51 protein-coding genes and 1 pseudogene (2 of these 52 running past the window's edge) are annotated in these 56673 nt (G+C 68.9%); 28 read left to right on the top strand and 24 right to left on the bottom strand.

The features are described 5' to 3' along the window. Both ACZ5K7_RS17280 and ACZ5K7_RS17275 read right to left on the bottom strand, forming a co-directional pair. Positions 1 to 489, bottom strand: the 5' portion of a protein-coding gene (locus ACZ5K7_RS17280) for an ABC transporter permease (RefSeq protein ID WP_351695751.1). Its footprint begins 420 nt before the window's first position; only the first 489 of its 909 coding nucleotides appear in the window; it begins with the start codon at positions 487 to 489; its stop codon lies beyond the left edge, outside the window. Then, positions 479 to 1444 carry an ABC transporter ATP-binding protein gene (locus ACZ5K7_RS17275; RefSeq protein ID WP_468914510.1) on the bottom strand — a complete coding sequence of 322 codons (966 nt, stop codon included), beginning with the start codon at positions 1442 to 1444 and terminating at the stop codon, positions 479 to 481. The genes ACZ5K7_RS17280 and ACZ5K7_RS17275 overlap by 11 nt, the downstream gene beginning before the upstream one ends. Before the next feature lie 225 nt (positions 1445 to 1669). Between ACZ5K7_RS17275 and ACZ5K7_RS17270 the strand changes: the two genes are divergently transcribed. The 7 genes from ACZ5K7_RS17270 (at position 1670) to ACZ5K7_RS17240 (ending at position 8401) form a co-directional block, all read left to right on the top strand. Beyond that, on the top strand, positions 1670 to 2521 hold the full coding sequence (locus ACZ5K7_RS17270) for a M24 family metallopeptidase (RefSeq protein WP_468914328.1): 852 nt from the start codon (positions 1670 to 1672) through the stop codon (positions 2519 to 2521). Continuing rightward, on the top strand, positions 2518 to 4278 hold the full coding sequence (locus ACZ5K7_RS17265; RefSeq protein WP_468914325.1) for an SDR family oxidoreductase: 1761 nt from the start codon (positions 2518 to 2520) through the stop codon (positions 4276 to 4278). The genes ACZ5K7_RS17270 and ACZ5K7_RS17265 overlap by 4 nt, the downstream gene beginning before the upstream one ends. Continuing rightward, positions 4275 to 5225, top strand: a complete 951-nt coding sequence (locus ACZ5K7_RS17260) for a MerR family transcriptional regulator (RefSeq protein WP_468914320.1) — start codon at positions 4275 to 4277, stop codon at positions 5223 to 5225. Before ACZ5K7_RS17265 ends, ACZ5K7_RS17260 begins: the two co-directional genes overlap by 4 nt. Before the next feature lie 175 nt (positions 5226 to 5400). Continuing rightward, positions 5401 to 5970: an RNA 2'-phosphotransferase gene (locus ACZ5K7_RS17255; RefSeq protein WP_468914508.1), complete on the top strand. Its 570-nt coding sequence runs from the start codon at positions 5401 to 5403 to the stop codon at positions 5968 to 5970. An 18-nt stretch (positions 5971 to 5988) separates the two neighbouring features. Then, on the top strand, positions 5989 to 6453 hold the full coding sequence (locus tag ACZ5K7_RS17250; protein ID WP_351695759.1) for a hypothetical protein: 465 nt from the start codon (positions 5989 to 5991) through the stop codon (positions 6451 to 6453). Between the two features lie 42 nt (positions 6454 to 6495). Continuing rightward, positions 6496 to 7398, top strand: coding sequence for an LLM class flavin-dependent oxidoreductase (locus tag ACZ5K7_RS17245; RefSeq protein WP_468914318.1), 903 nt, complete (start codon positions 6496 to 6498; stop codon positions 7396 to 7398). A 115-nt stretch (positions 7399 to 7513) separates the two neighbouring features. Then, positions 7514 to 8401, top strand: coding sequence for a Cof-type HAD-IIB family hydrolase (locus ACZ5K7_RS17240; protein ID WP_468914316.1), 888 nt, complete (start codon positions 7514 to 7516; stop codon positions 8399 to 8401). 214 nt (positions 8402 to 8615) lie between these two features. Here ACZ5K7_RS17240 and cydD read toward each other — a convergent pair whose 3' ends face one another. The 4 genes from cydD to hisC all read right to left on the bottom strand — a co-directional run bounded on the left by cydD (position 8616) and on the right by hisC (position 16309). Further along, positions 8616 to 12314, bottom strand: coding sequence for a thiol reductant ABC exporter subunit CydD (gene cydD, locus ACZ5K7_RS17235; protein WP_468914314.1), 3699 nt, complete (start codon positions 12312 to 12314; stop codon positions 8616 to 8618). Between the two features lie 113 nt (positions 12315 to 12427). Further along, on the bottom strand, positions 12428 to 13435 hold the full coding sequence (gene cydB / locus ACZ5K7_RS17230) for a cytochrome d ubiquinol oxidase subunit II (protein WP_351695767.1): 1008 nt from the start codon (positions 13433 to 13435) through the stop codon (positions 12428 to 12430). Positions 13436 to 13453: 18 nt separating this feature from the next. Then, positions 13454 to 14962, bottom strand: a complete 1509-nt coding sequence (locus ACZ5K7_RS17225) for a cytochrome ubiquinol oxidase subunit I (protein WP_468914312.1) — start codon at positions 14960 to 14962, stop codon at positions 13454 to 13456. 267 nt (positions 14963 to 15229) lie between these two features. Then, positions 15230 to 16309 carry a histidinol-phosphate transaminase gene (gene hisC, locus ACZ5K7_RS17220; RefSeq protein ID WP_468914311.1) on the bottom strand — a complete coding sequence of 360 codons (1080 nt, stop codon included), beginning with the start codon at positions 16307 to 16309 and terminating at the stop codon, positions 15230 to 15232. A 437-nt stretch (positions 16310 to 16746) separates the two neighbouring features. Between hisC and ACZ5K7_RS17215 the strand changes: the two genes are divergently transcribed. The 3 genes from ACZ5K7_RS17215 to ACZ5K7_RS17205 all read left to right on the top strand — a co-directional run bounded on the left by ACZ5K7_RS17215 (position 16747) and on the right by ACZ5K7_RS17205 (position 20283). Beyond that, positions 16747 to 17859 (top strand): LacI family DNA-binding transcriptional regulator, encoded by a 1113-nt coding sequence (locus ACZ5K7_RS17215; protein ID WP_351695773.1) that lies wholly within the window; start codon positions 16747 to 16749, stop codon positions 17857 to 17859. 285 nt (positions 17860 to 18144) lie between these two features. Further along, on the top strand, positions 18145 to 19233 hold the full coding sequence (locus ACZ5K7_RS17210) for a metallophosphoesterase (RefSeq protein ID WP_351695775.1): 1089 nt from the start codon (positions 18145 to 18147) through the stop codon (positions 19231 to 19233). Between the two features lie 180 nt (positions 19234 to 19413). Next, positions 19414 to 20283: a hypothetical protein gene (locus ACZ5K7_RS17205; RefSeq protein WP_351695777.1), complete on the top strand. Its 870-nt coding sequence runs from the start codon at positions 19414 to 19416 to the stop codon at positions 20281 to 20283. A 107-nt stretch (positions 20284 to 20390) separates the two neighbouring features. Here the strand turns inward: ACZ5K7_RS17205 and ACZ5K7_RS17200 are convergent, their stop codons facing one another. Beyond that, complete coding sequence (locus ACZ5K7_RS17200; RefSeq protein ID WP_468914308.1) at positions 20391 to 21371, bottom strand: LysR family transcriptional regulator; 981 nt, start codon at positions 21369 to 21371, stop codon at positions 20391 to 20393. A gap of 201 nt (positions 21372 to 21572) precedes the next feature. Between ACZ5K7_RS17200 and ACZ5K7_RS17195 the strand changes: the two genes are divergently transcribed. Beyond that, positions 21573 to 21959, top strand: coding sequence for a VOC family protein (locus tag ACZ5K7_RS17195; RefSeq protein WP_468914506.1), 387 nt, complete (start codon positions 21573 to 21575; stop codon positions 21957 to 21959). A gap of 60 nt (positions 21960 to 22019) precedes the next feature. On the opposite strand, the gene thiC is transcribed toward ACZ5K7_RS17195, so the two are convergent. Next, on the bottom strand, positions 22020 to 23840 hold the full coding sequence (gene thiC / locus ACZ5K7_RS17190; RefSeq protein ID WP_468914306.1) for a phosphomethylpyrimidine synthase ThiC: 1821 nt from the start codon (positions 23838 to 23840) through the stop codon (positions 22020 to 22022). Positions 23841 to 24081: 241 nt separating this feature from the next. Here thiC and ACZ5K7_RS17185 point away from each other — a divergent pair, with 241 nt between their 5' ends. Further along, positions 24082 to 25608 carry a YibE/F family protein gene (locus ACZ5K7_RS17185; protein ID WP_468914304.1) on the top strand — a complete coding sequence of 509 codons (1527 nt, stop codon included), beginning with the start codon at positions 24082 to 24084 and terminating at the stop codon, positions 25606 to 25608. Positions 25609 to 25797: 189 nt separating this feature from the next. Here ACZ5K7_RS17185 and ACZ5K7_RS17180 read toward each other — a convergent pair whose 3' ends face one another. The 4 genes from ACZ5K7_RS17180 to ACZ5K7_RS17165 all read right to left on the bottom strand — a co-directional run bounded on the left by ACZ5K7_RS17180 (position 25798) and on the right by ACZ5K7_RS17165 (position 28031). Continuing rightward, on the bottom strand, positions 25798 to 26235 hold the full coding sequence (locus ACZ5K7_RS17180) for an SsgA family sporulation/cell division regulator (protein ID WP_468914302.1): 438 nt from the start codon (positions 26233 to 26235) through the stop codon (positions 25798 to 25800). Positions 26236 to 26334: 99 nt separating this feature from the next. Further along, a complete protein-coding gene (locus tag ACZ5K7_RS17175) occupies positions 26335 to 27120 on the bottom strand; it encodes an IclR family transcriptional regulator (RefSeq protein WP_351696267.1) in 786 nt (261 codons plus the stop codon). 211 nt (positions 27121 to 27331) lie between these two features. Beyond that, positions 27332 to 27544, bottom strand: a complete 213-nt coding sequence (locus ACZ5K7_RS17170) for a DUF5326 family protein (protein WP_351695787.1) — start codon at positions 27542 to 27544, stop codon at positions 27332 to 27334. 169 nt (positions 27545 to 27713) lie between these two features. Beyond that, complete coding sequence (locus tag ACZ5K7_RS17165) at positions 27714 to 28031, bottom strand: cupin domain-containing protein (RefSeq protein WP_351695789.1); 318 nt, start codon at positions 28029 to 28031, stop codon at positions 27714 to 27716. Positions 28032 to 28091: 60 nt separating this feature from the next. Between ACZ5K7_RS17165 and ACZ5K7_RS17160 the strand changes: the two genes are divergently transcribed. The 5 genes from ACZ5K7_RS17160 (at position 28092) to ACZ5K7_RS17140 (ending at position 31818) form a co-directional block, all read left to right on the top strand. Continuing rightward, a complete protein-coding gene (locus ACZ5K7_RS17160; RefSeq protein ID WP_351695791.1) occupies positions 28092 to 28469 on the top strand; it encodes a phage holin family protein in 378 nt (125 codons plus the stop codon). Positions 28470 to 28476: 7 nt separating this feature from the next. Continuing rightward, complete coding sequence (locus ACZ5K7_RS17155; RefSeq protein WP_468914300.1) at positions 28477 to 28968, top strand: low molecular weight protein-tyrosine-phosphatase; 492 nt, start codon at positions 28477 to 28479, stop codon at positions 28966 to 28968. Further along, positions 28965 to 30113 (top strand): cystathionine gamma-lyase, encoded by a 1149-nt coding sequence (locus ACZ5K7_RS17150; protein WP_468914298.1) that lies wholly within the window; start codon positions 28965 to 28967, stop codon positions 30111 to 30113. Before ACZ5K7_RS17155 ends, ACZ5K7_RS17150 begins: the two co-directional genes overlap by 4 nt. 230 nt (positions 30114 to 30343) lie before the next feature. Next, positions 30344 to 31249 (top strand): LysR family transcriptional regulator, encoded by a 906-nt coding sequence (locus ACZ5K7_RS17145; RefSeq protein WP_468914297.1) that lies wholly within the window; start codon positions 30344 to 30346, stop codon positions 31247 to 31249. Between the two features lie 86 nt (positions 31250 to 31335). Further along, entirely contained in the window at positions 31336 to 31818 is a 483-nt protein-coding gene (locus ACZ5K7_RS17140) for an NUDIX hydrolase (RefSeq protein WP_351695799.1), read from the top strand. A gap of 4 nt (positions 31819 to 31822) precedes the next feature. Here the strand turns inward: ACZ5K7_RS17140 and ACZ5K7_RS17135 are convergent, their stop codons facing one another. Beyond that, a complete protein-coding gene (locus ACZ5K7_RS17135) occupies positions 31823 to 33301 on the bottom strand; it encodes a globin domain-containing protein (protein WP_450971825.1) in 1479 nt (492 codons plus the stop codon). Positions 33302 to 33584: 283 nt separating this feature from the next. Continuing rightward, positions 33585 to 34217, bottom strand: a complete 633-nt coding sequence (locus tag ACZ5K7_RS17130) for an HAD family hydrolase (protein ID WP_351695803.1) — start codon at positions 34215 to 34217, stop codon at positions 33585 to 33587. Positions 34218 to 34412: 195 nt separating this feature from the next. On the opposite strand from ACZ5K7_RS17130, the gene ACZ5K7_RS17125 reads away from it, so the two are divergent. Beyond that, on the top strand, positions 34413 to 35279 hold the full coding sequence (locus ACZ5K7_RS17125; protein ID WP_351695805.1) for a GNAT family N-acetyltransferase: 867 nt from the start codon (positions 34413 to 34415) through the stop codon (positions 35277 to 35279). Positions 35280 to 35346: 67 nt separating this feature from the next. Here the strand turns inward: ACZ5K7_RS17125 and ACZ5K7_RS17120 are convergent. After that, positions 35347 to 35568 (bottom strand): annotated as a pseudogene (locus ACZ5K7_RS17120) (heme-binding protein); the annotation flags it as partial. A 155-nt stretch (positions 35569 to 35723) separates the two neighbouring features. Between ACZ5K7_RS17120 and ACZ5K7_RS17115 the strand changes: the two are divergent. Both ACZ5K7_RS17115 and ACZ5K7_RS17110 read left to right on the top strand, forming a co-directional pair. Further along, positions 35724 to 36182: a MarR family winged helix-turn-helix transcriptional regulator gene (locus ACZ5K7_RS17115; protein WP_468914290.1), complete on the top strand. Its 459-nt coding sequence runs from the start codon at positions 35724 to 35726 to the stop codon at positions 36180 to 36182. Between the two features lie 9 nt (positions 36183 to 36191). Next, positions 36192 to 36644: a GNAT family N-acetyltransferase gene (locus tag ACZ5K7_RS17110; RefSeq protein WP_468914287.1), complete on the top strand. Its 453-nt coding sequence runs from the start codon at positions 36192 to 36194 to the stop codon at positions 36642 to 36644. 66 nt (positions 36645 to 36710) lie between these two features. Here the strand turns inward: ACZ5K7_RS17110 and ACZ5K7_RS17105 are convergent, their stop codons facing one another. Next, positions 36711 to 38096, bottom strand: a complete 1386-nt coding sequence (locus tag ACZ5K7_RS17105; RefSeq protein ID WP_468914284.1) for a serine hydrolase domain-containing protein — start codon at positions 38094 to 38096, stop codon at positions 36711 to 36713. A gap of 55 nt (positions 38097 to 38151) precedes the next feature. Next, positions 38152 to 39627: a replicative DNA helicase gene (gene dnaB / locus ACZ5K7_RS17100; protein WP_351695813.1), complete on the bottom strand. Its 1476-nt coding sequence runs from the start codon at positions 39625 to 39627 to the stop codon at positions 38152 to 38154. Positions 39628 to 40087: 460 nt separating this feature from the next. Here dnaB and ACZ5K7_RS17095 point away from each other — a divergent pair, with 460 nt between their 5' ends. Next, positions 40088 to 41425 (top strand): MATE family efflux transporter, encoded by a 1338-nt coding sequence (locus tag ACZ5K7_RS17095; RefSeq protein ID WP_468914280.1) that lies wholly within the window; start codon positions 40088 to 40090, stop codon positions 41423 to 41425. A 168-nt stretch (positions 41426 to 41593) separates the two neighbouring features. Here ACZ5K7_RS17095 and rplI read toward each other — a convergent pair whose 3' ends face one another. From rplI to rpsF, 4 genes are all read right to left on the bottom strand, one after another. Next, entirely contained in the window at positions 41594 to 42040 is a 447-nt protein-coding gene (gene rplI / locus ACZ5K7_RS17090) for a 50S ribosomal protein L9 (RefSeq protein ID WP_351695817.1), read from the bottom strand. An 18-nt stretch (positions 42041 to 42058) separates the two neighbouring features. Then, positions 42059 to 42295 (bottom strand): 30S ribosomal protein S18, encoded by a 237-nt coding sequence (gene rpsR / locus ACZ5K7_RS17085; RefSeq protein ID WP_006381652.1) that lies wholly within the window; start codon positions 42293 to 42295, stop codon positions 42059 to 42061. A gap of 48 nt (positions 42296 to 42343) precedes the next feature. Beyond that, positions 42344 to 42940 (bottom strand): single-stranded DNA-binding protein, encoded by a 597-nt coding sequence (locus tag ACZ5K7_RS17080; RefSeq protein ID WP_468914276.1) that lies wholly within the window; start codon positions 42938 to 42940, stop codon positions 42344 to 42346. A gap of 74 nt (positions 42941 to 43014) precedes the next feature. After that, positions 43015 to 43305 (bottom strand): 30S ribosomal protein S6, encoded by a 291-nt coding sequence (rpsF, locus tag ACZ5K7_RS17075; RefSeq protein WP_005482942.1) that lies wholly within the window; start codon positions 43303 to 43305, stop codon positions 43015 to 43017. Between the two features lie 266 nt (positions 43306 to 43571). Between rpsF and ACZ5K7_RS17070 the strand changes: the two genes are divergently transcribed. The 3 genes from ACZ5K7_RS17070 (at position 43572) to ACZ5K7_RS17060 (ending at position 46276) form a co-directional block, all read left to right on the top strand. Continuing rightward, on the top strand, positions 43572 to 43874 hold the full coding sequence (locus ACZ5K7_RS17070) for a hypothetical protein (RefSeq protein WP_351695821.1): 303 nt from the start codon (positions 43572 to 43574) through the stop codon (positions 43872 to 43874). 164 nt (positions 43875 to 44038) lie between these two features. Further along, on the top strand, positions 44039 to 45160 hold the full coding sequence (gene femX, locus ACZ5K7_RS17065; RefSeq protein WP_351695823.1) for a peptidoglycan bridge formation glycyltransferase FemX: 1122 nt from the start codon (positions 44039 to 44041) through the stop codon (positions 45158 to 45160). Between the two features lie 84 nt (positions 45161 to 45244). After that, positions 45245 to 46276 (top strand): alanine racemase, encoded by a 1032-nt coding sequence (locus ACZ5K7_RS17060; protein ID WP_468914271.1) that lies wholly within the window; start codon positions 45245 to 45247, stop codon positions 46274 to 46276. Between the two features lie 109 nt (positions 46277 to 46385). Here the strand turns inward: ACZ5K7_RS17060 and ACZ5K7_RS17055 are convergent, their stop codons facing one another. Together ACZ5K7_RS17055 and ACZ5K7_RS17050 are read right to left on the bottom strand one after the other, a co-directional pair. Then, positions 46386 to 47870 carry a glycosyltransferase family 87 protein gene (locus ACZ5K7_RS17055; RefSeq protein ID WP_468914268.1) on the bottom strand — a complete coding sequence of 495 codons (1485 nt, stop codon included), beginning with the start codon at positions 47868 to 47870 and terminating at the stop codon, positions 46386 to 46388. A 376-nt stretch (positions 47871 to 48246) separates the two neighbouring features. Continuing rightward, positions 48247 to 50892, bottom strand: coding sequence for a transglycosylase domain-containing protein (locus tag ACZ5K7_RS17050; protein WP_468914266.1), 2646 nt, complete (start codon positions 50890 to 50892; stop codon positions 48247 to 48249). Between the two features lie 363 nt (positions 50893 to 51255). On the opposite strand from ACZ5K7_RS17050, the gene ACZ5K7_RS17045 reads away from it, so the two are divergent. From ACZ5K7_RS17045 to ACZ5K7_RS17035, 3 genes are all read left to right on the top strand, one after another. Then, positions 51256 to 51939 (top strand): PadR family transcriptional regulator, encoded by a 684-nt coding sequence (locus ACZ5K7_RS17045; RefSeq protein ID WP_351695833.1) that lies wholly within the window; start codon positions 51256 to 51258, stop codon positions 51937 to 51939. Positions 51940 to 51982: 43 nt separating this feature from the next. Continuing rightward, entirely contained in the window at positions 51983 to 53065 is a 1083-nt protein-coding gene (locus tag ACZ5K7_RS17040; protein WP_351695835.1) for an inositol-3-phosphate synthase, read from the top strand. A 95-nt stretch (positions 53066 to 53160) separates the two neighbouring features. Beyond that, positions 53161 to 54423 (top strand): MFS transporter, encoded by a 1263-nt coding sequence (locus ACZ5K7_RS17035; RefSeq protein ID WP_468914262.1) that lies wholly within the window; start codon positions 53161 to 53163, stop codon positions 54421 to 54423. Positions 54424 to 54572: 149 nt separating this feature from the next. Here ACZ5K7_RS17035 and ACZ5K7_RS17030 read toward each other — a convergent pair whose 3' ends face one another. Continuing rightward, on the bottom strand, positions 54573 to 56018 hold the full coding sequence (locus tag ACZ5K7_RS17030; RefSeq protein ID WP_468914259.1) for a CCA tRNA nucleotidyltransferase: 1446 nt from the start codon (positions 56016 to 56018) through the stop codon (positions 54573 to 54575). 288 nt (positions 56019 to 56306) lie between these two features. Between ACZ5K7_RS17030 and ACZ5K7_RS17025 the strand changes: the two genes are divergently transcribed. Beyond that, positions 56307 to 56673, top strand: partial view of a DUF6049 family protein gene (locus ACZ5K7_RS17025; RefSeq protein WP_450971828.1) — the 5' portion only. It continues 2060 nt past the right edge of the window; 367 of the gene's 2427 nt are visible here — the first part of the coding sequence; it begins with the start codon at positions 56307 to 56309; its stop codon lies off the right edge, out of view.

The following is a 56673-nucleotide window of genomic DNA, read 5'->3' as shown; positions in this document are numbered from 1 at the left end:
CAGGGCGCCCACGTACAGCACGACCAGCGGGGCGCCGGTGAGGATGAACAGCGCCGAGGCCAGGGCCGCGAACTTGGCCTGGACGTAGTCGGCGGTCTCGATGGGCCGCGAGAAGTACAGCGGGATGGTCTTGAAGCGCAGGTCGCGGGAGACGGCCTGGGGTGCCTGCGAGGCGACGTACAGGCTGATCACGGCCTGCATGATGATCGCGTACCGCGTGTAGGACACCGGGAGGTCGTGCGCCTTGGTGGCGACGGCGACGGCCACCATGATGGCCGCCGGCACGCACATCACCGCGAACAGCAGCATCGGCAGCACCTTGGACTTCACCGAGCGGCCGAGGCCGTAGGAGCCGCGCAGGGTCTGCGAGTAGAGGGACAGGCGGGCGTACGCGCGGCCCAGGCGGGGGCCGTCGTAGCCGCGGTAGCCGATGTCGTGGATTCGGGACTGGTCACCCGCGGGGGTGGCCAGGGGCTGCTCAACCGCCATGGACGGCCGCCTCCTTCCGCTGCTCGTCGCTGCTGGTGAAGACCTCGGAGATGTGGTGCCTGCGCTGCTCCATGCGCACCAGGCCGAGGCCGAGGTCGGCGACGACGTCCCGCACCAGGTCGTACGTCTCCTCGCCCTGGGCGGTGAGCAGCAGGATGTGGCCGGCGCCGGGGAGGCCGCCGCCCTCAGCGTTCGTCTCCACCCCGCGCGCGTGCAGCGCGTCGCGCACCGCGCGGGTGCCGTCGGGGTGCGCGTCGCTGTCGGTGACCTCGATCGCGAGGGTGGTCGTGGACTGGGTGAAGTCCGTGGTGGAGCTGGAGCGCAGCAGCTTGCCGCCGTCGACGACGACCACGTGGTCGCAGGTCCGCTCCAGTTCGCCGAGCAGGTGCGAGGTGACCAGGACCGAGATGCCGAAGTCGGTGTGGATCCGGCGGATCAGGCCGAGCATCTCGTCGCGGCCGACCGGGTCGAGGCCGTTGGTCGGCTCGTCCAGGAAGACCAGCTGCGGGTCGTGCACCAGCGCCTGGGCGAGTTTCACGCGCTGCTTCATGCCGGTCGAGTAGCCGCCGATGGGGCGGTACCGCTCCTCGTAGAGCCCGACATGGCGCAGGGTGTCGGCGGTGCGCTCACGCGCGGCGGCGGGCGGCAGGCCGGACATGCGGGCCATGTGCACGACGAACTCGGTGGCCGAGACGTCGGGCGGCAGGCAGTCGTGCTCCGGCATATAACCCACCCGCTCGCGGATGGCGGCACCCTTGGTCGCCACGTCGAGGCCGAGCACCTCGGCTCGGCCCTCGCTCGCGGGAGACAGACCCAGCAGGATCTTGATCAGGGTGGACTTGCCGGCGCCGTTGGCTCCGACGAGTCCGGTCACACCGGGTCCGATGTCCACGGACAGCCGGTCGAGCGCGGTCACCCGGGGGAACCGCTTGCTCAGGCTTTCGGTCGCGATCACAGTCACGCCATCGAAGGTAGTGATGTGGACCACGGAGGTCGTCAGACCCTGGAGCCGTCTTCGCATCACTCTCGAGTATTACGGGACCCTAGGGGATCCCCTGCTTAAGGGCTACGCAGCGTTATCCACAGGCCTTGCACCACCTATTGACGTCGCCTCTAACAACTGTCACATTCACCAGTGTCAAGTTACGGACGCGTACCGCAGTCGATGGGGACGGGGCGGATGACGACGACAACGCACGGCGTACTCTCCGAACGCGCCACGGAGCTCCAGGGTTTCCGGCGGGTGCAGCGACTCGCGTACGAATGCGCGGAGGCTGTCGCGGCCCGGCTGGAGCCCGGCGTCACCGAACGCGAGGCGGCCCGGATGCAGCGCGAGTGGCTCCGCGCCCGTGGCGTACGGGACTGGTTCCACCTCCCCTTCGCCTGGTTCGGCGACCGCACCGCGTTCACGGACTTCCGCATACCGCTGCAGTTCTTCCCGACCGACCGCCGGCTGGCCCCCGGGATGCCGTTCATCCTGGACCTGGCCCCGGTGTACGACGGCTACACGGCCGATGTCGGCTACTCGGGCTCCCTCGGGATCAACCCCGTACAGGACCGGCTCATGGCCGACCTGGAGGCACACCGGGAGCTGATCCTGCGCGAGGTGCGCGAGCGGCGCCCGCTGCGTGAGATCTACGAGGACGTGGACCGCCTCATGGTCCGCCAGGGCTACGCCAACCGGCACCGCGCGTACCCGTTCGGCGTGATCGCGCACAAGGTGGACCGGGTGCGACAGCGCCGCTGGGCACCTCACCTCTTCGGGTTCGGCACCCAGTCCTTGAAGGGTCTCGCCGCCGACGCCCTGCACGGCCACCGCGAGGGCTGGTCGCCCCTGTGGTCGCCGTACCGGTTCTCCGACCATCCGCCCCGGCCGGGCCTGTGGGCGGTCGAACCACACCTCGGCTTCCGGGGCACCGGAGCCAAGTTCGAGGAGATCCTCGTGGTCACCGACTCCCGGGACCCCGAGCAGAGCGCCTTCTGGCTGGACGACGATCTGCCGCACGTGCGGCGCTGGGCGGAGGACAAGTGACGGCACTGAAGGGCGCACGCGAGCGCCGGGTACACACCGGCGGCATCGAACTGTGCGTGGCGGAACTGGGCGACCCGGCACAGCCGACGGTCGTCCTCGTCCACGGCTACCCGGACAGCAAGGAGGTCTGGTCCGAGGTCGCGCCCCGCCTCGCCGAGCGGTTCCACGTGGTGCTGTACGACGTCCGGGGCCACGGCCGCTCGACCGCACCGCAACCACTGCGCGGCGGCTTCACGCTGGCCAAGCTGACCGACGACTTCCTGGCGGTGATCGACGCGGTCAGCCCGGACCGCCCGGTGCACCTCGTCGGCCACGACTGGGGCTCGGTGCAGTCCTGGGAGTTCGTCACCGTCGGGCGCACGGAGGGCCGTATCGCCTCCTTCACCTCGATGTCCGGGCCGTCCCTCGACCACTTCGGACACTGGATCAACGCGCGCGTGAAGCGCCCCACGCCCCGCCGGGTGGGCCAGCTCCTCGGCCAGGGCGCCAAGTCCTGGTACGTGTACCTGCTGCACACCCCCGTCGTCCCCGAACTGGCCTGGCGCGGCCCGCTCGGCAAGGCCTGGCCGGGCATCCTCCGACGAGCCGAGAAGCTCCCCGCCGGGGACTACCCGACCGGCTCCCTCCGCTCCGACGCGGCGCACGGTGCCTGGCTGTACCGCGACAACGTACGGCCCCGGCTGCGCCGCCCGCGCGAGGACGCGTACGCACACGCGCCCGTGCAGCTCATCACGCCCCTGGGCGACGCCTTCCTGTCCGCGCGGCTGTACGACGACCTGGAGCGCTGGGCACCCCAACTGACCCGCCGCACCCTGCCCGACAAGCACTGGGTGCCGCGCACCCGGCCGGACCAGGTGGCGTCCTGGATCGAGGAATTCGTGATCTCCGTCGAGGACGGCCGGGGCACCGAGCCGAAACGGGCGGACCGCCATGCCCAGCGGTTCGGCGGCCAGTTGGTGCTGGTCACCGGCGCGGGCAGCGGCATCGGCCGGGCCACGGCGTTCGCGTTCGCGGAGGCGGGCGCGCGCGTGGTGGTCGTGGACCGGGACGCGGAGGCCGCCGCCCGCACCGCCGAGCTGTCCCGGCTGATCGGAGCGGCGGACGCCTGGGCCGAGACGGCCGACGTCTCCGACGAGCAGGCCATGGAGAAGCTCGCCGAACGGGTCCACCGCGAGCACGGGGTCCTGGACGTCCTGGTCAACAACGCCGGCATCGGCCTCTCCGGCTCGTTCCTCACGACGACCACGGAGGACTGGCGCAGGGTCCTGGACGTCAACCTCTGGGGCGTGATCCACGGCTGCCGTCTGTTCGGCGCGCGGATGGCGGACCGCGGCCAGGGCGGCCACATCGTGAACGTCGCCTCGGCGGCGGCCTTCCAGCCGTCACGGGTGCTGCCGGCCTACAGCACCTCCAAGGCGGCGGTCCTGATGCTGTCCGAGTGCCTGCGCGCCGAACTCGCCGCTCAGCGCATCGGCGTGACCGCGATCTGCCCCGGCATCGTCAACACCAACATCACGTCGACCGCCCGCTTCACAGGGGTCGACGAGGAGGAGCAACGACGGCGGCAGAAGCGCTCGGCCCGCTTGTACGGCATGCGCAACTACCCGCCGGAGAAGGTGGCTTCAGCGATTCTGGAGGCGGTGGAGCACAACAGGGCGGTGGTACCGGTGACACCGGAGGCGCGGGGGGCGCGGATGCTGTCGCGGGTGGCGCCGGGGGTGCTGCGGAGGATCGCGAGGATGGAACCGAGACTGTGACGTCCGACTCCCCACCGCACCAGGCGTACCGCATCGAAGACCTGGCCCACCACTCCCGGACCAGCGTCCGCACCATCCGCGCCTACCAGGACAAAGGCCTGCTGCCCCGCCCGGAGCGCCAGGGCCGCGCCAACCTATACTCCGACGCCCATCTCACCCGCCTCCACCAGATAGCCGACCTCCTCGCCCGCGGCTACACCCTCGCCTCCATCAAGGACCTCCTCGACGCCTGGGACACCGGCCGCGGCCTGGCCGGCGTCCTCGGCCTCGTCACCGAGGCCGAGGGCCCCTGGACAGACGAGGAACCGGCCCGTCTCTCCCGCGCCGACCTGGAAGCCCGCTTCGGCGGCACCCCCGACGACACGGCCGTGGCCAAGGCCGTGGCACTCGGCGTCCTGGAGCCGGTGCCGGGCGACCCCGACTCCTTCCTGGTCCCGAGTCCCCAAGAGCTGGCCGTGGCAGCCGAGTTGCATGCGGCCGGAGTTCCGCTCACCGCGATCTCGGACCATCTGCGGGAGTTGAGGACCCAGGTCGAGCACATCGCCGCCCGCTTCCTCGAGTTCACCACCGAGCACGTCTTCGCCCGCTACCTCGACGACCCGCACCACCGCACCGACGCGAAAGCTGCCGAAGCGGCCTCCCTGGTCCGGCGCCTGCGCCCGCTCGCCCAGCAGACGGTGGACGCCGAACTGGCCCGGGCCATGCGCCTGTTCGCCACCCGCGAGGTGCGCCGGCGACTCGGTACCGGGGAGCAGCCGAAGTCCCGGGGGAAGACACGTACCGTGTCTCTCCCCGCCGACACGATTCAGGCCGTACGACGTCTCGTTGGCCCGGACCACATCGCCGAGTTCATCACCCTGGCCGCCGAACGGGAGGCGCGCGCACGCCACTTGGACGCGCTGACCGCACATCACAGCCCTGTTAACGATCTTGACGAAACACCCTGAACCGCCCAGCGGTTGTCCACAGCGCAGCCAATTAGCCTGTGGATAACCGGACTTGGTTGTGGATCAAACCTGCGGCAAAAAATAACTGCGTGATCCGCGTCTCTCCCGGCACGCTGATGGCGTGAACGACAAGAAGAGTCATAGACCGCCCCGCAATAAGAACGACAAGCCGAACATCGGACAGAACGACAGGACGTGGGACGATCGGCGCACCGTGAAGGTGTCGAAGTACCTCTCGAAGCACCTGCGCCACCAGCCGGAACGTATCGGCCTCACGCTCGACGAGGCCGGCTGGGTGGAGATCGACACGCTGCTCGCGGCGGCCGCGGCGCACGGCTTCCCGGTCACCCGCGAGGAACTCGACCACGTCGTCGCCGCCAACGACAAGCAGCGCTTCGCGATCGAAGGCACCCGGATCCGCGCCAGCCAGGGCCACAGCGTCGACGTCGAACTCGGACTGCCCCCGGCGACCCCGCCGCCGTACCTCTACCACGGGACCGTGGCCCGGTACCTGGACGCGATCCGGTCCGCGGGTCTGCGCCCGATGAGCAGGCACGACGTGCATCTGTCTGCCGACCGCGAGACCGCGACCCGGGTAGGTGCCCGGCGCGGGCGCCCGGTCGTGCTGTCGGTGGACGCGGGCGCGATGCACCGGGCCGGCCATGTCTTCCACGTCAGCGCGAACGGGGTGTGGCTGACGAAGGCCGTACCGCCGGAATACCTGCGCTTCCCCGACCCGCACTGACCCCGCATGATGGCTGGTATGGACCAGAGTGACCGCAGGGACCACCTCCCCACGACCGAGGCGGCCGTGACCGCTCTTCGCGCGATCGCCGCCGAGTGCGGCCGCGAGATCGAGGTGACGCACGACATCGGCGCGGACCAGACCTCCCGGCGCAGCGCGGCGGGCTTCGGGGTCACCGCGGACCCGGACGGCTCGCTGCCGCACGAGGCATACGCCGAGTTCGGCGGGGTGCCCCGGGTGAGCGTACGGCTCTACCCGGACGACGACGCGCTGATCACGGTGGAGGGCGTCGAGTTCCACGACCTCCCGCGCGACGACGTGCCGGCCTTTCTCCGCGCCGTCTTCGGCGGGCTGGCCCATGTCCGCGCCCGCCGTTTCCCGCCGACGGCCTCGCTGGTCGTACCGCTGCCCGGGGACCGTACGTACAAGGAGCACCTGGCCGTGGGCTTCCTCACGCCGTGGCTGAGCGGCCGCATACGGTGACCGTTTCGTCCGCTGTCGGTGGGGCCCCTTAGTCTCGGACGCATGAGTCTGCGCCTGAGCACCGTGATCCTGCCGTACCGCCGCTGGAGCGAGGGCGGCCGCGCCGCCTGGACGCGGGCCGAGGAGCTGGGCTTCCACACCGCGTACACCTACGACCACCTGTCCTGGCGCAGTTTCCGGGACGGCCCGTGGTTCGGTGCGATTCCGACGCTGACCGCCGCCGCGTCCGTCACCGACCGGCTGCGTCTGGGCACGCTGGTCACCTCGCCGAACTTCCGGCATCCGGTGACGCTCGCCAAGGAGCTGATCTCCCTCGACGACATCTCGGGCGGCCGGGTGACGCTGGGTATCGGCGCCGGCGGCACCGGCTTCGACGCCACCGCGCTGGGCCAGGAGCCGTGGACCGCACGCGAGCGCGCCGACCGGTTCGCCGAGTTCGTGCCGCTGCTCGACCGGCTGCTCACCGAGGACTCCGTGACGTCCGAGGGCGAGTTCTACTCGGCCCACGAAGCGCGCGACATCCCGGGCTGTGTGCAGCGCCCCCGGCTGCCCTTCGCGGTCGCGGCCACCGGCCCACGCGGGCTGAAGCTGGCCGCGCGGTACGGACAGGCGTGGGTGACCACCGGCGACCCGAAGCTGTACGAGAACGGCACGCCCGAGCAGTCCGTCGAGGCGCTGCGCGGTCAGACGGTGAAGCTCGGCGAGGCCTGCGCGGCGGTCGGCCGGGACGCGTCGGAGCTGGAGAAGGTTCTGCTCACCGGGTTCACCCCGGACCGTGCCCGGCCGCTGGAGTCCCTGGACGCCTTCGTGGACTTCGCGGGCCGTCACCAGGAGCTGGGCTTCACCGAGTTGGTGGTCCACTGGCCCATCCCCGACTCGGACTTCGCGGCCGAGGAGAAGGTCTTCGAGCAGATCGCCATGGAGGCCGCGGCTCAACTGGCCTGAGGCCGACGGACGGGGGCCGAGGAGGGTGGGCCGAGCGGGCGGACAGGGCCCCAGGGATGCTTCGGGAGTCGTCTGTGTCTCATCTGTGCGGAGCACCGCACTGGCGTGCGAGCATATGCGCGAGAATGGCCCGGTGACCTCAGCGACCCGACAGCCCGAGACCTCCGCCTTCGCGACTCCCCCCCGGCTGATCGCCACCGATCTCGACGGCACCCTGCTGCGCGACGACAAGTCGGTCTCCCCGAGGACGGTCGCCGCGCTGGCCGCAGCCGAGGAGGCGGGCATCGAGGTCTTCTTCGTCACCGGCCGCCCGGCCCGCTGGATGGACGTCGTCAGCGACCACGTCCACGGCCACGGCCTGGCGATCTGCGGCAACGGCGCCGCCGTGGTCGACCTGCACGGCGGCCCCGGCGCCCACCGCTTCGTGAAGGTGCGTGAACTGGCCAGGGAGAACGCGCTGGACGCGGTACGGCTGCTGCGCGACGCCGCGCCCGGCACGGTGTACGCGGTCGAGCAGACGTACGGCTTCCACCAGGAGTCGGCCTATCCCAAGCTGCACCTGGAGACACCGGACCATCTGCTGCCCGCCGAGGAGATCCTCGCGGCCGACGGCCCGAGCGCCGGCGAGCCCGTGATCAAGATCCTCGCCTACCATCCCGACCTCGACCCCGACGCGTTTCTCACCCTCGCCCGCCTCGCCGTGGGCGAGCGCGCCAACGTCACCCGGTCCAGTCCCAGCGCCCTGCTGGAGATCAGCGGTCCGGGGGTCTCCAAGGCGAGCACGCTGGCCCTGGAGTGCGCCGAGCGCGGCATCTCGCACGAGGAGGTCGTGGCCTTCGGCGACATGCCCAACGACGTCGAGATGCTGACCTGGGCCGGGCAGTCGTACGCGATGGGCAACGCCCACCCCGACGTGATCGCCGCCGCCTCCGGCCGCACGGTCGCCAACAACGAGGACGGTGTGGCGGTCGTGATCGAGCGGCTGCTGGCCGCGCGCAGCTGAAACCGCCGGATTCGGTACGGCACAGGCTGCCGGCTCCGGTTTCCGGGCGGCGCCTGCGAGATCACCGTCGTCCCGCCCCCGTCGGGGATGCCTGCCCCGTCGTCGGCGACCGTCAGCCGGACGCCCTGCCGGCCGTCGGGCAGCGTCACCGCGGCCACGACGACGACCTCGATCCGGGAGGCACCGGCGTGCCCCCCGGACGCTCCACTCAGCTCTAAGGCGCGCCCACCAGGCCCTCAGGTGCGTTCGCCGTCGGCGACTCCGTCGCCGCCTCCCGCTCCGCCATCCCCCGCAACGGCCCGGCCACGGCGACCAGCTCCGCGTAGGGTCCGCGCTGCACCACCCGGCCCGCGTCGAGCACGATCACCTCGTCCACGGCCTCCAGGCCCGCCAGCCGGTGGGTGATGAGCACGGTCGTACGGCCCTCGGTGGCGGCCAGCAGATCCGCCGTGAGCGCGTCCGCCGTGAGCAGGTCGAGATGCTCGGCTGGCTCGTCCAGGACGAGCACCGGGAAGTCCGCGAGCAGCGCCCGGGCGAGCGCCAGCCGCTGCCGCTGGCCGCCGGACAGCCGGGCCCCGTGCTCGCCGACCAGGGTGTCGACCCCGTGGGGCAGCCCGTCCACCCAGTCCAGCAGCCGGGCCCGGCCCAGCGCGTCCCGCAGGTCCTCCTCAGTGGCGTCCTTGCGGGCGAGCAGCAGGTTCTCGCGTACGGAACTGTCGAAGAGGTGCGCGTCCTGGGCGCACAGCCCGACGAGCCGGCGTACGTCGTCGCTGTCCATGCCGTAGGCGTCCACGCCGGCCAGCGTGTAGGAGCCCGCTTCCGGGTCGAGGAACCGCAGCAGGACCTGCGCGAGGGTCGTCTTGCCGGAACCGGAGGGACCGACCACGGCGATCCGGTGCCCCTCGTGGAGGGTGAGGTCGAGCCCGGCGAGCGCGTCCCGACGCTGGCCCTCGTGGCGTGCGGACAGGCCCTTGAGTACGACGGGGAAGGGTGCGGCGGGTACCTGTCGCGGCCGCTCGGGCTCCCGTACGGGCTCGGGCGCGTCCAGCACCTCGTAGATGCGCTCGGCGCTCTTGCGCACCCGTTGCCGGTGCCGCACGGCGAGCGGGAGCCCCAGTACGGCCTCGAAGGCGGCCAGCGGCGTGAGCACGACGACCGCCATCGCCACCCCGCTCAGTCGGCCGTCGGCGACCCCCTGGGCGCCCAGCAGCGCCGTGGCGGCGACGGTCAGGCCGGTCAGCAGAGCGGTCAGTCCGTCACCGAGCGCGGTGGCGGCGGCGGCCCGCGAGGCGATCCGGGTGAGCGTGCCGTCGGCCTGACGGGCATCGCCGGTACGGGCGGGCAGCGCGCCGGCGACGGTCAGTTCGGCGGTTCCGGTGAGCAGGTCGGTCACCCGGGTCGCGAGCAAACCCCGGGCGGGTGCCAGGCGCTGCTCGGCGCGTCGGGCCACGGCGGAGGTCAGCAGCGGAACACCGACGCCGGCCGCCAGCAGGCCCACGGCCAGAGCGGCGCCCGCCTCGGGCAGCAGCCAGGCCGTGAATCCCACGGCCCCGGCGGACACGGCCACCGCGACCCCGGCGGGCAGCAGCCACCGAAGCCAGTAGTCCTGCAGGGTGTCCACGTCGGCGACGAGCCGGCTGAGCAGGTCCCCGCGCCGGGTCGCCCGAAGCCCGGCAGGTGCGAGCCGTTCAAGGCGCCGGTACACGGCAACCCGGGTGTCGGCCAGCATCCGCAGCACGGCGTCGTGCGACACCAGCCGCTCGCTGTACCGGAACACGGCCCGCCCGATCCCGAAGGCCCGCGTAGCCGTCACGGCGACCATCAGATACAGCACCGGCGGCTGCTGCGAGGCCCGCGAGATCAACCACCCGGAGGTCGCCATCAACCCCACGGCGCTGCCGAGCGCGAGAGCCCCCAGCAGAAGAGCGAGCACCAACCGCCCCCGCCGAGCCCCAGAAGCCGCACGAACCCGCCCCAGAACACCCCGTCGAGCCCCAGCCACCGACTTCCCCGAGCCCCCCGCAGACAGACCGGCCCGCCCCACCCAGCCACTACTCCCAGACAGACCAAGCCCCTCCACCGAGCCACTTCCCGACCCACCAGGCACTTCGCTCTGCCCGAGCAAGTCCGCCGACCCGCCTTCCAGCCGACCGAGCACCTCCGCCGACCCGCCTTCCAGCCGACCGAGCTGCTCGATCGCCTCGCCCTCCCATCGACCGAGTCGGGTGGTGGGTGGGCGAAGGGGTTGGGGGTCCAGGGGGCGGAGCCCCCTGGGGGCCTCGCTGCCGGAGAGCCGCACCACCCGGTCCGCCACCGAGAGCAGCGCCGGCCGGTGCACCACCAGCAACACCGTCCGCCCCGCGGCAAGCCGCCGTACCGCCGCCACAACCTCCGCCTCGGTCGCCCCGTCCAGCGCAGCCGTCGGCTCATCCAGCAACAGCACAGGCCGGTCCGCAAGGAACGCCCGCGCCAGCGCCAGCCGCTGCCGCTGCCCGGCGGACAATCCGGCCCCGTCCTCACCGAGCACGGTCCCGGCGCCCTCCGCCAACGCGTCCACGAACTCCAGCGCCCCCGCGTCCCGCAACGCCCGCCGTACCGCCTCGTCGTCCGCGTCGGGACGTGCGAGCCGTACGTTCTCGGCGATCGTCCCGGCGTACAGATGCGGCCGCTGCGGCACCCACGCGATCCGCGACCGCCACTCCTCCAGGTCCACCGCTCCGAGCTCGGCTCCCCCGATCCGCACCCGGCCGGCCACCGGCCGCACGAACCCCAGCAGCACGTTCAGCAGAGTCGACTTGCCCACGCCACTCGGGCCGACCAGTGCGACGGTCTCGCCGGGTTCCACGGTGAACGACACATCGGTCACCGCGTCCGCCGAACGATCCGGGTAGCGGACCGTCACTCCTTCGAAGGCCAGGGCAGCATCGGAGGGGACCTCCCCCGCACCGGACACCGGCACCGGCGTCTCCAGCACCGCGAAGATCTCCTCCGCCGCCGCGAGCCCCTCCGCCGCCGCGTGGAACTGGGCACCCACCTGCCGCAGCGGGAGGTACGCCTCGGGCGCCAGCACCAGGATGACCAGCCCGATGTACAGGTCCATGTCCCCGTGCACCAGCCGCATACCGATGGTCACGGCGACCAGCGCCACCGACAGCGTGGCAAGCAGTTCCAGCGCGAAGGAGGAGAGAAAGGCGATCCGCAGGGTCCGCATGGTCGCCTGCCGGTACTCGCCGGTGATCCGGCGGATGGACTCGGCCTGCGCCTTGGCCCGCCCGAACACCTTCAGCGTGGGCAGCCCGGCGACCACGTCCAGGAAGTGGCCGGACAGCCGGGACAGCAACCGCCACTGACGGTCCGTACGGGACTGGGTGGCCCAGCCGATCAGCACCATGAAGAGCGGAATGAGCGGCAGGGTGCCGACGATGATCGCCGCGGACACCCAGTCCTCGGTGACGATCCGGGCGAGCACCGCGACCGGTACGACCACCGCCAGCCCCAACTGGGGCAGATAGCGGGAGAAGTAGTCGTCGAGGGCGTCAACGCCGCGCGTGGCGAGGGTGACCAGCGACCCGGTCCGCTGACCGCTCAGCCAGCCGGGACCGAGCGCCACCGCCCGGTCGAGAAGCCGCCCCCGCAGTTCGGACTTGACGGCCGCGCTCGCCCGGTGCGCGGCCAGTTCGGTCAGCCAGGAGACCAGCGCCCGTCCGAGTGCGACGGCCGCCAACAACAGCAGGGGAGTGCGGAGTTCGGATACCGAGTGGCCGTGCTGGAACGCGCCGACCACCACTTCGGCGATGAGCATCGCCTGGGCGATGACCAGTCCGGCCCCGACCGCACCGAGGCCGACGACCGCGATCAGGAAGAGGCGAGTGGCTCGGGCGTAGCGCAGCAGACGCGGATCGATTGGTTTCACGTGAAACATGCCCTTCGGTCCGTAGTGGGTGTTTCACGTGAAACACCCACTCCTTGGACTCATGCGGACTCAGTGCAGGGTCGATGCAGGGTTGGCGCCGACTCGAGGCCGACTCAGTGCGCGGCTTCGGCTGCGATGTGCTGCGTACCGATCCGCTTGCGGAACACCCAGTACGTCCACCCCTGGTAGAGCATGACGAGCGGTGTGGCGATCGCCGCGAGCCAGGTCATGATCTTCAGGGTGTAGGGGCTCGACGAGGCATTGGAGACCGTGAGGCTCCAGTCCGGGTTGAGCGACGACGGCATGACGTTCGGGAAGAGCGACAGGAAGAGCATCGCCACGGCGGCCACGATGGTGATGCCGGACAGGGCGAACGCCCATCCCTCACGGCCCCGCAGGTTGGCCCCGAGCGCGGCGACCAGGGCGGCGACCGCCACCACCAGTGCCACCAGGCTCTTGCCGTCTCCACTGTCGACCTGCGTCCACAGCAGGAAGGCCAGCGCCAGCACGGCGGCCAGCAGACCGACCTTGGTCGCCAGCTTCCGCGCCCGTACCCGGATGTCACCCACCGTCTTGAGCGCGGTGAACACCGCCCCGTGGAAGGTGAACAGCGTCAGCGTCACGAGTCCGCCGAGCAGGGCGTGCGGGTTGAGCAGGTCCCAGACGCTGCCGACGTACTCGAAGTTCCGGTCGATCTTCACGCCCCGCACGATGTTCCCGAAGGCCACGCCCCACAGGAACGCCGGGATCAGCGAGGTCCAGAAGATCGCGGTCTCCCAGTTGCGCTGCCAGTTCTCCTCGGGCCGCTTCGCCCGGTACTCGAAGGCGACACCCCGGACGATCAGACAGACCAGGATGACCAGCAGGGGCAGATAGAAGCCGGAGAAGAGCGTGGCGTACCACTCGGGGAAGGCGGCGAAGGTCGCACCGCCCGCGGTGAGCAGCCACACCTCGTTGCCGTCCCAGACCGGGCCGATCGTGTTGATCAGCACCCGCTTCTCCGGCCGGTCACGGGCGAGCAGCTTGGTGAGGATGCCGACCCCGAAGTCGAAGCCCTCCAGGAAGAAGTAGCCGGTCCACAGGACGGCGATCAGGACGAACCAGACGTCGTGAAGTTCCATGACTGCGTCTCCCTCGGCCTAGTACGAGAAGGCCATCGGCTTGTCGGCGTCACGGGCCTCGCCGCCGATCTTCGTGGGCGGGTTGAGGTCGTCCTCGGTGAGCTCGGGCGGGCCGGCCTTGATGTACTTCACGAGCAGCTTGACCTCGATGACGGCGAGGACGGCGTACAGCGCGGTGAAGGTGATCATCGAGATGAGGATCTCGGCCGGGGAGACACCGGGGGAGACGGCGTCACGGGTCTGCAGGACGCCGTAGACGACCCATGGCTGACGGCCCATCTCGGTGAAGATCCAGCCCCAGGAGTTGGCGATCAGCGGGAAGCCCAGCGTCCAGATCGCCACCAGCCAGTACAGCCTGCCGAGTTTCGGGCTGAGGGCCTTGGTCTTGAAGAGGACCAGATGCGGCACCTCGTCCTCACCGACCCGCAGATGCTGCGGCAGCATGAACTTCTTACGGGTCAGCCAGAGTCCGACCAGGCCGATGGCGAAGGACGCCATGCCAAAGCCGATCATCCAGCGGAACGCCCAGAAGGTGACGGGGATGATCGGGCGGTAGTCGCCCGGACCGTACTTCTGCTGCTCGGCCTTGTTGGTGTCGTTGATGCCGGGGACGTACGAGTTGAAGTCGTCGTCGGCCAGGAACGACAGCAGGCCGGGGACGGACAGTTCGACGGTGTTGTGGCCCTTGCTGACGTCGCCGTAGGCGAAGATCGAGAAGGGCGCCGGCTTCTGGCCGTCCCACAGGGCCTCGGCGGCGGCCATCTTCATCGGCTGCTGCTTGAACATGACCTTGCCGAGGGTGTCACCGCTGATCGCGGTGAGCATGCCGGCGATGACGACGGTGACCAGACCAAGCCGCAGCGAGGTCTTCATCACGGTGATGTGCTTCTTGCGGAACAGGTGGAAGGCGGCGATGCCGACCATGAACGCGCCGCCGGTCAGGAAGGACGCGGACAGCGTGTGGAAGGCCTGGGCCAGCGCGGTGTTCTGGGTCAGGACGGCCCAGAAGTCGGTCAGCTCGGCCCGCCCCTTCGCCTTGTCGATCTTGTAGCCGACGGGGTGCTGCATCCACGAGTTGGCCGCGAGGATGAAGTAGGCGGACAGGATCGTGCCGATGGAGACCATCCAGATGCAGGCCAGATGGATCTTCTTGGGCAGCTTGTCCCAGCCGAAGATCCACAGCCCGATGAAGGTGGACTCGAAGAAGAACGCGATCAGCGCCTCGAAGGCGAGCGGGGCACCGAAGATGTCACCGACGAACCGCGAGTAGTCCGACCAGTTCATGCCGAACTGGAACTCCTGCACGATGCCGGTGACCACACCCATCGCGATGTTGATCAGGAAGAGCTTGCCCCAGAACTTGGTCGCCCTGAGGTACTTCTCCTTCTCCGTGCGCACCCATGCGGTCTGCAGTCCGGCCGTGAGGGCGGCAAGCGAGATCGTCAGCGGGACGAACAGGAAGTGGTAGACGGTGGTGATGCCGAACTGCCAACGCGCCAATGTCTCCGGCGCCAGGGCCAGGTCCACGTCGTCGGTCTCCTTACGTCGCCGTAGTGCAGCGGCAATTTGCCCCTTTTGCCGCAGACATCGCGGAGCAAACGGGACACGCTTGTGAATGCATTCACATTCACAAGCTATTATGACGTACCGATTTTCGACGCGGGCAAGGGGGTCCTGTCTTCTCCGTCACGTCGCCCCACGGCCCCCCGGTTTCACGTGAAACCCATACACGACGGGGCCGCCTCGACGGCGGCCCCGTGGGTGCAACTGGCCTGCTGCCGGAGCTCCTTGCGGCTAGAGCTCCTTGCGGAAGTTCTCCGCCGCCTTCAGGAAGATGTCGTTCGCCTCGGTCTCCCCGATCGTCACCCGGACACCCTCGCCCGGGAACGGCCGGATGACCGCGCCGTGCTCCTCACAGAGCTGCGCGAAGGCCGTCGTACGCTCCCCCAGCCGCAGCCACACGAAGTTGGCCTGGGTCTCCGGAACCGTCCAGCCCTGGGCGCGCAGTGTCGCGACCACGCGCTGCCGCTCGCACACCAGCGAGCCGACCCGGCCGAGCAGTTCGTCCTCGGCCCGCAGCGAGGCGATCGCCGCCTCCTGGGCGAGCTGGCTCACGCCGAACGGCACCGCCGTCTTGCGCAGCGCCGCCGCCACCGGCTCATGGGCGATCGCGAAGCCGACGCGCAGTCCTGCGAGGCCGTACGCCTTGGAGAAGGTCCTCAGCACACAGACGTTCGGTCGCTCGCGGTAGATCTCGACGCCGTCGGGTACCTCGGGGTCGCGGATGAACTCCCGGTAGGCCTCGTCGAGCACCACCAGCACATCACCGGGGACCCGGTCCAGGAACCGCTCCAGCTCGGCCCGCTTCACGACCGTGCCGGTCGGGTTGTTGGGGTTGCAGACGAAGATCAGGCGGGTGCGGTCGGTGATCGCGTCCGCCATCGCGTCCAGGTCGTGCACCTCGCCGGCCGTGAGCGGCACCTGGACCGAGCGGGCACCGCTGATCTGCGTGACGATCGGGTACGCCTCGAAGGACCGCCAGGCGTAGATCACCTCGTCGCCGGGGCCGCTGGTGGCCTGGATCAGCTGCTGGGCGACGCCGACCGAGCCGGTGCCGGTGGCCAGATGGCCGAGCGGGACGCCGAAGCGGTCCGACAGCTCGTTCATCAGTGCCGTGCACGCCATGTCCGGGTAACGGTTGAAGGAGGCAGCGGCCGCGGTCACGGACTCCATCACGCCGGGCAGCGGGGGGTACGGGTTCTCGTTGGAGGAGAGCTTGTAGGCGACCGGGCCGTCGGCCGCGGCAGGCTTGCCCGGCTTGTAGGTAGGGATACCCTCCAGCTCGGCGCGCAGCTTGGGGCTCGTCTCGCTCACCGCAGTCCTCCTCGCGACCACCGGCGGACCGTCCGCACCGCCGGCATCCAATACTGCACACCTTATGAGGATTCGGGTCCGCTGCGTACAGCAGCGGAGCGAGCCCATAGGCGGGGGCCTGACCTCATCCGTCCCACCGGCATCACGGGCATCACCGCACGAAGGCGCACTTTTCGGGGGCGCGCCCTACATATATCTACGCGCCGGTGGCTCACGCCGTGGCGCGCATCACCCGTGAAGGTGAGTTGAGACCTCTTCGAGACATCGGGCACTTGGCAGGCCCATGCGTGCCGACAAGTCACGTCTCCCCATTGGATCGTTCAACTGACTTTCTTTCTAAGGTAGTTGACCCCGTTTGACCTTGCAGAAACGTGCCTGTCAACGCGTGCATATGCGTCCGCACTACCCCACCGCATGAGCCCTACTATCGGCTCGCCATGACAGCAGCAGGGAAGCACCAGGTGAGCCGCGCGGAAACCTCTCGGCGAGGCAGCCGGCCGGGCCGGGCGGGCATCAGAGACGTGGCCGCCGCCGCCGGAGTCTCCATCACGACCGTCTCCGACGCCCTGAACGGCAAGGGGCGACTCCCGGATGCCACCCGGCGCCACGTCCGCGAGGTCGCCGACCGGCTGGGGTACCGCCCCTCGGCCGCCGCCCGCACCCTCCGTACCGGCAAGTCGGGACTCATCGGCCTGACCGTGACGACGTACGGGGATGAACCTTTCACCTTCACCGAGTTCGCGTACTTCGCCGAGATGGCACGGGCCGCCACCTCCGCCGCGCTCGCCCGCGGCTACGCCCTGGTGATCTTGCCCGCGACCTCACGCCACGACGTGTGGTCGAACGTCGCCCTGGACGGCACGGTCGTCATCGACCCCTCCGACCAGGACCCGGTGGTCAGTGAGCTGGTCCGGCAGGGGCTGCCGGTGGTCTCCGACGGCCGCCCGGCCGGCTCGCTCCCGGTCACCGCCTGGGTGGACAACGACCACGAGGCCGCCGTGCTCGGCATCCTCGACCATCTCGCCGAGGCCGGCGCCCGCCGGATCGGCCTCCTCACCGGCACCACGACGGACACGTACACCCATCTGTCCACCACCGCCTACCTGCGCTGGTGCGAACGCGTGGGCCAGGACCCGGTCTACGAGGCCTACCCGGCGCACGACCCCTGTGCGGGCGCCGTCGCCGCCGACCGGCTGCTGGCCCGCCCGGACCGCCCTGACGCCGTCTACGGCCTCTTCGACCCCAACGGCACCGACCTGCTCGCCGCCGCCCGCCGCTACGGACTGCGCGTCCCCGACGACCTGCTGCTGGTGTGCTGCAGCGAGTCGACCGTGTACGCCAACACCGAGCCGCCCGTCACCACGCTCTCCCTGAAGCCACGCCGTATCGGTACCGCGGTCGTGCAGCTGCTCATCGACGCGATCGAGGGAGTGGAGTCGGACCAGCCGGTCGAGCAGGTGATACCGACCGAACTGATCGTGCGTACCTCCTCCCAGCGACGCCCGCAGCGCACCACGGTCAGCCCGCCTCGGGCACCGGAGGAGGAGTAGCACGGACGGCCCGTACGCACCCACGGCCGATCCGTACGCACACGGAGGCGGCCGACGCGCCTGCCGGGCGTCGTCAAGTGACGGCCGGCAGGCGAACGGCGGGTGGTCGAACCCCTGCCGAACCGGGGCGAAAGCCGCACTGAACTGGAGTCCTGCTCCGATTCACCACCCCTGGGTCATCACACGGCGCGACGAGCGTTCCTATGATGGGCGCACGACACCGCGGGCCGCTGCGACCAGGCAGTCCGAAGCGGTGCAGATGCGGCGCGATGGTGGAGGGGTCTGATGACTCAGGGGGCCGGTCAGGGACCCGAAGCGGAACGGACGGCGGCGTTGCGCGACTTCCGGGTGCCCGCGTACGTCAACGAGACCGGTCCGTACGTCCAGAGCACCCACCCCGGCGATGTCGCCCCGGCGCTCGACGAGCCGTACCCCGACGGATATCCCGAGGGGTACACGCCCACCCAGCGCGACCTGCCCGTCATCCAACGCGGCGACACGCTCCAGATGCCCGTCGACCCGGCCGCCGCCCCGGCCGCTCAGCTCGCGGCAGGTCCCGGCCCGCTGTACGTCGTCGGGGACGTGCACGGCTACTTCGACGAGCTGATCGACGCGCTGCGGGAGCAGGGGCTGATCGACGCGGACGGGCAGTGGTGCGCGGGCACGGCCCGGCTGTGGTTCCTCGGCGACTTCACCGACCGGGGTCCGGACGGCATCGGCGTCATCGACCTGGTGATGCGGCTGTCCGCCGAGGCGGCCGCGGCCGGCGGCTACTGCAAGGCCCTCATGGGCAACCACGAGCTGCTGCTGCTCGGCGCCAAGCGGTTCGGCGACACCCCCGTCAACTCCGGCGCGGGCACCGCCACCTTCCAGGCGGCCTGGCTGCTCAACGGCGGCCAGAAGACCGACATGGACCGGCTCCAGGACCACCACCTCCAGTGGATGGCCCGTCTGGACGCGGTCGAGGAGGTCGACGGCTATCTGCTCGTCCACTCCGACACCACCGCCTACCTCGACTACGGCGACTCGATCGAGGCGGTCAACGACACGGTCCGCGAGACCATCACGCGCAACGACGCGGACGAGGTCTGGGATCTGTTCCGTAAGTTCACCAAGCGGTTCTCCTTCCGCGACGAAGGGGGTGCAGACGCCGTCCGTTCCCTTCTCGATACGTACGGCGGTACCCGCATCGTTCACGGGCACAGCCCGATTCCCTATCTTCTGGGCGATGTCGGCTCCGAGGACGGCGAAGAGAACACCGGCCCCGTCGTGGAAGGACCGCACGTCTACGCGGACGGGCTCGCAATCGCCATGGACGGCGGAGTGACCATGGCCGGAAAGCTGCTGGTCAGGCAACTTCCGCTGGACGTCTGAGCGTTCGGCACGCTGTTCTGTACCCCGATGTCACACGCGGGCCACCCCCAATTTCCGGCAACCCCCTGTCACCGTGTGCCTTAACGGCTCTACCATCGGTTTATCCGTAGCAGGCTCCCCTCCGTTTCTGCCCGACGGCTCGCCGGCGTGCGAGCCCCAAGCCCTACGGAGCATCGGGGGATGCACATGAACAGCGTTCCGCAGCACCTGCACAGCGAGGACCGCCAGGAATACGAGCGGATCCTCGATGAGGCGCTGCGCTCCGCCCCTTTCCGTCCCGAACTGGCCGGTACCGGCCAGCATTTGAACACCGAACAGCTGCGCACCATGGCGCTCAACGCCACCGCACTGATAGCGGCGGCCGCGGCGGCCGAGTACCAGCATTATGTGAAGGTCCGCGAGGAACTGCGCAATCCGGCGCGGTCCACCCCGGCCACCGTCCATGAGGCCGACTCGGCGGAGTCGGCCACGGGCGGTGCGATGGGGCTCGCCACCACCCTCGGCGAGGCCGCCGAGACCACGGGGGCCGGCGGCTTCGCCCTCGCCCTGGTCCTGGCGCCCGTGCTCGCCGGTACCGCCGCCGCGATCTTCCTGCTCGTCGGCTACGTCCTGAAGATGCTGGACCCGGCCCCGGCGTTCGCCCAGACCATGCTCACCGCGGGCTGGGTCTTCGGCGTCGTGACCGCGGCCGCCATCCTCATGGCCGGCGCGGGGCTGCTGCTCACCGCACTGCGCAACAGTCCCTCGCTGGAGGCCGGAGCCTACGGCGAACCCGGTGGGGAGGTGGCCAAGGCCAGGGACGCCTGGCGGGACGCCCTGCTGGAGCGCGGCATCCTGCCCTTCCTGCGGGAAGCGCTGGCCACCGAACCCGGCACGGCCGGACTGCGCCGTACGACCCCGTCGGGCCCGGGGGGCCGGATGCCGCGTCTCGGCTACGACCGTCCTGGTTTCAGCACCGACGACGGCACCGCACCCGCCTCCCGGCCGAGCTTCACGAGCCCGGACTACACCAGCCCGGACTTCGGAGGCCCGGAACACCAGCCGGAATAACCCGGCTTGCGCCCCCGCCCGGGGGCGCAGGCCGGACACCCGGTCCACGGGACGGAGGCGCGAAGCCGACCGGCAGAGCGCTCGCCGAGTTTCTCGCGTGTTCGGCGTCAGTCGGCGGTCGGCGGATACACCCGGTTGCCCGCGGCCGCGGGCTCCTTGGACTTCTGCGCCATCCCCTTCTCGATCAACACCGGAGCGGTAGGCGACGGCCCGACGGCATCGGCCGCCGCCCTGACAAACGCACGCACCCGCTCTGTCGTGTTCCCTGCCTGCCAGACCAGTCCACGCTCGATCGGCCGCGCATCACGAAGGGGCACATACGCGATATCGGGTCGGGGGTAGTACTGCCGGGAATGCTCTCCGACCGGGAGGACCCCTCTGCCCATCGCGACCAGGGTGAGCATCTCGGAGAACGACCCGCCGACGGGACCCTTCGGAACCGGCTTTCCCGACGGTGTGCGGTCCGGTGTTCGGTCCCTCTTGAAGGCCGCAGAGGTCACGTCCGGATACTGCACCACGGGGTATTGAGCCATTGCTTCGACCGACACCGACCGCTCACCGGCCAACGGATGCCCGGCCGCCACGGCGAGCACCCGCTCCTCCCTCAGCAGCACCGGCCCGCGGGCCATCCCGTCGAACGGGTAGGAGGCGAGGAGGATGTCGATCGAGCCGTCCAGCAGACTCGCCCGGGAGTTGGACAGTTGCACCTCTCGTACGTCGACCCGGCAGTCGGGATGACGTGCGGTGAACAGGCCGACGGCTCTGAGCAGTGCCGGCGCCGTCCACTCTCCGAGGAAGGCCACCCGCAGTTCCCCTGTGACGCCACGACCGGCGTCGGCCGCTCTGCGTAGTGCCTCCTCCATGGCGGCGACCAGGGGCCGCAGGTCATCGGCCAACTGCCGCCCGATCGGGGTGAGCCGGACGGTACGGCTGTTGCGTTCGAACAGCAGGCCTCCGACACGGCGTTCCAGCTTCTTGACCACCTGGCTCACCCGCCCGGTGGTGATCCCCAACACCTCGGCGGTGTGGCCGAAGTGCAGTTCCTCGGCGAGTGTCAGGAAGATCTCGGTCTCCAGCCGCTCCAGCATGATCCCCCCTGCGTTTAATCCTGCTCAACGGTCGTACTTCGATCATGCCTTGATGGCTCGCACCCCACGGTCGATCGTGGAAGGCATCCCCATCCGGTCGCCCATGAGACCGGATCCGCACCCTGAGGAAGCCTCATGAACGCCACTGCCACCACCACCTCCCCGACCCCGCGGCAGCGCTCCGGAGACGAAGTGCCCCCTGTGCGCGTCAAGGCGTTCGACCACTTGGTCCTCAACGTCGAAGACATCGAACGGTCGCTGGACTTCTACGCCGGACTCCTGGGCCTGGAACCGGTCCGTCTCGCGGAATGGCGAGCCGGAAAAGTCCCCTTCCCGTCGGTCAGAGTCACTCCGGAGACCATCATCGACCTGGTCGTCCGCTGCCGGGGCGAGTCCAACGTCGACCACATCTGTCTCACCGTGGAGCCGGTGGACTGGGACGAGGTCATCGGGTCGGAGGCGTTCACCGTCGTCGAGGGACCCGTGGAGCGCTTCGGCGCGCGCGGCACCGCGACATCGGTCTACGTCCGGGACCCGGACGGCAACACGGTCGAGCTGCGCTGGTACCCGCAGGACGCCGCAGGGTGACCGGCCCGAGGGGCCGGTCCGAGGGGTCCGACACCCCGGACCAGCACCTCGGCGGGGAGCTCAGTCCGCCAGCGGCAGGTACACCCGGTTCCCGCTGGCCGCGAACTCCTTCGACTTCTGGAGCATCCCCTCCGCTACCTCCTCGGCAGACGCCCCCTCGGCCGCCCCGGCACCGAACCGCTCCGTGATGCTGTGGCTGATCTTCATCGAGCAGAACTTCGGCCCGCACATGGAGCAGAAATGGGCCGTCTTCGCCGGCTCCGCCGGAAGCGTCTCGTCGTGGAACTCACGGGCCGTGTCCGGGTCCAGGGCGAGGTTGAACTGGTCCTCCCACCGGAACTCGAAGCGGGCGTCGGACAGCGCGTCGTCCCAGTCCTGCGCGCCCGGGTGGCCCTTGGCCAGGTCGGCCGCGTGGGCGGCGATCTTGTAGGTGATCACGCCGGTCTTGACGTCGTCGCGGTTGGGCAGGCCGAGGTGCTCCTTGGGCGTGACGTAGCACAGCATCGCCGTGCCCCACCAGGCGATCATCGCGGCACCGATGCCGGAGGTGATGTGGTCGTACGCCGGTGCGACGTCCGTGGTCAGCGGGCCGAGCGTATAGAACGGAGCTTCATCGCAGATCTCCTGCTGAAGGTCGATGTTCTCCTTGATCTTGTGCATCGGGACATGGCCCGGGCCCTCGATCATCGTCTGTACATGGAAACGCCTGGCGATCCGGTTGAGTTCCCCGAGCGTGCGCAACTCCGCGAACTGGGCCTCGTCGTTGGCGTCCGCGATGGAGCCGGGGCGCAGGCCGTCGCCCAGCGAGTACGTGACGTCGTAGGCGGCGAGGATCTCGCAGAGTTCCTCGAAGTTCTCGTACAGAAACGATTCCTTGTGGTGCGCGAGGCACCAGGCCGCCATGATCGAGCCGCCGCGCGAGACGATGCCGGTCTTGCGGTTGGCGGTGAGCGGCACATACGGCAGGCGCACGCCCGCGTGGACGGTCATGTAGTCCACGCCCTGCTCGGCCTGTTCGATGACCGTGTCCTTGTAGATCTCCCAGGTCAGCTCCTCGGCCCTGCCGTCGACCTTCTCCAGGGCCTGGTAGAGCGGAACCGTGCCGATGGGGACGGGGGAGTTGCGCAGCACCCACTCGCGGGTGGTGTGGATGTTGCGTCCGGTGGAGAGGTCCATGACCGTGTCGGCACCCCAGCGGGTTGCCCAGGTCATCTTCTCCACCTCCTCCTCGATGGAGGAAGTCACCGCGGAGTTGCCGATGTTGGCGTTGACCTTCACCAGGAACCGTTTGCCGATGATCATCGGCTCGATCTCCGGGTGGTTGACGTTGGCCGGCAGCACGGCCCGTCCCGCCGCGATCTCCTCACGGACGATCTCGGGGGAGACGTTCTCCCGGATGGCGACGTACTCCATCTCCGGAGTGACCTCACCCCGGCGCGCGTACGCCAGCTGTGTGACCGCCTCGCCGTCCCGGCTGCGGCGCGGCTGGCGCGGGCGGCCCGGGAAGACCGCGTCCAGGTTGCGCAGTCCGCCACGCGGCGAGGTGTGCTTGATCCCGTCGTCCTCGGGACGGACGGGGCGGCCCGCATACTCGGCGGTGTCACCGCGGGCGATGATCCAGTTCTCCCGCAGCGGCGACAGGCCCCTGCGGACGTCGGTCTCGACGAGCGGATTGGTGTACGGGCCGGAGGTGTCGTAGAGCGTGACCGACTGCCCGTTGGTGAGATGCACCTGACGGACCGGCACCCGAAGGTCGGGGCGCGAACCCTCGACATACCCCTTGTGCCAGCCGATGAACTCCCCTGCTTCTTGGGGTGTTTCGCCCGCAATGGGCTGTTCGTCCTGACTGAAGGCAGGCGTGCGTACGTCCTTGTTGGCCATGAGACCTACTCCCTACGCCGGCATTACCCGGTAACAGGTTCGGCGGTCGACGCAGCGGCTTCCGTCGGGCGGCGTTTCATGTGAAACATCACTCGTTCCACGTGAAACATCGCGAATACGGAGGTCAGCGCCCTCTCAGCCCGGTGCTCCGAGCTCCCGCGTGTGCAAAGGTGCCTCCACGCTAGCGTCAATTCGGGCGCGGTGAACAGAGGGCCCCTGTCGTTCTTGCGATGATCGGGCGGTGACCACGACACAGCAGCACCCCTGTCCGCCCCCCGACCCAAGGCGCGGCAACGGCGCCGCACAGGGCGGCGGAACCGGCCACGGGGGCCACGGTGCCGGTGACGGACACGACCACGGGCAGGGCCACCAGTACGACCAGGGGCACGCCCACAGTCACGACGACGGTCATACTCTCGGCCACCCGCCCGGCCAGGGACGCGGCCAGGGCGGCTCGGGGGCAGGCGGCGGGCACGGTCACTCGCACAGCCACAGCCACGGCCCCGCCGCCCCGGTCTCCAAGCATCTGCGCAAGGTCATCGCGGCGATCCTCATCCCCTTCACCGCCGCGGTCGTCGTCGGCCTGGTGGTGCTGTGGCCCGGCGGCGCCCCGTCGCACGAACGCACCGGCGTCGGCTTCGACCGGCAGACCCAGGCCGCCACGGTCACCAAGGTCGTCTCGGTCAGCTGCAAGTCGGTCAACGCTTCAGGGGACAGCTCGACCGGCGACACCTCCACCTCGGAGGGCAGCTCCGCGAAGCAGGAGGAGGACGGCACCTGCAAGAAGGCCACGGTCCGGGTGGACACCGGCAAGGACAAGGGCCGTACGTTCACCGAGATCGTGCAGCCCGATCAGTCCCGTCAGCTGGACGAGGGCGAGAAGGTCGTGGTCGCCTACGAGCCCTCGGCGCCCAAGGACCTGCAGTACTCGGTCACCGACGTGAACCGGAAGTTCCCGATGGCGCTGCTGGCCGGGATCTTCGCACTCGCCGTCGTCGTGGTGGGCCGGCTGCGCGGTGTGATGGCGCTGGTCGCGCTGGCCGTCAGCTTCATGGTGCTGACCCTGTTCATCCTGCCGGCGATCCTGCAGGGCTCGAATCCGCTGCTGGTGGCGGTGGTCGGGTCGAGCGCCATCATGCTGATCGCCCTGTACATGTGCCACGGCCTGTCGGCCCGAACCTCGGTGGCGGTGCTCGGCACGCTGGTCTCGCTGTGCCTGATCGGCGTCCTCGGCTCGGAGTTCATCGACTGGGCCGCGCTCACCGGCAACACCGACGACAACACCGGCCTGATTCACGGCCTGTACCCGTCGATCGACATGAGCGGTCTGCTGCTGGCCGGCGTCATCATCGGTTCGCTGGGTGTCCTGGACGATGTGACGGTGACCCAGACATCGGCCGTCTGGGAGCTGCACGAGGCCAATCCGACGATGGGCTGGCGCGGGCTGTACCGGGCGGGCATCCGCATCGGCCGCGACCACATCGCCTCCGTCGTCAACACTCTCGTCCTGGCCTACGCGGGCGCCGCGCTGCCGCTGCTGCTGCTCTTCTCGATCGCGCAGAGCAGCGTGGCGACGGTCGCCAACAGTGAGCTGGTGGCAGAGGAGATCGTGCGCACGCTGGTCGGCTCGATCGGCCTGGTCGCCTCGGTCCCGGTCACCACGCTGCTCGCGGCACTGGTGGTCTCGGCCGACCGGCAGAGCAAGGAGGCGGTCGCGTCCGCGGAGGCCCCGGCGCGGGGTGGGCGAGGGCGTCGCCGGAAGCGGTGAACGTGCGGTGAGGGGGACGGGCGGCGAAGAAGACGGTCCGCACGCGGAGAAGCGCTTCGGCACCCGCCCGGGGGGGCACAGGGCCTCGCCCACGAAACACGCAGGGCGCCCGCCCAGGGACACGCAGAAGCGTTCCTGCGCGTCCTCACGCGGTTCGGCGGAGCGGCTCGCTCCCCGTGTCGTATCGCTTCAGCCCGCGCTCTGTTCCTCGGCCAGGATGCGGTCCAGAGCCTCGTCCAGATGAGTGTCGAAGTCGGCGAGTGCACCTTCCTGGCCCAGCGGCACCAGCTTGTCGGTACGGTCGAGAAAGGCCACCAGCGGTGGTGCCGAAGACCGGAACACCGCCTGGTCGCCGCCGACCTGAAGCCTGATCAGGACCTCGCCCAGCACCTCGGAATCGGCGGGCGCGATATGCACATCTCCCTCCCCGCACGGCCGGCCCACCCCGTCGATCAGCAACTCACGGCCGAAGGCCCAGGTCACCGGCGCATCCCCGGGCAGATGGAAGGTGAGCCGCACGGCATACGGATCACAGGTCTCGTAGCGCAACTCCACGGGGATGCGGAAGGAGAGCTCCTCCGAGACGAGAAAGCTCATCAGGACTTCTGCTTGTACGGACTCGCGCATCGCCTACCCCGTCATATGACACCGACTGGCCGGGATTTATCCCTTTGATGGTGGTCAAATCTTGCTGAACGTACACAGCAGATCACAAGGAGTGAGTTTTCAGATACTGATAGCGATCGCCAGCGATCCCAGATGTCGTCCCACCTCCGCCTGCAACTGCCGTGCGGCGGGCAGCAGCCGATCTGCCTGGTGGAGAGGGAGGGAGAAGGCCACCGTGGCCGCCGTGGTGCCGACGGTGATGGGGATCGCCGCGCACACCGTGCCCAGCGCGTATTCCTGGCGCTCCACCAGCGGTGCCATCCGCCGCGTCCGCTCCAGCCGCCGCAGCAGTGCATGGTCGTCACGGACCGTGTACGGGGTCAGGGCCTGCAGGGGATAGCGGTCGAGATGGTCACGGCGGGTGCTCTCGTCCAGTTGGAAGAGCAGACACTGGCCGATGGCATGCGCGTGCGCGGTCTCGCGGAAGTCGGCCCACTCCTCGACCGCCGGGATGCCCGGGGAGTCGGAGACGCACACGACCTCGATCTCGCCGTCCCGGTACATCGCGTAGTAGACCGGCGCACCGATCGAATCCCGCCAGTGAGCGAGGGTGTCGGCTACCGCGCTGCGACGTTTCTGCTGCGCTCCGCTACTGCTCAACCGCTCCGCCGCTTCACCGAGGAAGAACAGGCCCTTGTCGCGCTGCAGATAGCCCTCGTGAACGAGGGTGCGCAGCAGGTGGTAGGCGGTGGGCAACGCGAGGCCGGTCTCGCGGGCCAGTTGTTTGGCGGGGGCGCCGTGTTCGTGTCCGGCGACGCACTCCAGCAGGCGCATCGCACGCTGCACGGAGCCGATCAGGGTGGCCGAGTGCGGCTGTGCGGGGTCCGGGGTGGCCGGCCGCTGCACGGGGGGTGTGCCGGAACGGCGTTGGGTGGGGGGCGGTGGAAGTTCCGTGGGTGCGGAGGGGGCGTCAAGCGTGGCCAAGGGTCACTCCCGGAGCGCGAGGGGGTCAGCGACTCTAACCGTCCGCCACCGCTCCCGGTCGGCCCGTGCGGGAAACTTCCCTCCCCCGAGGGAACCGGTGATTCCTGTTACCGGTCACCGATTCCCACGGTCCTCACCAGTCGCTCTTCGACGAGGAGTTCGACATGAACTTCCGCACGATGTAGATCAGACCGCCGACCAGCGCCACGAAGATCAGCAACTTGAAGAGCAGGTAGGCCAGGAAGCCGACGATGGAGCCGATCAGACCGCCGAACACCACCAGCGCGATGACCGGCACCGCGATCCACTTCACCCACCACGGCAGACCCGTGAAGATCTCTCGCATTGCCCTGCCCTCTGCTTTCCCGTGCGCTTCGGCACGTACGGTCGGTCTCGTGCGTGCCGCACGATGAGATGTCCTGCCCTCGATGCTAGAGCCGCGAGGGGGGCGTACGGGGGCCTCTGATCCCTTGTCCTCCCCTGACCTCTCCCCTAGGGAACCCTGAGGGGAGAGGTCAGGCCTCGGGCGGAGAGAAGACGACCAGAACCCTCAGGTCCTCGCTGATGTGATGGAACTTGTGGGCCACCCCGGCCGGCACGTACACCACGCTGCCGCGCGCCACCTGCGTGGTCTCCAGGCCGACGGTGATCGCCGCGCGGCCGCTGACGACGAAGTAGACCTCGTCCTGGTTGTGCGGCTTCTGCGGGTCCTGCTCGCCCGCGTTCAGGGCGTAGAGGCCGACCGACATGTTCCGTTCCCGCAGAAACTGCAGGTAGGCCCCGTCGTTGGCGGCGCGTTCCGCCTCCAGTTCGTCCAGCCGGAATGCCTTCATCGCCGTTGTTCGCCCTCGCCCCACTGCTCGTATCTGATCTCGTCTGCCACGATCAGACACATGAAGAATTTCGTAGTCAAGACGATCGCCAACGCGGGCGCCCTGGCCGTCGCCGTGTGGCTGCTCGACAAGATCACCCTGACCGGTGACAGCACCACCAAGAAGGTCTGGACACTGATCCTGGTCGCCCTGGTCTTCGGCCTGGTGAACTTCCTGGTCAAGCCGATCGTGAAGATCCTGACCTTCCCGCTGTTCATCCTCACGCTCGGCCTGATCACCCTGGTGGTCAACGCGCTGATGCTGCTGCTCACGTCGTGGGTGTGCGACAAGCTCGACCTGAGTTTCCACGTGGAGGGGTTCTGGACGGCCGTCCTCGGCGGTCTGATCATCTCGATCGTGTCCTGGGCCCTGAACATGATCCTTCCTGACTCGGACTGAGCACCCGATGACCTACCGCGTCTGCTTCGTCTGCACCGGCAACATCTGCCGTTCCCCGATGGCCGAATCCGTCTTCCGGGCTCGCATAGCCGAGGCCGGGCTCGACGACCGTGTCGAGGTCGACAGTGCCGGCACCGGCGGCTGGCACGAGGGTGACGGCGCCGACCCGCGCACCGTCCGCGTTCTCCAGGAGCACGGCTACGACGGCGAGCACATCGCCCGCCAGTTCCAGGCGTCCTGGTTCGGCCGCCTCGATCTCGTGATCGCCCTCGACTCCGGCCACCTCAAGTCCTTGCGCCGCCTCGCCCCCACCGAGCAGGACGCACGCAAGGTGCACCTGCTGCGCTCCTACGACCCCGATGCCGCCGACGACCTCGACGTACCGGATCCGTACTACGGCAGTCTGGACGGCTTCGAGGAGTGTCTTGAGATGGTGGAGGCGGCGAGCGAGGGACTGCTCACCGCGGTACGCGACGAAGTGGAGGGTACGACGGCATGAGCGATTCCCACATAGAGTCCGGCCTCGGCTCGGGTGAGGGCACGCGCGCGGTGCGCGCGGGGCTGCCCGAGCCGGTCAAGAACGAACCGACCCTGCCCGGGCCGGTATTCGCCGCACACTTCCATCTGCCGGGCGAGGTCAGCGGACCGTACGCCTACGGCCGTGACGAGAACCCGACCTGGACCCACCTGGAGCGCGCCATCGGCGAGCTGGAGGCGCCCGGTGAGGACGTCGAGACGCTGGTGTTCGCCTCCGGCGTGGCGGCCATCGCGGCGGTGCTCTTCTCGCAGTTGCGCGCCGGGGACGCGGTCGTGCTGCCGTCCGACGGCTACCAGGTGCTGCCCCTGGTCCGCGCCCAACTGGAGGAGTACGGCATCGAGGTGCGCACCGCGCCGACCGCCGGCGACGCCCAGCTCGACGTCCTGGACGGGGCGAAGCTGCTGCTGATCGAGTCGCCGTGCAATCCCGGGCTCGACGTGTGCGACATCCGGCGGCTCGCCGAGGCGGCACACGCGCGTGGCGCCCTCGTCGCCGTCGACAACACGCTTGCCACCCCGCTCGGCCAGCGGCCGCTGGCGCTGGGCGCCGACTTCTCCGTGGCCAGCGGCACCAAGCAGCTCACCGGGCACGGGGACGTCCTGCTGGGGTACGTCGCCGGGCGGGACACGGCGGCCATGGCCGCCGTCCGCCGCTGGCGCAAGATCATCGGTGCGATCTCCGGGCCCATGGAGGCCTGGCTGGCTCATCGCTCCCTGGCCACCCTCCAGTTGCGGGTGGACCGGCAGAACGCCACCGCCCTGGTGCTCGCGGAGGCGCTCCGCGACCGGCCGGAGGTGACCGGGCTGCGCTACCCGGGACTGTCCGACGACCCCGCGCACAAGATCGCCTCACAGCAGATGCGGCGCTACGGCTCGGTGATCTCCTTCACGCTGCCCACGCGCGCGCGTGCCGAGCGTTTTCTGGAGGCCCTGCGGCTGGTCGACGACGCGACGAGTTTCGGCGGGGTGCGCTCCACGGCCGAACGGCGGCGGCGTTGGGGCGGGGACGACGTACCGGAGGGTTTCATTCGGCTGTCGGTCGGGGCCGAGGATGCCGAAGACCTGGTGGCCGATGTGCTCCGCGCGCTCGATGAGTCGGATCGGTGACCGGATTACGGACGCCCTCGCCGACCCGTCTACGCATAACGGACGGTCCGAGCCTCCCCCCTCGTGGCTCGGACCGTCCCGGTTCTCGCGCGCCAAGAACCGCGCGACCAAGGCTAGTTGACTCTGCGTCAGTGTCCAATCACTGTAGGGGCAGAGACCTATCGACTTATTTATAGTTGTGGACTTGCCCCGAGGGCCGGCCTGGGGCGGGGCGAAGGGGAGGGTGAGCGATGGATCTGGCCTTGCTGCGGACCTTCGTGACCGTGCACCGGGCCGGCTCCTTCACCCGCGCCGCCGCCCTGCTCGGGCTCTCGCAGCCGGCCGTGACCTCGCAGATCCGCACGCTGGAAAGACAGCTGGGCCGTCCGCTCTTCCTGCGGCAGGCCCGTGGGGTGACCCCGACGACCATCGGCGACGAACTCGCCCACAAGGCAGCTCCGCACCTCGACGCGCTCGTGGAGATAGCGGAACGCGGTCTCGACGACGACTCCTCGGTACGTACCCTCCATCTCGCCGGTCCGCCCGAGTTTACCGCCGAGCGGGCCCTGCCCGCCCTTTCGGAGCTCGCCGGCGACGACGGCCAGGGCTTCGCGCTGCGCGCCTCGTTCGGCACCGCCGAGGAGACCCTGGACGGGCTGTCCGCCGGACATCACGACCTGGCCATCAGTACGGTCCGGCCACGTGGCGCCCTGCTCACCGCCACCGCCCTCTGCGACGAGGAGCATGTACTGGTCGCCGCTCCCCGCTGGGCCGAGGAGATCGACACCGGGACGGTACGGGACAAGGGCGCGCCCGTCCTGGAGAACCTGCCCGTCGTCGAGGTCCACGAGTCGCTGCCCTTCGTCTCGCGCTACTGGGGCTCCGTCTTCGATGCCCGGCCCGCCGCCTCCGGCACGGTTGTCGTGCCCGATCTGCGTGCCGTCCTCGCCTGCGCTGTCGCGGGGGCCGGCATCGCCGTGCTACCACGCTATCTGTGCATGGCCGCCCTGGACCGGGGTGAGGTCATGGCGCTGCACGAGCCCGCCGTACCCCCGCTGCGGACCTACTTCCTGGTGGTGCGGACCGGCACGCTCGCCATGCCTCATGTGGCGCGGGCACACGAGTGGCTCCATCACGCGGCAGTGGACTGGGGTTGAGCACATCGGGCGGGGTTGACGCGCTGCGGCCGTACGGTGGCGCTTCGCGATGTTTCACGTGGAACCAGCTGGGCCACATTTCTCCCATGACCGTCCGACCCGTGGTCAAGCGCACCGCACGCGCCGTTCTCCTGGACGGAGACGACCTGATTCTGATCAAGCGCACCAAGCCAGGTGTCGATCCCTACTGGGTCACCCCCGGTGGCGGGGTCGAACCGGAGGACACTACTGTCGTCGACGCCCTGCACCGCGAGGTGCACGAGGAACTCGGCGCCAAGATCACCGACGTGGTGCCCTGCTTCGTGGACACCGTGGAGCACATCGGCGACAGCGGCAGCACCACCGGTGTGAAAGTGCAGCACTTCTTCGTCTGCCGGCTGGAGTCCATGGACCCGGCCCTGCGGCACGGCCCCGAAGTCGAGGAGCCCGCCGGCGAGTACGAGATCGTGCGCGTCCCCTTCACCCGTGTCGGGATCGCCTCCGTGCACCTCGTACCGCTCTCCCTGCGGCACTACCTCGACGGCAACATCGAGGGCGTACGGGCCATGCACGCCCCCGACCTCGGCTGACGGATCAGTCGCCGACGACGACCAGTTCCTCGACCGAGTCATGCCGTATGCGGTGTGCCGGGATGCCGACGTCCCGCAGGGCGTGCAGGCCGTTGCGGATCATGCCGGGCGGCCCCGAGAGATAGCCCTCGTACCCGGTCCACGGGCCGTAGGCGCGGATGGCGTCGGGGAGCTGGAGATGCGCCTGCTGGTCAACGACCGCGCGGACCGAAAGCCAGGGATGGCTCTGCTGGAGCCGGAGCAGGGTGTCGATGTCGTACAGGTCGTGGTCGGTGCGGGCGCCGTAGAACACCTCGACCGGGCGGCGTGCGCCGCGTTCGGCGATGTCCTCGACCAGCGCCTTGATGGGGGCGATGCCGGTGCCGCCCCCCAGGCAGAGCAGTCCGTTGTCCTTCGTATGGTCGACGGTCATCGAACCGACGGGCGGACCGAGCCGGATGACGTCACCGGGGCGGGCGCGGTGCACCAGCGCGTTGGAGACCCAGCCCGCCGGAACGGCCTTCACATGGAACGTCAGCAGGCCGTCCGAGCGGGGCGCGGAGGCGAAGGAGTAGTGCCGCCAGACCCGCGGCCACCAGGGTGTCTCCATGCTCGTGTACTGCCCCGCGAGGAAGGGATACGGCTGGTCCGGGCGGACCGTGAGCACCGCGATGTCCGCGGTCCTGAGGTCGTGTGCCACAACCTGCGCATGCCACCAGGGCGGTGCCCGTAGTTCGTCCGCCGACGCCGCGTCGATCATCACCTGGGACATCGTCGTGTACGCCCGCACCCAGGCCGCCTCCGTCTCCGGATCCCAGATGGCCGAGGCGTACTTGCTCAACGCACCGATGAGGCACTCGCCGACCGCCGGGTAGTGCTCCGCGCGGGTGCCGTACTTACGGTGGCCGCGGCCCAGATTCTGGAGGTACTCGACCAGGACGGGCGTGTTGTCGATGTGCTCGGCCGCGGTGAGCAGCGCCTTCAGCAGCCGGTCCCGCTGGGTGTCCATGGCAGCCGGGAACAGCGGACGCAGTTCGGGATGGCGCACGAAGAGCAGTGCGTAGAAGTACGACGTGACCTTGTCGGCTATCGGACCGACCTCGGTCATGGTGCCGCGGATGCGGATCGCGTCCGGGGAGGCGTCCGGACCCGGCTGTGCGCTGCGCTGCGGCGGGACGTGCTGTGGGAGCGCGGGGGACACCGGCTGTCCGGCCGTGGGGGCGAAGGGGCCGGGGACCGCGTGCGACCCGGACGGTGGGGCCTGGGCGGGGTTCTGGAGGCGGGCGGGCTCCTGTGTCGGCGGTATTCGCTCCCGGGCCTCTCCGGACGCGGGGCGGTGGCCCTGAGGCGCCTCCTGCTGCCGGCCCGGCGCCACGACCGGATGCTCGGCGGCAGGCTCGACCGGGGTGTTACTGGGGGACGTGAACCAGCTGCTTCCGCCGGCCCCGTCGTTGCCCGCCGACGTGGTGGTCGGAGCATCCATGGTGTGCCTCGCCTCGAACATCTTTCGGTCGGTCTGCGCACTTCACTCGGAAGGTGCTTGTATTCCCCCGTTGACGGCTAGCTCTTCCCGGCCTGGCCCGTGGCCGACATGGCCACATTGAACCCGGGCCTCCTTCGCGTACGGACAAGTAAGGCGAAAGTGTGACATGGGCCGCAGTCACTCGCGCCGGAGCGTCTCGTCCGGGACGTGAACCGGAGTCGACCCTACCGGCCGTCGCTCCGCACACAAGTCCCCCCTGTCTCCCCCACCAATCCAACAAGGGGCGACCCATAAGGTCCTTCAACTACCTGGCACCACGCGTCAATTCATAGACATCCCATAGATCACGGCCCGTGTAGGAGTACGTCGCGAGACCGGCCAGATGCTCGTCCGCATTGACCGCCACGGACACCGGAACCACGGCGAACAATTCCCTGTCCGACATCGAATCCCCGTACGCGACACAGTCCCCTCGGCCGACCCCGAACTGCTCGCACAGACGGTCAGCGATGGTCACCTTGGCCGCAGGATCAAGGACGCCTGCCGGGTCCACCGGCTCGACGAACGGCACCGCCGGGAAACGCGATCCGAAGGCCGCATGGGCTCCCCACTCCAATAGGCGCTCCACGAAGAACGAGGGTGAGAGCGAGACCACCGCGCAATAGTCACCCGCTTCCCTGATCTCGCCCCAGACGTCCCGGATACGGGCCAGCCAAGGTGCTCCGTTGAATGCCGCGGTCACCTGCGCATCGGTCAACTCGGCCCAGAGGGAGTACACCCGAGCCGCATACTCCGGCGGGGTTATCCGTCCTGCAGAAATCGCCCGATCAAGATCCACCGTCTCGGCTTCCAGGCCGAGTTGCCGGGAGATCTCAACGGGGGCCGAGGTGCCGTGCAGCAATGTGCCGTCGAGATCGAAGAGATGAAGTCTCGCCATGTGTCCCGAGGCTAGCGGGAAGGGGTCACCACTCCCCAGGGGAGGTCTCGGGCAGTGACTGGACGGCGATGTTTCACGTGAAACGTCCCCTGTCTGTCCTGAGGCTGTGCTCAGGGCTACGGCATGGCCAAAAGCGCGTGCGTCTACCTGGAAACAGGTAGACGCCACTGGTGCCGGTCGGACAGCCTGACCTGCGTGCCCACTCCTTCCGTCGCCGCTCTGCCCATTCGCCGACTGACGCCACGCGATCTCCCCGCCTGCGCCGACTTGTCCGAGGATCGGGGGTGGCCGCGTGAGGAACACAAGTGGCGCCTGCTCCTCACTGCCGGGAAGGGGTACGGGATCGACGACCCGGGCGGAGGGCTGGTCGCCGCCTGTGTCATCACGGAGTACGGCCCGGGGGAACGCCGGGATCTCAGCGCGATCGGCATGGTTCTGGTTGCCGAACGGCATGCCCGTCAGGGTGTCGGGCGCCGGCTGATGCGCCACATCGTCTCGGCGATGGGGGCGACTCCCCTGACTCTGTACGCGACGCCGTACGGCCGTCCGCTCTACGAGGAGCTGGGGTTCAAGACCACGGGACACTCCGAGATGCTGACCGGGCCCTTCGCCCCGGGCGGGCCCGAGCCGCGGGTGGCAACACGGGCCGCCGCGGCCGAGGACCTCGGCTCCATCCTGCGGCTGGACGAGGAGGTGTTCGGTACCGACCGCACACCTCTCATCGCCCGCCTGCCCGCGTTCTCGGACCAACTGCGTGTGGCCGTGGACGGCGACCAGATCGTCGGCTACGCGGCCGCCTGGCCGAACATGGACACCCAGGTCGTCGGACCGCTGATCGCCCGGGACACGGAGACGGCGAAGTCCCTCATCGCCTCGCTCGCCGACCGCACCGACCGCCCGCTCCGCACCGACATCGACATCCGGCACGAGGAACTGCTGGCATGGGCGAAGGAACGTGGGCTGGCCTCCGTCGCCATGAACTCCGTCATGACCTACGGCATCACGGAGCTGCCGGGGGACTGGACGCGGCGATTCGCACCGCTGACAGTCGCCGCGGGCTGAGGATTTCCCGGTACGGCGAACGCCGGCTCCCTGGGAGAGTCGGCGTTCCGCGCTGATCCGGGTGTGGTCAGACGAGTGCCTGTACGGCGGCCGCGGCAAAGCCGTGTCCTGGTCAGGGGCGCCACCGCCGACTCCGACCGCGCCGACCAGCCGGCCGTCGCGGTGGACGGGGACACCGCCCGCGATGGATGGCGTCGACAAGGTCGGCCGTGGGGCTGTTCGACTGGAGCGCCGTGTAGGCCTTCCGCGTGCTGGTCTCGCCGGAGATCAGCACCGCGCGGTCGTCCCGTGGTGGACCGACTCCCGCCGTTGATCACGATGCCGCCGAGCGGATGCGCTTTGCTTGCGGGCACATAGTTGCAGGCGCTGAATACATGCAACCAATGGATATTGCGGACCTGCCCTATCCTGGTTACAGCCGCTCCGGGACGGAGGAACACGCCAATGACAGCGACGGACCCCGCGCTCACCTCCCTTGCCCAGGGCTGGTGCGCGCTCTCCCTGCTCCACGGGAGGATCGAGGCGCATATCGAGCGCGCCCTACAGGGGAAGCACGACCTGAGCGTGCGCGAATACTCTCTGCTGGACGTCCTCAGCCGCCAGCACGACGGCGACGGGGGCCATCTGCAGATGAAGCAGGTCGCCGACGCGGTCGTCCTCAGCCAGAGCGCCACCACGCGGCTGGTGACGCGCCTCGAGGACCGGGGCCTCCTGGAGCGCTATCTCTGCCCGACCGACCGGCGCGGCATCTACACGAACGTCACCGAGGCCGGGCTGCGGCTGCTCGAAGAGGCTCGTCCCACCAATGACACCGCACTGCGCGAAGCCCTCGACGAGGCGGCCAGGAACCCGGAGCTGGCCCCCCTGGTACGGGTCGTGGAATCGCTGAACGTGTCCGCATAGGCTGCGGGCATGGGAGATCTGGACATACGCGCCGCGGTCGCCGACGACATCCCGGCCATCGTCGGTATGCTCGCCGACGACCCATTGGGCGCCCGGCGGGAATCACCGGACGACCTGGCGCCCTATCTGAGCGCCCTGGAGCGACTCACCGCCGACCCCAACCAGCAGCTGGTCGTCGCCGTACGTGAGGGTCGTGTCGCCGGCACACTCCAGCTCACGATCATCCCCGGGCTGTCGAGGCGCGGCGCCACCCGGTCGATCATCGAGGCCGTACGCATCCACGCCGACGAGCGTGGTGGCGGGCTGGGCACCCGGTTCATCGAGTGGGCGATCGAGGAATCCCGCCGTCAGGGCTGCCAGTTGGTGCAGCTGACCTCGGACGCGTCGCGCATCGACGCCCACCGCTTCTATGAGCGGCTCGGCTTCACCGCCTCACACGTCGGTTTCAAGCTTGAGATCTGACCGCCAGGCACCGACGGCATGCACTCAGTGGGTGGTGTTTCACGTGAAACACCACCCCCGGCCCGACTAACCGATCCCCCGCCACCCCTCGGGGTCCACTCCACCGGGGACAGGAGCCGTCTCCTCGTACGGCTGACGCGTGAACACGAACGAACCGAGGTCCAGGTGGCTCACGGTGCCGTCCGGCCGCCGTACGGGCTGTAGAAGCTCTCCGGCGTAGTAGCCCTCAAGGCCGGTCCAGGTGCCGTCACCGTTGGCCCGGAAACGCGCACGGCGGCCGGCCTTCGACAACGGTCCCAGCGAGACCAGTCCATCGGCCGTCACCTGCAGTGCGAAGGCGTGCGTGCCCCAGTACCACTGGCCCGCCAATTCCAGAACAGACGGCTCGACTTGGGCCAGGGGCCGCCATGGCTCGGGGATGCGAGGTTCGGCTTCCGCGACGATACGGACGAGATCGGCGCCGACGGCGGACAGCAGCGGACCCGAGGTGCAGTTCGCGAGCACCACGGCCGCCACGTCGTCGTCCACGTTGATGGTGAGGCTGGCCAGGAAGCCGGGCAGCGAGCCGGAGTGCCCGATCAGCAGTCGGCCGTTGCGTCGCTGGACCTGGAGACCGAGGCCGTAGGTGGCGCCGTCCAGCACATCGGCGGGCTCGGCGGGAGCCGCCGGGATGCGCATCTCCCGTACGGACTCCGCGCTGAGGACCCGGTCGTCGCCGGCCGCCAGGAACACGGCGAAGCGGGCCAGGTCGCCGGTGGTCGACCAGAGCTGTCCTGCCGGTGCCATCCGGCCGAGGTCCTCCAGTGGCTCCGGGAGCATCGCGTCGGCCCAGGGATGCACTGCCCACCCGCCCGCGTGCGGCGCCCGTGGCTGGGCGCTCGTACGGTCGAGGCCCAACGGTTCGAGCACCTCCCCCCGGAGTACCTCCTCCCAGGGGGCACCGCGGAGTTCCTCGACCAGGGCGCCAAGCAGGGTGTAGCCGGGGTTGGAGTAGTGGAACCGACGGCCGACGGGGTGCAGGAAGGGCTGCTCACCGAGGACATCACTGAGCTCCGGCCGCAGCGAGCCAGGGGTGCGCTCCCACCAGGGCGCGGGGGCCTCGGCCGCCAGCCCCCCTGTGTGCGCGAGGAGTTCGGCGATCGTCACCTCCCCCGCGCCGGTGCCCGGCAGATGCTTCTCCAGTGGATCGCCGAGATCGAGCAGCCCTTCGTCGCGCAGCCGGAGCACCAGAACGGCCGTGAACGTCTTGGTGATCGATCCGATCCGGTACTGCACGTTCTCGTCGGGTCCGTGGCCGTCCACCGAGCTTCGCGCCCCGTGCCAGACGACCCGGCCGCCCCGCACGACCGTCGCCACCAGTGACGGTGCCCGTCCCTCGGCCTGGGCGACGGCGATCCGATGCAGCAGAGCCCGCCGGGTGGTGGGGAGCAGCTCTTCCTGAATTCTCGTCATGCACCCAGTCCACCTGGTGGGCAGAGCCGCGTCGAGTCCATTTCGGTGGCGCGGATCAGGTCTGTGCCATGTCCACGAAACGGGAGTAGTGGCCCTGGAAGGCCACGGTGATCGTCGCGGTCGGGCCGTTTCGGTGCTTGCCGACGATGATGTCCGCCTCGCCGGCGCGCGGTGACTCCTTCTCGTAGGCGTCCTCGCGGTGGAGCAGGATGACCATGTCGGCGTCCTGCTCGATGGAGCCGGACTCACGCAGGTCGGACACCATCGGCTTCTTGTCGGTGCGCTGCTCGGGACCACGGTTGAGCTGTGAGAGCGCGATCACCGGGACCTCCAGCTCCTTGGCGAGCAGCTTGAGGTTTCGGGACATGTCCGAGACCTCCTGCTGACGGCTCTCGGAACGCTTGGACCCGGACTGCATCAGCTGCAGATAGTCGATGATCACGAGCTTGATGTCGTTGCGCTGCTTGAGCCGGCGGCACTTGGCGCGGATCTCCATCATCGACAGGTTCGGGGAGTCGTCGATGTAGAGCGGTGCGGCCGAGACGTCCGGCATCCGACGGGCGAGCCGGGTCCAATCGTCGTCGGTCATCGTGCCGGAACGCATGTGGTGCAGGGCGACCCGGGCCTCGGCCGACAACAGACGCATCGCGATCTCGTTGCGGCCCATTTCGAGGGAGAAGATCACGCTGGGCAGGTTGTGCTTGATCGACGCGGCACGGGCGAAGTCCAGCGCCAGAGTGGACTTACCCATGGCGGGACGCGCGGCGATGACGATCATCTGGCCCGGGTGGAGGCCGTTGGTGAGCGAGTCCAGGTCCGTGAAACCGGTGGGCACGCCGGTCATCTCGCCGGTACGGGAGCCGATCGCCTCGATCTCGTCGAGAGCGCCCTCCATGATGTCGCCGAGCGGCAGATAGTCCTCGCTGGTCCGCTGCTCGGTGACCGCGTAGATCTCCGCCTGGGCGCTGTTGACGATCTCGTCGATGTCGCCGTCGGCCGCGTATCCCATCTGCGTGATGCGGGTCCCGGCCTCGACAAGACGGCGCAGCACGGCCCGCTCGTGGACGATCTCCGCGTAGTACTCGGCGTTCGCCGCCGTCGGCACCGTCTGGACGAGGGTGTGCAGATAGGAGGCCCCGCCGACCTTGTTGATCTCGCCGCGCTTGGTGAGCTCGGCGGCGATGGTGATGGGGTCGGCCGGCTCACCCTTGGCATAGATGTCGAGGATCGCCTGGTAGATCGTCTCGTGCGCCGGCTTGTAGAAGTCGTGGCCCTTGAGGATCTCCACGACATCGGCGATGGCGTCCTTGGACAGCAGCATGCCGCCGAGCACGGACTGTTCGGCGTCCAGGTCCTGCGGGGGGACTCGCTCGAAGGTGGAACCTCCGCCGTCCCAGTCGCCGCTGTCCCGGCCCCGGTCGTGCCGGTCGTCCCGCCCTCGGCCGCCCTCACCGCGTCCACGGGAGGCGGGCAGACGATCACTGGGACCGGCCTCGGCCCACGGATCGTCCAAGGGCTCGGAAATACTCACCGAGCCACCTCCTCCCGTCCGCCCGGCGGACCTCGCCGTGGCCTCATTTCTACGGCACGGCACTGACAAACCAAGGCGCCCCATTCCGGTTCTGGACGCGTCGGTTTTGTGAGGTTTCCGAGGCCATAAGGAGGAGCGGGCGCGGCACCACGGTAGGCCCGCGGGCACCGTCAGCCAATCTGGTTATCCACAGGCCATGTGGACGACGGCCCGTATGCTGTGGAGAACCTCCCAAAACCTGTGCACGACGCGGTGGACAGCCCTGTGAACAAGCCCTCGATCTCTCTCCACAACCAGCCCTGACCTGCGCCTTTCCCATCCACCGGCTGTGCAGAAGAAAAACTTTCCCAGTCGGATCAAGATCGCTTCGAACGACGCGCGACAGCGCGGACCACACAAGACTCAGTAAGGGTCAGTAAGTAATTGCATCTCTTACCTGTGGACGATTAGATTAGCGCCCATGTCACAGGCTCCCGCGATCCCCGAAGCCACCCGCCGGCGGCACGACCGAGAGATCGTCGCACTGGCCGTCCCGGCCTTCGGCGCACTCGTAGCCGAGCCACTTTTCGTCATGGCCGACAGCGCGATCGTCGGCCATCTCGGCACTGCACAGCTCGCCGGTCTCGGCGTCGCCTCGGCGCTCCTCACCACCGCCGTGAGCGTCTTCGTCTTTCTCGCCTACGCCACCACGGCGACGGTCGCCCGCCGGGTCGGCGCCGGCGATCTCCAGGCGGCCATCCGCCAGGGCATGGACGGCATCTGGCTGGCGCTGCTGCTCGGTGCCGGCGTCATCACCGTCGTCCTGCCCCTGGCCCCCGGCATCGTGGACGCCTTCGGAGCTTCGGCCACCGCGGCACCTTACGCGACGACCTACCTCAGGATCTCCTCACTGGGGATCCCGGCCATGCTGGTGGTGCTCGCCGCCACCGGCGTCCTGCGTGGCCTCCAGGACACCCGGACCCCCCTGTACGTCGCCGTCGCGGGCTTCGTCGCCAACGCCGGGCTGAACGCCGGGCTCGTCTACGGTGCCGGACTGGGCATCGCCGGGTCCGCCTGGGGCACCGTCATCGCCCAGTGCGGGATGGCGGCCGTCTATCTGACCGTCGTCGTACGGGGAGCCCGCAGGCACGGGGCGTCCCTTCGCCCCGACATCGCCGGGATTCGCGCTTCGGCACAGGCCGGCGTGCCTCTTCTCGTCCGGACGCTCTCGCTCAGGGCTGTCCTCATGATCGCCACAGCTGTCGCGGCCCGGCTGGGCGACGCCGATATCGCGGCACACCAGATCGTGTTGTCCCTGTGGAGCCTGCTGGCCTTCGCCCTGGACGCGATAGCGATCGCCGGGCAGGCCATCATCGGCCGCTATCTCGGTGCCGGCGACACTGCCGGCGCCCGTGAGGCCTGTCGGCGCATGGTCCAGTGGGGCATCGCCACCGGGGTCGTTCTGGGCCTGCTCGTGGTGGCTGCCCGACCGCTCTTCCTCCCGCTGTTCACCAGCGATCCGACCGTGGAGGACATCGCCCTGCCCGCACTGCTCATCGTGGCGCTCTCCCAGCCGATCTCCGGCGTGGTCTTCGTCCTCGACGGCGTGCTGATGGGTGCGGGAGACGGGCCCTATCTCGCCAGAGCCATGGTTGTGACCCTCGCCGTCTTCACACCGGTGGCGCTCCTGGTCCCCACCTTCGGCGGCGGGCTCACGGCGCTCTGGGGAGCCATGACCCTGATGATGGCCACGCGGATGCTGACCCTCTGGCTGCGGACCCGCTCGGGCCACTGGATCGTGACCGGCGCAACGCGCTGACGGCTGACGAGCACGGTCCATCGACTGTTTCACGTGAAACGTGAAACACCGCGAGCCGCCATGTTTCACGTGAAACACCCGCCGCCCGACCTCATCGTCGGCAAGCCAAAGGGGCCGCACCCTCACGGGTACGGCCCCTTTCAGCTACTGCTCAAGCCGAGCGCAGCGTCAGGCCGCGACGACCTCGATGTTGACCTTGGCGGCAACCTCGGGGTGCAGACGCACGAACGTCTCGTGGGCGCCCAGCGTCTTGATCGGCGCGCCCAGCTCGATACGGCGCTTGTCGACCTCGGGGCCACCGGAAGCCTTGATCGCCGAGGCGACGTCGGCCGGGGTGACGGAACCGAAGAGACGACCGGCGTCGCCGGAGCGGACGGCCAGACGGACCTTGACACCCTCGAGCTGGGCCTTCACGGAGTTGGCCTGCTCAATGGTCTGGATCTCGTGGATCTTGCGAGCACGACGGATCTGCTCGACGTCCTTCTCGCCACCCTTGGTCCAGCGGATAGCGAACTTCCGCGGGATCAGGTAGTTGCGAGCGTAGCCGTCCTTGACGTCGACGACGTCGCCGGCGGCACCGAGGCCAGAGACCTCGTGGGTGAGGATGATCTTCATGTGTCGGTCACCCTTCCCTTATCGCGCGGTGGACGTGTAGGGCAGCAGCGCCATCTCACGGCTGTTCTTGACGGCCGTGGCGACGTCACGCTGATGCTGCGTGCAGTTGCCGGTCACGCGGCGGGCACGGATCTTGCCGCGGTCGGAAATGAACTTCCGCAGCATGTTCGTGTCCTTGTAGTCCACGTACTGGACCTTGTCCTTGCAGAACGCGCAGACCTTCTTCTTAGGCTTGCGCACAGGCGGCTTCGCCATGGTGTTTCTCCTGTGTGATCAAGAAGTGGGGATGCGAGCCCGTTGTCCCTAGAAGGGGGGCTCGTCCGAGTAGCCGCCGCCACCGCCGCCGCTGTTGCCGGAGCCGCCGCCCCAACCGCCGCCGCCCTGGTTGCCGCCGCCGGCGGGAGTGCCGGAGGCCCAGGGGTCGTCGTTGGGAGCGCCGCCTTGCTGGGCGCCGCCGGAGCCGCCGCCCCAGCTGCCGCCACCCTGGCCGCCGCCGCCGCCGAAACCGCCGCCCTGGCCACCGCGGCCGCCACCAGCGGCGGTCTTGGTGACCTTGGCCGTGGCGTTCCGCAGGCTGGCGCCGACTTCCTCGACGTCCAGCTCGTAGACCGTGCGCTTGACACCCTCACGGTCCTCGTAGGACCGCTGCTTCAGCCGGCCCTGCACGATGACGCGCATGCCTCGCTGGAGCGACTCGGCGACGTTCTCCGCCGCCTGACGCCAGACCGAGCAGGTCAGAAAGAGGCTTTCGCCGTCCTTCCACTCGTTCGTCTGGCGGTCGAAGGTGCGGGGAGTGGACGCGACGCGGAACTTCGCGACCGCCGCACCGGACGGGGTGAAGCGCAGCTCGGGGTCATCGACAAGATTGCCGACGACCGTGATGACGGTCTCGCCTGCCATGGGGGAACCTCTCGGCGGGTTTGCTGCTGGCTGCTTGCTGCTACTCGAAGCCCGAGATCAGCTGAGCTGGGAGCTCAGTGGGTCTCGGGACGGAGGACCTTGGTCCGGAGGACCGACTCGTTCAGGTTCATCTGGCGGTCGAGCTCCTTCACGACCGCAGGCTCGGCCTGCAGGTCGATGACCGAGTAGATGCCCTCGGGCTTCTTCTTGATCTCGTACGAGAGACGACGACGGCCCCAGGTGTCGACCTTCTCGACCTTTCCGTTGCCCTCACGGACGACGGAGAGGAAGTTCTCGATCAGGGGGGCGACAGCGCGCTCCTCCAGATCGGGGTCGAGGATGACCATCACCTCGTAGTGACGCATGTGGAACCCACCTCCTTTGGACTCAGCGGCCACGGTCGTTCCGTGGCAGGAGGGTTGTGATGCGTGCGCAACGGTATCGGCCGCCACTGACATGCGGGGGGCTTCCCTCGGGATCCCCGGCCGCGGGCCTGGGCAGACACCGGTGCAGACGGTACAGACTACCCGCACACCTGCTTCCGGTTGAAATCCGGCCGCCGGGACCCTCAATCTGTACACATCGGGTGTGTACGGCGCTACGATGCGCCGCCTTCCGCAGGAGGTGCCCTATGGCACAGGCATTGCGACCCAACACCGCCGGATCCCTGTTCGCCACCGACGGCAAGACCCATCCGCTCCAGGACTCGCTGATGGCAGTGACCCTGGCGCTCGGGCTGATCGCCTTCATCACGGCGTTCTTCCACAGCCTGCACCTGCTCAGCTCATGGACCGGTCTGATCGGCATCTTCACCGGCCTGTACGGGCAGTGGGTCTCGATCACCACACGCGAGCGCTTCGGTCTGATCCTGGGTCTCGGTGCCTCGGGCATCGGCTTCTTCATCGGCATGGCGCACGGCGGCCTGTTCGGGTAGGCCTCCGGCACCTCACGCACCACCGCCTACGCCCCCGCCGCACCGGAGCCGGGGCGTAGGTGGTGTACGCCCAGTCGGGCCGCGAGCGAGGCGCAGTAGGCTTCGGCGCGAGAGCCGGAGCCCCTGTACCCATGGGGACACACCAGCCCGAGGAGCGCCCCGACATGAGCCTGACCCTGCGGACCATCAGCCGCGAACAGCATCTGGCATACATCCAGAGCCTGCCGGCTGCTAGCCACATGCAGGTCCCGGCCTGGGCGGATGTCAAGGCGGAGTGGCGTTCGGAGAACCTCGGCTGGTTCGACGACCGCACCGGCGAGATGGTCGGCGCGGGCCTGGTGCTGTACCGCCAGCTGCCCAAGATCAAGCGCTACCTCGCGTACCTCCCCGAGGGTCCGGTCATCAACTGGTTCGCGCCGAATCTCGACGAGTGGATCCAGCCGATGCTGGCCCACCTCAAGCAGCAGGGCGCGTTCTCCGTGAAGATGGGCCCGCCGGTGATCATCCGGCGCTGGGAGGCCAACTCCATCAAGGCCGGCATCCAGAACCCGGACGTGAAGCGGCTGCGCGACATCGAGGCCGACTTCATCGAGCCGCGCGCCTTCGAGGTGGCGGACAAGCTGCGCCGGATGGGCTGGCAGCAGGGCGAGGACGGCGGCGCCGGCTTCGGTGACGTGCAGCCGCGCTACGTCTACCAGGTGCCGCTGGCGAACCGTTCCCTGGAAGAGGTCCACAAGAACTTCAACCAGCTGTGGCGCCGCAACATCAAGAAGGCCGAGAAGGCCGGCGTCGAGGTCGTCCAAGGCGGCTACCACGACCTCGAGGAATGGCAGCGGCTGTACGAGATCACGGCGGTGCGCGACCACTTCCGGCCGCGTCCGCTGTCGTACTTCCAGCGCATGTGGACGGCGCTCAACACCGAGGACCCCAACCGGATGCGACTGTACTTCGCCCAGCACAACGGGGTGAACCTGTCCGCGGCGACCATGCTGATCGTCGGCGGGCACGTCTGGTACTCGTACGGCGCCTCCGACAACATCGGCCGCGAGGTGCGCCCGTCGAACGCCATGCAGTGGAGGATGCTGCGCGACGCCTACGCGCTCGGCGCCACCGTCTACGACCTGCGGGGCATCTCGGACTCGCTGGACGAGACGGATCACCTCTTCGGCCTCATCCAGTTCAAGGTGGGCACCGGTGGTCAGGCCGCCGAGTACCTCGGCGAGTGGGACTTCCCGCTGAACAAGCTGCTCCACAAGGCGCTCGACATCTACATGTCGCGCCGCTGACGTCACGCTCCGTGCTTCTATAGCCCTGACACACCGCAGTCCTCTGGCACTCCCCAGCCACCCAGAAAGGTTCCAGGTCCGGCCATGGCGCTCACCCTCTACGTCGACACCGCGCGCTGGCGGGCGCACCACAAGCACGTGCAGGAGCAGTTCCCGGGCCTCGTCCCGGTCTGCAAGGGCAACGGCTACGGCTTCGGGCACGAACGCCTGGCGGAGGAGGCCACGCGTCTGGGCTCGGACGTCCTCGCTGTCGGTACGACGTACGAAGCCGCGCGCATCAAGGACTGGTTCGGCGGCGATCTGCTGGTGCTGACGCCGTACCGGCGCGGCGAGGAGCCCGTGCCGCTGCCCGACCGGGTCGTCCGCTCGGTGTCGTCGATCGACGGCGTGTACGGCCTGGTGGGCGCGCGCGTGGTCATCGAGGTGATGTCCACCATGAAGCGGCACGGCATCAGCGAGCAGGACCTGCCGCAGCTGCACTCCGCCATAGAGAACGTCCGCCTGGAGGGCTTCGCCATTCATCTGCCGCTGGACCGTACCGACGGCTCGGACGCCGTCGAGGAGGTCATCGGCTGGATGGACCGGCTGCGCGCGGCCCGGCTGCCGCTGCACACGATGTTCGTCAGCCACCTCAAGGCCGACGAACTCGCCCGGCTGCAGCAGCAGTTCCCGCAGACCCGGTTCCGGGCCCGGATCGGCACCCGGCTGTGGCTGGGGGACCACGACGCCACCGAGTACCGCGGGGCGGTCCTGGACGTCACCCGCGTCGCCAAGGGCGACCGGTTCGGCTACCGGCAGCAGAAGGCGGCCTCGGACGGCTATCTGGTGGTCGTGGCGGGCGGTACGTCGCACGGGGTGGGCCTGGAGGCCCCGAAGGCCCTGCACGGCGTCATGCCGCGGGCCAAGGGTGTCGCACGGGCCGGCCTGGCCACGGTGAACCGGAATCTTTCGCCGTTCGTCTGGGGTGGCAAGCAGCGCTGGTTCGCGGAGCCGCCGCACATGCAGGTGTCGATCCTGTTCGTGCCGACCGACGCCCCGGAGCCGAAGGTGGGCGACGAGCTGGTGGCCCATCTGCGGCACACCACCACCCAGTTCGACCGCATCGTGGACCGCTGACGGGTTCTCAGAACGCCGGAAGGGGCCGTACACGGAATTCCGTGTACGGCCCCTTCCTTCGGTCCTGGACGTACGCCGAGCCTGGGCTGTTCGCTCAGAGCGAACAGCCCTAGGAGGCTCGGCTGCCCCACTCCACCTGCGGCCCCTCGAACGGGGCGGCATGACGCGGGGGACGGGCGGCCGCGCCGAGCACGAAGACGTCCTCCGCGCCGTCCAGCACGCCGCCCGAGGGGTCGTCGTCACCGGCGCGGCGCACCACGTCCCGGTCGGGCATGAGGATGTCGCGCACGACCATCGCGCAGAGGTAGAGGGTGCCGAGCAGGTGCACGGCGATGGCCCAGTGGTAGCCGTGGGTCGGCAGGCCCTTGTGGGCGTCACCGCTGGTCGTGTACGCGAGGTACATCCAGATCCCCAGGAAGTACGCCACCTCGCACGCCTGCCAGATCAGGAAGTCCCGCCACTTGGGCCGGGCCAGTACGGCCAGCGGCACCAGCCACAGGACGTACTGCGGGGAGTAGACCTTGTTGGTGAGGATGAAGGCCGCCACCACCAGGAAGGCCAGCTGGGCGAAGCGCGGCCGGCGCGGGGCGGTGAGGGCCAGGGCGGCGATGCCCAGGAAGCAGAGCACCACCAGGGCCATCGCCGCGTTGTTCACGAAGCCGGTGCTGGGCGGGGTGGTGGTGTTCTGCGCCCAGATCAGCCAGAAGGAGCCGAAGTCGACGCCCCGTTCCTGGCTGAAGGTGTAGAACTTCGACCAGCCGTCGAAGGCGAAGATCATCACCGGCAGGTTCACGACGAGCCAGGCGACGACGGTGCCGCCCGCCGCGACGAAGAACTCCCGCCATTTGCCCGCTCGCCAGCACAGCAGGAACAGCGGCCCCAGGAGGAACACGGGATACAGCTTGGCGGCCGTAGCAAGCCCCAGGAGGACGCCGAAGGCGAGCGGACGGCTCCGGGACCACATCAGCATCGCCGCGGCCGTCAGAGCGACCGCCAGGAGGTCCCAGTTGATGGTGGCGGTCAGCGCGAAGGCGGGCGCCAGGGCGACCAGCAGGCCGTCCCAGGGGCGTCGGCGGTGCGTACGGACCACGCACACCGCGATGACGGCGGCGCAGATCATCAGCATCCCTGCGTTGACGAACCAGTACACCTGCTCCTGGAGCTGGATGCTGCCGCTGCCCGGCGTGAGCCATGCGGCCACCTCCATGAACACACCGGTGAGCACCGGGTATTCGAGGTAGTCCATGTCACCGGGGAGCTTGTCGAAGTACGGCACCAGACCGTCGGCGAAGCCTCGCCCCTGGTAGAGGTGCGGAATGTCCGAGTAGCAGGCGTGGGTGTACTGGGAACTCGCGCCGAAGAACCAGCCGCCGTCGTAGCACGGCACCTTCTGGATCAGGCCCAGGGCGAACATGCCGATCGCCACGAGGACCACGACCCGTAGCGGCGTCCACCAGGACGTCCCGAGCAGCGCACGCCGCCCGATGGGGCCACCGATCAGCTCACTGCCGGCTGCGGCGACCGGGTCTTCCCTGGTCGGCCGCACCGGCTCCGGCTCGCGCACGCCCGCGGGCGTCGTCTCTGCACTGGGCATGGGGCCCATCCTGCCGTATGTACCTGAGGACGACACACCGCCTGGGAATGCACCTGTTATTTCGGGTTAATACACCCCCAGGTCCAAGGCGCATCAAAATCTGGGGGACCAAATGAAGAAAGCGGCAAGGTTTGGCCTCATACCTCGTGGTTCCGCACTCTTCGTGGGTTCTGCCGACACTCCGTCGCAAGCACTCGTGCACACCACCCTGCGGTACGGCTCCCGGAGGGCTCCACGACGAAGAGTGTCCGCACGAAATGGGTTTCCGGATTCACGAAAGACCCAGCCGGTAAGTCCTTGCACTGAGACCGGTACACGCAGAGGCCGGTGTTCGTCGCCATTGGAAGGCGACGAACACCGGCCTCTGTCTCGTCAGTCAGCCCGTCGGCCCACCGAAGAGATTTCCGCCACCGTTGGCATTGCCTCTGGTGTCTCCTTCGCCGGTCGTCTCCGTAGCCGTCGGCGAGGACGTCGTGCCTCCCGTGCTGCCCGTGTCGGTACCGCCGTCGCTGGAACAGTTCCAGGTGAACTGGCAGGTCTCGGTGGCCGTGGGCGACGGCGAGGTGGTCGTCTCGCTCGGGGTGATGCTGGGCGTGACACTCGGCGTCTCGCTCGGGGTGATGACGGGCGTCGGAGTCGGGGAAGGAGCCCCCGCCTCGTCGGCGATCTCACCGATCTTGATGGCCTTCGGGAAGCCCAGGTCGTTCTTGCCCTTCAGAGCCGCCGTCATGTACTCGGTCCACACCGAGGTCGGGATGTCACCACCGTGGATGGACGCCACGCCGGCGGTGCCGTTCATGGAGAGCAGCTCGGCGTCCTTCGGGTTCTCACGGAACATCGCCACCGAGGTCGCCAGCTGCTGGGTGTAGCCGACGAACCAGGCCGACTTGTTGCTGTCGGTGGTGCCGGTCTTGCCCGCCGCCGTACGGCCCAGGGCCTTGGCGTTCTTACCCGTACCGTTCTGGATCACGTTCTCCAGGGTGTCCGTGACGTTGTTCGCCACGTCCTCGGGCATCGCCGAGGTCACCTTGGGCTTGGAGAAGCCGCTCAGCGGCTGGCCGTCCTGCTTGACAGCGGTCACCGAGTAGGGGTCCGTGTGCTCGCCGGAGGCCGCGAAGGTCGCGTAGGCGTCGGCCATGCGGATCGCGCTGGGGGTGGACGTACCGATGGCGAACGACGGGTTGAGGTCCTGCGACATGCTGTCCGGCAGGATCCCGGACGCCCGGGCCACGTCCCGCACCTTCGTCATGCCGACGTCCACGCCGAGCTGCACGAACGGCGTGTTGATCGACTGCTCCATCGCCTTGCGCAGGCTGATGTAGCCCCAGGGGTATTCGCTCTCGTTCCTCTGCCGGAAGATCGAGTTGTCCTTGTTCAGGAAGTACGAGCCGTCCGGTTTCCGCACCTTGAGGTTGTCGTCGCCGTTGTACTTGCTCAGCGGCGAGACCCCTTCGGGAGAGGTTTTGTACGAGCCGTACTGCATGGCCGCGGCCAGGACGAACGGCTTCCACGTCGAACCGACGGGGACACCCGAGGTGTCGGCGTTGTTGGTGAAGTGGTTGTTCTCGTAGCCGGCGCCGCCGTACAGGGCGACGATCGCGCCGTCCTTGGGCACCACCGACGCCGCACCGAACTGGACGTACTTGTCCTTCTCACGGTTCTTCGGGTCCAGACGCTCCTTCTGGACCTTCTGCACGGCCGCGGTCAGCGCGTTGACCTTGTCCTTCTGGAAGGTCGTGTAGATCTGGAAGCCGCCCTGGTCGAACTGCGCCTCCGTGATTTTGGAGTGCGAAAGGACGTACTTCTTGGCCGTGTCGGCGAGGTAGCTGATCTGGCCGGTCATCCCCTTGGTCGCCTTGCGGCCCTGGGGCATCGGGTACTTCTTGACCGCTTCCTGGTACTCGGCGTCGGTGAGGTGCTGGTCCTTGTGCATCTCCTCGAGGATCCAGGCCCAGCGGTCGTGTGAACGCTTGTAGTTGGCGCCCTTGGAAGCCGCGGTATCGATGTCCTGGTTGCCCGCGGGGTCGTAGTACGTCGCGCCCTTCAGCAGGGCCGCCAGGACAGCGCACTGGCTCGGCTTGAGCTTATTCGCGTCCACGCCGTAGTAGGTCTGGGCGGCGGCCTGGATGCCGTACGCCCCACGGCCGAAGTACGAGGTGTTCAGGTACCCCTGAAGGATCTCCGGCTTGGTGAGCTTGGTGCCCACCTTGACGGAGATGAACATCTCCTTGAACTTACGCGAGAACGTCTGGTCCTGGCTGAGGTAGGTGTTCTTGACGAACTGCTGGGTGATCGTCGAACCACCCTGCGTCTCACCGCCCTGGGCCATGTTGACGAGCGCGCGGGCGATGCCCTTGAAGTCGACGCCGGGGTCCGTGTAGAAGCTCTTGTTCTCCGCCGAGATCACCGCGTACTGCATCGCCTCGGGAATCTGGTCGATGGTGACGTTCTGCCGGTTGATGCCGGTGCCCGTCGCGACCATCTGCTTGCCGTCGGCCCAGTAATAGACGTTGTTCTGGGACTTGGCCGCGGTGTTCTCGTCCGGGACGCCCACCATGGCGTAACCGACGCCGACCAGCGCCACCAGGCTGCCCAGGAACGTGAGGCACAGGCCGGAGGCGAGCTTCCAGGAGGGGACCCAGCGGCGCCAGCCGAACCTGTTCGCCCTGGGGTAGTCGACAATGCGCTTCTTGCCGGGCGCAGTCGACGCCCGGCCTCTGCCACGCCCCGGCCCGGCAGGACCATCCGGACCGCGACTTCCGTTGTCGGCCGGTCTGCGACGGCCTCCGGTGTTTCTCTGCGCCGCCCGGCGTGCCTCGGCTCGACCGCTGTAGGGGCGCTCTTCTCCCCCCGAGTCCTGGGAGTCCGACCCGTAGGAACGGGACCCATAGGAGTCGGAAGGAGACCCGGTGGCGCCTCGCGGGGCCGCACGGCGGCCGGCGGACGGGTCGGACTGGCCGCGTCGGGCCGCGGCACGTCCGCCTCCCTGCGGCTGCGGCGGTTTGCGACGGTGCTCGCTCATCGAACGATTACTCCTCGGGCAGGCGCACCCGTGCGCGCCTGGAAACGGCGGCTGGTTTCCGGTCCCCCCGAAGTACGGATGTGGTCGGTCCTGCATTCACCCGTACTGCACCGGGGACAGGGACGCCCCCCAGGCGTCACTTGGTTCCCGGTGGTGTGCATGCCGCACAGACTACGCACCGCCAAAACCCGTCGAGCCCCGAAGTTCACCCCAAATCAGGCAAGTTGCCTCCTACGAATCGGTGATGTGATCCCGTTCACCGTCGTTCCTCTTGTCGCACCGGGATCGCCGATCTATCGTCGGGATGTATCGAGCCGATACATCAGAGCGAGATAAGCGCGTCAGAGACGAGAGGGGGCGACCATGAGCCGACGGTCCGGCATCCTTGAGTTCGCCGTACTCGGCCTGCTCCGCGAATCCCCGATGCACGGCTATGAGCTGCGGAAACGGCTCAACACGTCACTGGGCGTCTTCCGGGCGTTCAGCTACGGGACGCTCTATCCCTGCCTCAAGACGCTGCTCGCCAACGGCTGGTTGATCGAGGAACCGGGAAACACCACCGAGGACGCCCTCGCCGCGCCGCTCGCCGGCCGCCGCGCCAAGATCGTCTACCGGTTGACGGCCGAAGGTAAGGAGCATTTCGAGGAGCTCCTTTCCCAGACCGGCCCCGACGCCTACGAGGACGAGCACTTCGCGGCACGGTTCGCCTTCTTCGGGCAGACCTCGCGCGATGTGCGGATGCGCGTGCTGGAGGGCCGGCGCAGCCGGCTGGAGGAGCGCCTGGAGAAGATGCGCGCCTCGCTGGCACGCACCAGGGAGCGCCTCGACGACTACACGCTTGAGCTCCAGCGCCACGGGATGGAGTCCGTGGAGCGCGAAGTGCGCTGGCTGAACGAGCTCATCGAGAGCGAGCGGGCCGGACGGGACCTGAAGGGTCCCGCTTCCGGAGAGTCCGCTCAGGAGAACACCACCAATGGAGCGCCGGGCGTCCTGCCCCGGTCCGGGGACATCCCCCGGCCGGATTCGCCCGACGACACCGCCACGTGAGACCCGTTCAGGGCCTCACTCGTACACACAGGGAGCAACCGGAATGGGTTCGGTTCGCGTAGCCGTCGTCGGTGTGGGCAACTGCGCCGCGTCGCTGGTGCAGGGAGTCGAGTACTACAAGGACGCCGACCCGGCGTCGAAGGTCCCCGGGCTGATGCACGTCCAGTTCGGCGACTACCACGTCAAGGACATCGAGTTCGTCGCCGCGTTCGACGTGGACGCCAAGAAGGTCGGCCTCGACCTGGCGGACGCCATCGGCGCCTCCGAGAACAACACCATCAAGATCTGCGACGTGCCCAACACCGGTGTCACCGTCCAGCGCGGCCACACCCTCGACGGTCTCGGCAAGTACTACCGCGAGACCATCGAGGAGTCCGAGGCCGAGCCGGTCGACGTCGTCCAGATCCTCAAGGACAAGCAGGTCGACGTCCTCGTCTGCTACCTGCCCGTCGGTTCCGAGAGCGCGGCGAAGTTCTACGCCCAGTGCGCCATCGACGCCAAGGTCGCCTTCGTCAACGCCCTCCCGGTCTTCATCGCCGGCACCAAGGAGTGGGCGGACAAGTTCACCGAGGCGGGCGTCCCGATCGTCGGCGACGACATCAAGTCGCAGGTCGGCGCCACCATCACGCACCGCGTGATGGCCAAGCTGTTCGAGGACCGGGGTGTCGTCCTGGACCGCACGATGCAGCTGAACGTCGGCGGCAACATGGACTTCAAGAACATGCTCGAGCGCGAGCGCCTGGAGTCCAAGAAGATCTCCAAGACGCAGGCCGTCACCTCCCAGATCCCCGACCGGGACCTCGGCGAGAAGAACGTCCACATCGGCCCGTCCGACTACGTCGCCTGGCTCGACGACCGCAAGTGGGCCTACGTCCGCCTCGAGGGCCGTGCCTTCGGTGACGTCCCGCTGAACCTGGAGTACAAGCTCGAGGTCTGGGACTCCCCGAACTCCGCGGGTGTCATCATCGACGCCCTGCGCGCCGCGAAGATCGCCAAGGACCGCGGTATCGGCGGCCCGATCCTCTCCGCGTCGAGCTACTTCATGAAGTCCCCGCCGGTCCAGTACTTCGACGACCAGGCCCGCGAGAACGTCGAGAAGTTCATCCGCGGCGACGTCGAGCGCTGACGTCCGTCGCTCGCAAAAAAACGCTCCTGCCAGGGCTGTGAGAGTCCCCGGGTCCCCTGACCCGGGGACTCTCCTCGTGTGTGAGGCTGTGCCCCATGCCCGTCGTCCGCGACCTGCGTGTCCTGCTGCGCCTGCGGGACTTCCGCCGCCTGCTCACCGTCCGTCTGCTCTCCCAGGGCGCCGACGGCGTCTACCAGGTCGCGCTCGCCGCCTACGTCGTCTTCTCCCCGGAGAAGCAGACCTCACCGGGGGCGATCGCCTCGGCCATGGCGGTCCTGCTCCTCCCGTACTCCCTCGTGGGCCCCTTCGCCGGCGTCCTGCTGGACCGCTGGCGCCGCCGACAGGTCTTGCTCTACGGCAATCTGCTGCGTGCACTGCTGGCCGCGGTCACCGCCGTCCTGATGGCAAGCCATGTCCCCGACTGGCTCTTCTACGTCTCCGCCCTGTGCGTCACGGCCGTCAACCGCTTCGTCCTTTCGGGGCTGTCCGCCGCCCTCCCACGCGTGGTCGACCCCGAACGTCTGGTGCTGGCCAACTCCCTGTCCCCGACCGCGGGAACCCTCGCCGCAACCGCCGGCGGCGGCCTCGCCTTCGCCGTACGGCTGCTGGCCTCCGACTCCGATGCGGCGGTCGTGCTGCTGGGTGCGGCGTTGTACCTGTCCGCGGCCCTCACCTCGCTGACCATGACCCCCGGCCTCCTCGGCCCCGACCGGCATCCGGCACAGCCGAGCCTGGGAACGGCCGTGATCACCACCGCACGCGACCTCCTGGAGGCGATACGGCATCTCGCCGCACCCCAGCGCCGCGAGGCGGTCTGGGCGCTGCTCTCCATGACGGTGATGCGCTTCTGCTACGGCGCCCTGCTCGTCCTGGTGCTGATGCTGTGCCGCTACGCCCTCTCCTCCGACCCGGACGACGGGCTCGGGCTGCTGGGGCTGGCGTTGGGGATCTCCGGCGCGGGTTTCTTCGCGGCGGCCGTGGTGACACCGTGGGCCGCGGGGCGGCTCGGCCCCGGGCGCTGGATCGTCGTGTGCGCCGCGTCCGCCGCCGTATTGGAGCCCGCTCTGGGCCTCCCGTTCACGATGGTCCCCATGCTCGTCGCCGCCTTCGTCCTGGGACTGATCACCCAGGGCGCGAAGATCGCCACCGACACCATCGTCCAGTCGTCCGTCGACGACGGCTTCCGCGGGCGGATCTTCTCCGTGTACGACGTACTCTTCAACGTCGCCTTCGTGGGGGCGGCCGGCGTCGCAGCCCTGATGCTGCCACCGGACGGCCGCTCCGCAGCCCTCGTCATCGTCGTCGCCCTCATCTACGCGGCGGTCGCAGCGGCCATGGCCCGCTTTGAACGCCGCTGAAGGCCACAGCAGAGTCGCGGACCCCTCCGGCTTTCGGCAACGACACCGGCACCGACACCGCGAGGGGCGATGTTTCACGTGAAACATCGCCCCTCGTCACGTCCCGGTCCGGTCATGTTTCACGTGAAACATGACCGCGTTCCACGCGCTCAGCCTTGCCCGGCCCACCACTCCTTGAGTGCGGCCACGGCTGCGTCGTGCTCCATCGGCCCGTCCTCCAGCCGGAGCTCCAACATGTGCTTGTAGGCCTTGCCGACCTCCGGGCCGGGCCTGATTCCAAGGATCTCCATGATCTGGTTGCCGTCGAGGTCCGGGCGGATGGCGTCCAGATCCTCCTGCTTCTGAAGCTCGGCGATGCGCTCCTCCAGACCGTCGTAGGCGCGGGAGAGCGCCACTGCCTTCCGCTTGTTGCGGGTGGTGCAGTCGGACCGGGTCAGCTTGTGGAGACGGTCGAGCAGGGGGCCCGCGTCACGGACATAGCGGCGCACTGCCGAATCCGTCCACTCCCCGGCGCCGTAGCCATGGAAGCGGAGGTGGAGTTCGACCAGGCGTGAGACGTCCTTCACCAGTTCGTTGGAGTACTTCAAGGCCGTCATGCGCTTCTTGGTCATCTTCGCGCCGACCACCTCGTGGTGGTGGAACGAGACACGGCCGTCCGTCTCGAAACGGCGGGTGCGGGGTTTGCCGATGTCGTGCAGCAGCGCGGCAAGCCTGAGGGTGAGGTCGGGGCCGTTCTCCTCCAGCGCCACGGCCTGCTCCAGGACGATCAGCGTGTGGTCGTAGACGTCCTTGTGGCGGTGGTGCTCGTCGCTCTCCAGGCGCAGGGCGGGCAACTCGGGAAGAACATGGTCGGCGAGGCCGGTGTCGACGAGCAGGGTCAGTCCCTTGCGGGGGTGGGCGGAGAGGATCAGCTTGTTCAGCTCGTCCCGGACCCGCTCGGCCGAGACGATCTCCAGGCGTCCGGCCATGTCCTTCATCGCCGTGACGACCTCGGGGGCCACCTCGAAGTCGAGCTGGGCTGCGAAACGGGCGGCGCGCATCATCCGCAGCGGGTCGTCCGAGAAGGAGGCCTCAGGCGTCCCCGGAGTGCGCAGCACATGGGCTGCCAAGTCGTCCAGCCCGCCGTGCGGGTCGATGAACTCCTTCTCCGGCAGCGCCACCGCCATGGCGTTGACCGTGAAGTCCCGCCGGACGAGGTCCTCCTCGATGGAGTCGCCGTACGACACCTCAGGCTTGCGCGAGGTGCGGTCGTACGCCTCGGACCGGTAGGTCGTGACCTCGATCTGGTAACCGTCCTTCTGCGCCCCGACCGTGCCGAAAGCGATACCGACTTCCCAGAGGGCGTCCGCCCAGGGCCGGACGATCTTCAGTACGTCCTCGGGGCGGGCATCGGTGGTGAAGTCCAGGTCGTTGCCGAGCCGGCCCAGCAACGCGTCCCGGACCGAGCCGCCGACCAGGGCAAGCGAGAACCCGGCCTCCTGGAATCGGCGGGCGAGGTCGTCGGCGACGGGCGCCACCCGCAGCAGTTCGCTCACCGCGCGCTGCTGCGCCTGGCTCAGGGCGGAGGAAGGAGTGTCTTCATTGGCGTTCGGCACAACAGAACAGGGTACGTGCCCCGAGCGGCTCGAAGCGCCTCCATATTCCTGCAGCGGCCCCCACAAAGCCTCCATACAAGGGGAGTGGGACAGCTCACTTCATACCCGCACAAGGGCAGCGATCGCCGCTTACATGAGTCTCCCGACGATACTGGATATAGGGGACGGGCCGATCTCCTCTCCCGATCTTGTGAAGCAGACCGCGGCACTTCCGCTCAGCGCACCTCGTTACCATGCGTGGACGCACATTCCGACGACCACTGACGACGACGAGGGACGGACGAGCGCGTGGCCGAGGCGGCAGACATCCAGGGGACGCCCTCACCTGCCCGTCGCTGGCTGCGGCGCACCGGGGCACTGCTCGCGGGTGCGCCCCTGCTGGCCGCACTGGTACAGCTGCCCGCCGCGGTACCGGCGCAGGCGGCCGACTCGAACACGGTGTCCGTCGCCCTGGACTCACTCAGCCCCAGCGCCCCCACCGACGGCGACACGCTGACGGTCTCCGGCACGGTGACCAACAACGGCAAGCAGGCCGTCACGGACGCCCATGTGGACCTGCGTGTGGGTTCCCAGGTCAGCACGCGCTCCGCGATCGACTCCGCCGCCCGACACCCCGACGACCTCAACGCGAGCCTCGGTACCGCGGTCGGCGGCA

The organism is Streptomyces sp. NPDC031497, assembly GCF_055580905.1.
This window is presented reverse-complemented; position numbering and strand designations above follow the sequence as displayed.

Bases quoted from the DNA above. Each gene is read 5' to 3' on its own strand.
- ACZ5K7_RS17105 (WP_468914284.1), bottom strand. From the start codon at position 38,096: ATGACGAGAATTCAGGAAGAGCTGCTCCCCACCACCCGGCGGGCTCTG.
- ACZ5K7_RS17170 (WP_351695787.1), bottom strand. From the start codon at position 27,544: ATGCGAGAGATCTTCACGGGTCTGCCGTGGTGGGTGAAGTGGATCGCG.
- ACZ5K7_RS17130 (WP_351695803.1), bottom strand. From the start codon at position 34,217: ATGGCGAGACTTCATCTCTTCGATCTCGACGGCACATTGCTGCACGGC.
- ACZ5K7_RS17210 (WP_351695775.1), top strand. From the start codon at position 18,145: ATGACTCAGGGGGCCGGTCAGGGACCCGAAGCGGAACGGACGGCGGCG.
- ACZ5K7_RS17270 (WP_468914328.1), top strand. From the start codon at position 1,670: ATGACGACGACAACGCACGGCGTACTCTCCGAACGCGCCACGGAGCTC.
- ACZ5K7_RS17095 (WP_468914280.1), top strand. From the start codon at position 40,088: ATGTCACAGGCTCCCGCGATCCCCGAAGCCACCCGCCGGCGGCACGAC.
- ACZ5K7_RS17135 (WP_450971825.1), bottom strand. From the start codon at position 33,301: ATGTTCGAGGCGAGGCACACCATGGATGCTCCGACCACCACGTCGGCG.
- ACZ5K7_RS17240 (WP_468914316.1), top strand. From the start codon at position 7,514: ATGCGCGAGAATGGCCCGGTGACCTCAGCGACCCGACAGCCCGAGACC.
- ACZ5K7_RS17150 (WP_468914298.1), top strand. From the start codon at position 28,965: ATGAGCGATTCCCACATAGAGTCCGGCCTCGGCTCGGGTGAGGGCACG.
- rpsR (WP_006381652.1), bottom strand. From the start codon at position 42,295: ATGGCGAAGCCGCCTGTGCGCAAGCCTAAGAAGAAGGTCTGCGCGTTC.
- ACZ5K7_RS17050 (WP_468914266.1), bottom strand. From the start codon at position 50,892: ATGAGCGAGCACCGTCGCAAACCGCCGCAGCCGCAGGGAGGCGGACGT.
- ACZ5K7_RS17200 (WP_468914308.1), bottom strand. From the start codon at position 21,371: ATGCTGGAGCGGCTGGAGACCGAGATCTTCCTGACACTCGCCGAGGAA.
- ACZ5K7_RS17035 (WP_468914262.1), top strand. From the start codon at position 53,161: ATGCCCGTCGTCCGCGACCTGCGTGTCCTGCTGCGCCTGCGGGACTTC.
- ACZ5K7_RS17245 (WP_468914318.1), top strand. From the start codon at position 6,496: ATGAGTCTGCGCCTGAGCACCGTGATCCTGCCGTACCGCCGCTGGAGC.
- rplI (WP_351695817.1), bottom strand. From the start codon at position 42,040: ATGAAGATCATCCTCACCCACGAGGTCTCTGGCCTCGGTGCCGCCGGC.
- ACZ5K7_RS17115 (WP_468914290.1), top strand. From the start codon at position 35,724: ATGACAGCGACGGACCCCGCGCTCACCTCCCTTGCCCAGGGCTGGTGC.
- ACZ5K7_RS17250 (WP_351695759.1), top strand. From the start codon at position 5,989: ATGGACCAGAGTGACCGCAGGGACCACCTCCCCACGACCGAGGCGGCC.
- ACZ5K7_RS17140 (WP_351695799.1), top strand. From the start codon at position 31,336: ATGACCGTCCGACCCGTGGTCAAGCGCACCGCACGCGCCGTTCTCCTG.
- ACZ5K7_RS17165 (WP_351695789.1), bottom strand. From the start codon at position 28,031: ATGAAGGCATTCCGGCTGGACGAACTGGAGGCGGAACGCGCCGCCAAC.
- ACZ5K7_RS17205 (WP_351695777.1), top strand. From the start codon at position 19,414: ATGCACATGAACAGCGTTCCGCAGCACCTGCACAGCGAGGACCGCCAG.
- ACZ5K7_RS17060 (WP_468914271.1), top strand. From the start codon at position 45,245: ATGGCGCTCACCCTCTACGTCGACACCGCGCGCTGGCGGGCGCACCAC.
- ACZ5K7_RS17070 (WP_351695821.1), top strand. From the start codon at position 43,572: ATGGCACAGGCATTGCGACCCAACACCGCCGGATCCCTGTTCGCCACC.
- ACZ5K7_RS17055 (WP_468914268.1), bottom strand. From the start codon at position 47,870: ATGCCCAGTGCAGAGACGACGCCCGCGGGCGTGCGCGAGCCGGAGCCG.
- ACZ5K7_RS17110 (WP_468914287.1), top strand. From the start codon at position 36,192: ATGGGAGATCTGGACATACGCGCCGCGGTCGCCGACGACATCCCGGCC.
- rpsF (WP_005482942.1), bottom strand. From the start codon at position 43,305: ATGCGTCACTACGAGGTGATGGTCATCCTCGACCCCGATCTGGAGGAG.
- ACZ5K7_RS17145 (WP_468914297.1), top strand. From the start codon at position 30,344: ATGGATCTGGCCTTGCTGCGGACCTTCGTGACCGTGCACCGGGCCGGC.
- ACZ5K7_RS17215 (WP_351695773.1), top strand. From the start codon at position 16,747: ATGACAGCAGCAGGGAAGCACCAGGTGAGCCGCGCGGAAACCTCTCGG.
- ACZ5K7_RS17040 (WP_351695835.1), top strand. From the start codon at position 51,983: ATGGGTTCGGTTCGCGTAGCCGTCGTCGGTGTGGGCAACTGCGCCGCG.
- cydB (WP_351695767.1), bottom strand. From the start codon at position 13,435: ATGGAACTTCACGACGTCTGGTTCGTCCTGATCGCCGTCCTGTGGACC.
- ACZ5K7_RS17180 (WP_468914302.1), bottom strand. From the start codon at position 26,235: ATGCGCGAGTCCGTACAAGCAGAAGTCCTGATGAGCTTTCTCGTCTCG.
- ACZ5K7_RS17045 (WP_351695833.1), top strand. From the start codon at position 51,256: ATGAGCCGACGGTCCGGCATCCTTGAGTTCGCCGTACTCGGCCTGCTC.
- thiC (WP_468914306.1), bottom strand. From the start codon at position 23,840: ATGGCCAACAAGGACGTACGCACGCCTGCCTTCAGTCAGGACGAACAG.
- ACZ5K7_RS17080 (WP_468914276.1), bottom strand. From the start codon at position 42,940: ATGGCAGGCGAGACCGTCATCACGGTCGTCGGCAATCTTGTCGATGAC.
- femX (WP_351695823.1), top strand. From the start codon at position 44,039: ATGAGCCTGACCCTGCGGACCATCAGCCGCGAACAGCATCTGGCATAC.
- ACZ5K7_RS17155 (WP_468914300.1), top strand. From the start codon at position 28,477: ATGACCTACCGCGTCTGCTTCGTCTGCACCGGCAACATCTGCCGTTCC.
- ACZ5K7_RS17160 (WP_351695791.1), top strand. From the start codon at position 28,092: ATGAAGAATTTCGTAGTCAAGACGATCGCCAACGCGGGCGCCCTGGCC.